Source organism: Kitasatospora sp. NPDC127067 (assembly GCF_042724755.1).
GTDB lineage: Bacteria > Actinomycetota > Actinomycetes > Streptomycetales > Streptomycetaceae > Kitasatospora > Kitasatospora lactacystinica.
Window position 1 is genome coordinate 23,933 of record NZ_JBHXEM010000022.1, and the last position, 55,030, is coordinate 78,962.

At 74.2% G+C, this 55,030-nt stretch carries 54 protein-coding genes; 21 read left to right on the forward strand and 33 right to left on the reverse strand.

The annotated features are described in order from the left end of the window. Positions 1–137 precede the first annotated feature (137 nt). The 3 genes from pflA (at position 138) to ACFWJ4_RS12440 (ending at position 2,730) form a co-directional block, all read left to right on the forward strand. A complete protein-coding gene (pflA, locus tag ACFWJ4_RS12430; RefSeq protein WP_380542487.1) occupies positions 138–890 on the forward strand; it encodes a pyruvate formate-lyase-activating protein in 753 nt (250 codons plus the stop codon). A gap of 152 nt (positions 891–1,042) precedes the next feature. After that, a complete protein-coding gene (locus ACFWJ4_RS12435; protein WP_380542490.1) occupies positions 1,043–1,507 on the forward strand; it encodes a universal stress protein in 465 nt (154 codons plus the stop codon). Then, complete coding sequence (locus ACFWJ4_RS12440; protein ID WP_380542493.1) at positions 1,504–2,730, forward strand: PP2C family protein-serine/threonine phosphatase; 1,227 nt, start codon at positions 1,504–1,506, stop codon at positions 2,728–2,730. The genes ACFWJ4_RS12435 and ACFWJ4_RS12440 overlap by 4 nt, the downstream gene beginning before the upstream one ends. 185 nt (positions 2,731–2,915) lie before the next feature. Here ACFWJ4_RS12440 and ACFWJ4_RS12445 read toward each other — a convergent pair whose 3' ends face one another. From ACFWJ4_RS12445 to ACFWJ4_RS12460, 4 genes are all read right to left on the reverse strand, one after another. Next, a complete protein-coding gene (locus ACFWJ4_RS12445; RefSeq protein WP_380542496.1) occupies positions 2,916–3,212 on the reverse strand; it encodes a DUF4193 domain-containing protein in 297 nt (98 codons plus the stop codon). A gap of 1,484 nt (positions 3,213–4,696) precedes the next feature. Continuing rightward, the gene (locus tag ACFWJ4_RS12450) at positions 4,697–5,434 is read right to left on the reverse strand and encodes a hypothetical protein (protein WP_380542499.1); all 738 of its coding nucleotides are present in this window, start codon (positions 5,432–5,434) and stop codon (positions 4,697–4,699) included. An 819-nt stretch (positions 5,435–6,253) separates the two neighbouring features. Beyond that, entirely contained in the window at positions 6,254–6,907 is a 654-nt protein-coding gene (locus ACFWJ4_RS12455; RefSeq protein ID WP_380542502.1) for a pyridoxamine 5'-phosphate oxidase family protein, read from the reverse strand. Positions 6,908–6,933: 26 nt separating this feature from the next. After that, complete coding sequence (locus ACFWJ4_RS12460; protein ID WP_380542505.1) at positions 6,934–7,977, reverse strand: zinc-dependent alcohol dehydrogenase family protein; 1,044 nt, start codon at positions 7,975–7,977, stop codon at positions 6,934–6,936. 198 nt (positions 7,978–8,175) lie between these two features. Here ACFWJ4_RS12460 and ACFWJ4_RS12465 point away from each other — a divergent pair, with 198 nt between their 5' ends. After that, entirely contained in the window at positions 8,176–9,885 is a 1,710-nt protein-coding gene (locus ACFWJ4_RS12465) for a GAF domain-containing protein (RefSeq protein WP_380542508.1), read from the forward strand. A gap of 3 nt (positions 9,886–9,888) precedes the next feature. Here the strand turns inward: ACFWJ4_RS12465 and ACFWJ4_RS12470 are convergent, their stop codons facing one another. From ACFWJ4_RS12470 to ACFWJ4_RS12490, 5 genes are all read right to left on the reverse strand, one after another. After that, positions 9,889–10,869: an Acg family FMN-binding oxidoreductase gene (locus ACFWJ4_RS12470; RefSeq protein ID WP_380542511.1), complete on the reverse strand. Its 981-nt coding sequence runs from the start codon at positions 10,867–10,869 to the stop codon at positions 9,889–9,891. Positions 10,870–10,891: 22 nt separating this feature from the next. After that, positions 10,892–11,191 carry an SHOCT domain-containing protein gene (locus tag ACFWJ4_RS12475; RefSeq protein ID WP_380542514.1) on the reverse strand — a complete coding sequence of 100 codons (300 nt, stop codon included), beginning with the start codon at positions 11,189–11,191 and terminating at the stop codon, positions 10,892–10,894. A 116-nt stretch (positions 11,192–11,307) separates the two neighbouring features. After that, entirely contained in the window at positions 11,308–11,982 is a 675-nt protein-coding gene (locus ACFWJ4_RS12480; RefSeq protein WP_380542517.1) for a response regulator, read from the reverse strand. A gap of 180 nt (positions 11,983–12,162) precedes the next feature. Next, the gene (locus tag ACFWJ4_RS12485; protein ID WP_380542520.1) at positions 12,163–12,765 is read right to left on the reverse strand and encodes a CBS domain-containing protein; all 603 of its coding nucleotides are present in this window, start codon (positions 12,763–12,765) and stop codon (positions 12,163–12,165) included. Positions 12,766–12,774: 9 nt separating this feature from the next. Further along, positions 12,775–13,470: a CBS domain-containing protein gene (locus ACFWJ4_RS12490; RefSeq protein WP_380542523.1), complete on the reverse strand. Its 696-nt coding sequence runs from the start codon at positions 13,468–13,470 to the stop codon at positions 12,775–12,777. Between the two features lie 160 nt (positions 13,471–13,630). On the opposite strand from ACFWJ4_RS12490, the gene ACFWJ4_RS12495 reads away from it, so the two are divergent. Both ACFWJ4_RS12495 and ACFWJ4_RS12500 read left to right on the forward strand, forming a co-directional pair. Then, the gene (locus ACFWJ4_RS12495) at positions 13,631–14,602 is read left to right on the forward strand and encodes an MBL fold metallo-hydrolase (protein ID WP_380542526.1); all 972 of its coding nucleotides are present in this window, start codon (positions 13,631–13,633) and stop codon (positions 14,600–14,602) included. Further along, complete coding sequence (locus ACFWJ4_RS12500; protein WP_380542529.1) at positions 14,485–15,045, forward strand: MBL fold metallo-hydrolase RNA specificity domain-containing protein; 561 nt, start codon at positions 14,485–14,487, stop codon at positions 15,043–15,045. The genes ACFWJ4_RS12495 and ACFWJ4_RS12500 overlap by 118 nt, the downstream gene beginning before the upstream one ends. Before the next feature lies 1 nt (position 15,046). Here ACFWJ4_RS12500 and ACFWJ4_RS12505 read toward each other — a convergent pair whose 3' ends face one another. Together ACFWJ4_RS12505 and ACFWJ4_RS12510 are read right to left on the reverse strand one after the other, a co-directional pair. Continuing rightward, a complete protein-coding gene (locus ACFWJ4_RS12505) occupies positions 15,047–15,733 on the reverse strand; it encodes an HPP family protein (RefSeq protein ID WP_380542532.1) in 687 nt (228 codons plus the stop codon). Positions 15,734–15,739: 6 nt separating this feature from the next. After that, positions 15,740–18,475, reverse strand: a complete 2,736-nt coding sequence (locus ACFWJ4_RS12510; protein WP_380542535.1) for a GNAT family N-acetyltransferase — start codon at positions 18,473–18,475, stop codon at positions 15,740–15,742. 175 nt (positions 18,476–18,650) lie between these two features. Between ACFWJ4_RS12510 and ACFWJ4_RS12515 the strand changes: the two genes are divergently transcribed. Then, the gene (locus tag ACFWJ4_RS12515; RefSeq protein WP_380542538.1) at positions 18,651–21,014 is read left to right on the forward strand and encodes a glycoside hydrolase family 65 protein; all 2,364 of its coding nucleotides are present in this window, start codon (positions 18,651–18,653) and stop codon (positions 21,012–21,014) included. A 12-nt stretch (positions 21,015–21,026) separates the two neighbouring features. Here the strand turns inward: ACFWJ4_RS12515 and ACFWJ4_RS12520 are convergent, their stop codons facing one another. Next, positions 21,027–21,644 (reverse strand): hypothetical protein, encoded by a 618-nt coding sequence (locus tag ACFWJ4_RS12520; protein WP_380542541.1) that lies wholly within the window; start codon positions 21,642–21,644, stop codon positions 21,027–21,029. 359 nt (positions 21,645–22,003) lie between these two features. On the opposite strand from ACFWJ4_RS12520, the gene ACFWJ4_RS12525 reads away from it, so the two are divergent. The 6 genes from ACFWJ4_RS12525 to ACFWJ4_RS12550 all read left to right on the forward strand — a co-directional run bounded on the left by ACFWJ4_RS12525 (position 22,004) and on the right by ACFWJ4_RS12550 (position 26,225). Then, positions 22,004–22,246: a DUF1918 domain-containing protein gene (locus ACFWJ4_RS12525; RefSeq protein WP_380542544.1), complete on the forward strand. Its 243-nt coding sequence runs from the start codon at positions 22,004–22,006 to the stop codon at positions 22,244–22,246. Between the two features lie 12 nt (positions 22,247–22,258). Next, positions 22,259–22,669 carry a cation transporting ATPase C-terminal domain-containing protein gene (locus ACFWJ4_RS12530; RefSeq protein ID WP_380542547.1) on the forward strand — a complete coding sequence of 137 codons (411 nt, stop codon included), beginning with the start codon at positions 22,259–22,261 and terminating at the stop codon, positions 22,667–22,669. Between the two features lie 465 nt (positions 22,670–23,134). Next, entirely contained in the window at positions 23,135–24,013 is an 879-nt protein-coding gene (locus tag ACFWJ4_RS12535; protein WP_380542550.1) for a universal stress protein, read from the forward strand. Positions 24,014–24,134: 121 nt separating this feature from the next. Beyond that, a complete protein-coding gene (locus ACFWJ4_RS12540) occupies positions 24,135–24,668 on the forward strand; it encodes a flavodoxin family protein (RefSeq protein WP_380542553.1) in 534 nt (177 codons plus the stop codon). 43 nt (positions 24,669–24,711) lie between these two features. Then, positions 24,712–25,431 (forward strand): putative PEP-binding protein, encoded by a 720-nt coding sequence (locus ACFWJ4_RS12545; RefSeq protein WP_380542555.1) that lies wholly within the window; start codon positions 24,712–24,714, stop codon positions 25,429–25,431. Continuing rightward, on the forward strand, positions 25,401–26,225 hold the full coding sequence (locus ACFWJ4_RS12550; protein ID WP_380542558.1) for a hypothetical protein: 825 nt from the start codon (positions 25,401–25,403) through the stop codon (positions 26,223–26,225). Before ACFWJ4_RS12545 ends, ACFWJ4_RS12550 begins: the two co-directional genes overlap by 31 nt. Positions 26,226–26,295: 70 nt before the next feature. Here ACFWJ4_RS12550 and hypE read toward each other — a convergent pair whose 3' ends face one another. The 15 genes from hypE to ACFWJ4_RS12625 form a co-directional block, all read right to left on the reverse strand. Beyond that, positions 26,296–27,315, reverse strand: coding sequence for a hydrogenase expression/formation protein HypE (hypE, locus tag ACFWJ4_RS12555; protein ID WP_380542659.1), 1,020 nt, complete (start codon positions 27,313–27,315; stop codon positions 26,296–26,298). A gap of 97 nt (positions 27,316–27,412) precedes the next feature. Then, positions 27,413–28,576 carry a hydrogenase formation protein HypD gene (gene hypD, locus ACFWJ4_RS12560; protein WP_380542561.1) on the reverse strand — a complete coding sequence of 388 codons (1,164 nt, stop codon included), beginning with the start codon at positions 28,574–28,576 and terminating at the stop codon, positions 27,413–27,415. Then, entirely contained in the window at positions 28,573–28,887 is a 315-nt protein-coding gene (locus tag ACFWJ4_RS12565; RefSeq protein WP_380542564.1) for a HypC/HybG/HupF family hydrogenase formation chaperone, read from the reverse strand. The genes hypD and ACFWJ4_RS12565 overlap by 4 nt, the downstream gene beginning before the upstream one ends. A gap of 6 nt (positions 28,888–28,893) precedes the next feature. Continuing rightward, complete coding sequence (hypF, locus tag ACFWJ4_RS12570; RefSeq protein WP_380542566.1) at positions 28,894–31,260, reverse strand: carbamoyltransferase HypF; 2,367 nt, start codon at positions 31,258–31,260, stop codon at positions 28,894–28,896. Continuing rightward, entirely contained in the window at positions 31,257–32,051 is a 795-nt protein-coding gene (gene hypB, locus ACFWJ4_RS12575) for a hydrogenase nickel incorporation protein HypB (RefSeq protein WP_380542569.1), read from the reverse strand. Before hypB ends, hypF begins: the two co-directional genes overlap by 4 nt. Positions 32,052–32,056: 5 nt before the next feature. After that, entirely contained in the window at positions 32,057–32,458 is a 402-nt protein-coding gene (locus ACFWJ4_RS12580; RefSeq protein WP_380542572.1) for a hydrogenase maturation nickel metallochaperone HypA, read from the reverse strand. A gap of 155 nt (positions 32,459–32,613) precedes the next feature. After that, a complete protein-coding gene (locus ACFWJ4_RS12585) occupies positions 32,614–32,718 on the reverse strand; it encodes a DUF6893 family small protein (protein ID WP_380542575.1) in 105 nt (34 codons plus the stop codon). Then, a complete protein-coding gene (locus ACFWJ4_RS12590; RefSeq protein ID WP_380542577.1) occupies positions 32,712–33,224 on the reverse strand; it encodes a hydrogenase maturation protease in 513 nt (170 codons plus the stop codon). The genes ACFWJ4_RS12585 and ACFWJ4_RS12590 overlap by 7 nt, the downstream gene beginning before the upstream one ends. After that, positions 33,221–34,594 carry a hypothetical protein gene (locus tag ACFWJ4_RS12595; protein ID WP_380542580.1) on the reverse strand — a complete coding sequence of 458 codons (1,374 nt, stop codon included), beginning with the start codon at positions 34,592–34,594 and terminating at the stop codon, positions 33,221–33,223. Before ACFWJ4_RS12595 ends, ACFWJ4_RS12590 begins: the two co-directional genes overlap by 4 nt. After that, on the reverse strand, positions 34,591–35,235 hold the full coding sequence (locus ACFWJ4_RS12600; protein WP_380542583.1) for a DUF6084 family protein: 645 nt from the start codon (positions 35,233–35,235) through the stop codon (positions 34,591–34,593). The genes ACFWJ4_RS12595 and ACFWJ4_RS12600 overlap by 4 nt, the downstream gene beginning before the upstream one ends. Then, positions 35,232–35,879 (reverse strand): DUF5947 family protein, encoded by a 648-nt coding sequence (locus ACFWJ4_RS12605; protein WP_380542586.1) that lies wholly within the window; start codon positions 35,877–35,879, stop codon positions 35,232–35,234. Before ACFWJ4_RS12605 ends, ACFWJ4_RS12600 begins: the two co-directional genes overlap by 4 nt. After that, positions 35,876–36,343, reverse strand: a complete 468-nt coding sequence (locus tag ACFWJ4_RS12610) for a thioredoxin (RefSeq protein ID WP_380542589.1) — start codon at positions 36,341–36,343, stop codon at positions 35,876–35,878. Before ACFWJ4_RS12610 ends, ACFWJ4_RS12605 begins: the two co-directional genes overlap by 4 nt. Continuing rightward, positions 36,340–38,127 carry a nickel-dependent hydrogenase large subunit gene (locus tag ACFWJ4_RS12615; RefSeq protein WP_359908256.1) on the reverse strand — a complete coding sequence of 596 codons (1,788 nt, stop codon included), beginning with the start codon at positions 38,125–38,127 and terminating at the stop codon, positions 36,340–36,342. The genes ACFWJ4_RS12610 and ACFWJ4_RS12615 overlap by 4 nt, the downstream gene beginning before the upstream one ends. A gap of 134 nt (positions 38,128–38,261) precedes the next feature. Next, positions 38,262–39,335: a hydrogenase expression protein HypE gene (locus ACFWJ4_RS12620; RefSeq protein ID WP_359908258.1), complete on the reverse strand. Its 1,074-nt coding sequence runs from the start codon at positions 39,333–39,335 to the stop codon at positions 38,262–38,264. A 132-nt stretch (positions 39,336–39,467) separates the two neighbouring features. Continuing rightward, the gene (locus ACFWJ4_RS12625) at positions 39,468–41,156 is read right to left on the reverse strand and encodes an enoyl-CoA hydratase-related protein (protein ID WP_380542592.1); all 1,689 of its coding nucleotides are present in this window, start codon (positions 41,154–41,156) and stop codon (positions 39,468–39,470) included. 146 nt (positions 41,157–41,302) lie between these two features. Here ACFWJ4_RS12625 and ACFWJ4_RS12630 point away from each other — a divergent pair, with 146 nt between their 5' ends. After that, on the forward strand, positions 41,303–41,734 hold the full coding sequence (locus ACFWJ4_RS12630) for a GNAT family N-acetyltransferase (RefSeq protein ID WP_380542595.1): 432 nt from the start codon (positions 41,303–41,305) through the stop codon (positions 41,732–41,734). 76 nt (positions 41,735–41,810) lie between these two features. Here the strand turns inward: ACFWJ4_RS12630 and ACFWJ4_RS12635 are convergent, their stop codons facing one another. The 4 genes from ACFWJ4_RS12635 to ACFWJ4_RS12650 form a co-directional block, all read right to left on the reverse strand. Then, positions 41,811–43,766 carry a PIG-L family deacetylase gene (locus ACFWJ4_RS12635; protein ID WP_380542598.1) on the reverse strand — a complete coding sequence of 652 codons (1,956 nt, stop codon included), beginning with the start codon at positions 43,764–43,766 and terminating at the stop codon, positions 41,811–41,813. Positions 43,767–43,892: 126 nt separating this feature from the next. Further along, the gene (locus ACFWJ4_RS12640; protein ID WP_380542601.1) at positions 43,893–44,468 is read right to left on the reverse strand and encodes a TetR/AcrR family transcriptional regulator; all 576 of its coding nucleotides are present in this window, start codon (positions 44,466–44,468) and stop codon (positions 43,893–43,895) included. 89 nt (positions 44,469–44,557) lie between these two features. Continuing rightward, complete coding sequence (locus ACFWJ4_RS12645; RefSeq protein WP_380542604.1) at positions 44,558–45,949, reverse strand: amidase; 1,392 nt, start codon at positions 45,947–45,949, stop codon at positions 44,558–44,560. Further along, positions 45,936–46,163 carry a hypothetical protein gene (locus ACFWJ4_RS12650; protein ID WP_380542607.1) on the reverse strand — a complete coding sequence of 76 codons (228 nt, stop codon included), beginning with the start codon at positions 46,161–46,163 and terminating at the stop codon, positions 45,936–45,938. The genes ACFWJ4_RS12645 and ACFWJ4_RS12650 overlap by 14 nt, the downstream gene beginning before the upstream one ends. A 148-nt stretch (positions 46,164–46,311) precedes the next feature. On the opposite strand from ACFWJ4_RS12650, the gene ACFWJ4_RS12655 reads away from it, so the two are divergent. Together ACFWJ4_RS12655 and ACFWJ4_RS12660 are read left to right on the forward strand one after the other, a co-directional pair. Further along, on the forward strand, positions 46,312–47,202 hold the full coding sequence (locus ACFWJ4_RS12655) for an MBL fold metallo-hydrolase (protein ID WP_380542610.1): 891 nt from the start codon (positions 46,312–46,314) through the stop codon (positions 47,200–47,202). A gap of 339 nt (positions 47,203–47,541) precedes the next feature. Continuing rightward, positions 47,542–48,267 carry an MgtC/SapB family protein gene (locus tag ACFWJ4_RS12660; RefSeq protein WP_380542613.1) on the forward strand — a complete coding sequence of 242 codons (726 nt, stop codon included), beginning with the start codon at positions 47,542–47,544 and terminating at the stop codon, positions 48,265–48,267. Here the strand turns inward: ACFWJ4_RS12660 and ACFWJ4_RS12665 are convergent. Then, positions 48,248–49,369: a PP2C family protein-serine/threonine phosphatase gene (locus tag ACFWJ4_RS12665; protein WP_380542616.1), complete on the reverse strand. Its 1,122-nt coding sequence runs from the start codon at positions 49,367–49,369 to the stop codon at positions 48,248–48,250. The genes ACFWJ4_RS12660 and ACFWJ4_RS12665 overlap by 20 nt on opposite strands. Positions 49,370–49,791: 422 nt before the next feature. Here ACFWJ4_RS12665 and ACFWJ4_RS12670 point away from each other — a divergent pair, with 422 nt between their 5' ends. Next, positions 49,792–50,283 (forward strand): signal peptide protein, encoded by a 492-nt coding sequence (locus tag ACFWJ4_RS12670; RefSeq protein WP_380542619.1) that lies wholly within the window; start codon positions 49,792–49,794, stop codon positions 50,281–50,283. Between the two features lie 68 nt (positions 50,284–50,351). Here the strand turns inward: ACFWJ4_RS12670 and ACFWJ4_RS12675 are convergent, their stop codons facing one another. Then, positions 50,352–50,624, reverse strand: a complete 273-nt coding sequence (locus ACFWJ4_RS12675) for a hypothetical protein (RefSeq protein ID WP_380542622.1) — start codon at positions 50,622–50,624, stop codon at positions 50,352–50,354. On the opposite strand from ACFWJ4_RS12675, the gene ACFWJ4_RS12680 reads away from it, so the two are divergent. From ACFWJ4_RS12680 to ACFWJ4_RS12695, 4 genes are all read left to right on the forward strand, one after another. After that, entirely contained in the window at positions 50,587–51,180 is a 594-nt protein-coding gene (locus tag ACFWJ4_RS12680) for a hypothetical protein (protein WP_380542624.1), read from the forward strand. The genes ACFWJ4_RS12675 and ACFWJ4_RS12680 overlap by 38 nt on opposite strands. Positions 51,181–51,871: 691 nt before the next feature. Further along, a complete protein-coding gene (locus ACFWJ4_RS12685) occupies positions 51,872–53,167 on the forward strand; it encodes a hypothetical protein (RefSeq protein ID WP_380542627.1) in 1,296 nt (431 codons plus the stop codon). 94 nt (positions 53,168–53,261) lie between these two features. Continuing rightward, the gene (locus tag ACFWJ4_RS12690; RefSeq protein ID WP_380542629.1) at positions 53,262–54,446 is read left to right on the forward strand and encodes a macrolide family glycosyltransferase; all 1,185 of its coding nucleotides are present in this window, start codon (positions 53,262–53,264) and stop codon (positions 54,444–54,446) included. An 86-nt stretch (positions 54,447–54,532) separates the two neighbouring features. Next, a complete protein-coding gene (locus ACFWJ4_RS12695; RefSeq protein ID WP_360509319.1) occupies positions 54,533–54,961 on the forward strand; it encodes a VOC family protein in 429 nt (142 codons plus the stop codon). Positions 54,962–55,030: the final 69 nt, after the last annotated feature.

The window sequence follows — 55,030 nt, forward strand, 5'->3', positions numbered from 1 at the left end:
CTCCCCCCGCCTCGACTATATCGTGCTGGCGGGCCCGCTGCACCCCGCCGGCGTGGCCCCCCCCCCCCGGGCCGGGGGGGCCCCCCCCCCCCCCCGGCCCCCCCCACCGCTCCGCCCCGCAGAAGGAGCACACCCCCATGGCCACGGCCGCCCCGCAACCGGTCACCGGCATGCTGCACTCCTGGGACCTGTCCACCGGAGTCGACGGCCCCGGCACCCGCTTCGTCACCTTCCTGGCCGGCTGCCCGCTGCGCTGCCTGTACTGCCACAACCCCGACACCCGCTCCATGCGCCACGGCCGCCCCTGCTCGGCCGAGGAGATCGTGCGCGAGGCCGCCAAGTACACCGAGTTCATCCGCGCCTCCGGCGGCGGCGCCACCGTCAGCGGAGGCGAACCGCTCCTCCAACCCGCCCTCACCGGCGAGCTGCTGCACCGGTTCAAGCACGAACTCGGCCTGCACACCGCATTGGACACCTCCGGCTTCCTAGGCGCCCGCGCCGACGACGCGCTGCTCGCCGACACCGATCTCGTGCTGCTCGACATCAAGTCCTGGGACCGCGCCCTCTACCGGCACCTGACCGGACAGCGGCTCGACCCCACGCTCGACTTCGCCCGCCGCCTGGCCGACCTGGGCAGGGAGGTCTGGCTGCGCTTCGTCCTCGTGCCGCACCTGACCGACCCCGCCGCGAACATCGAGGGCGTCGCCGCCTTCGCCGCCTCGCTCGGCAACGTCACCCGGGTCGACGTCCTGCCCTTCCACAGACTCGGCGCCGCCAAGTGGCGCGCCCTCGGGCTCGACTTCCCCCTCGCCGACACCCCGGTGCCCACACCGGACCGGATCGCCCGAGCCCGGGGGATCTTCGCCGCGCAGGGCCTGCACACGGTCTGAACCCGGACCTGCGGTGTGCGACGATGCGGCGGTGGAGGGCGTGCGGTCCATGGGCGGGGTCTTCTCCGGTGACAGTCTCCTCCCGGCTGGCACGGTGGCCGCGGATCGCCGATGGTGGCGGTGAAGGACGGCACAACTCTCGGAGGCGTGTGATGGGCGAGGAACCCCGCCGCTCAGCCCGGATCGTCGTGGGAGTGGACGGTTCCCCGACGTCCAGGTCCGCACTGACGTGGGCGGCCCGGCAGGCCGGGCTGACCGGCGACAGCGTGGACGCTGTGATCGCCTGGCAGTACCCGGTCGGCTACGGGGCGCCCTCGGCAGCCGTGCCGAACTTCGACTTCGCGGGCAACGCGCGCCAGGCCCTGGCCGGGGCCGTCACGGAGGCCGCAGCGGAGTCTCCCCAGGTCGAGATCCGGCAGCACGTCGTCCAGGGCCACCCCGCTGCGGCGCTCCTCGAGGCCGCGGAAAGCGCAGATCCGCTCGTCGTGGGCAATCGCGGGCACGGCGGATTCACCGAGGCCCTGCTGGGCTCGGTCAGCCAGCACTGCGTCCACCACGCGCCCTGCCCGGTCGTCGTCGTACGCGCCGCACGACCCCGACCGCAGGCGGAACCGTGACCGACGAGGCGATCGACTACCGGGCGGTGTTCCGTGCCCTGCCCGGCATGGTCGCGCTGCTCACCCCGGACCTGGTGTACGCCGACGCCAACGAGGATTTCCTCAGCCTGTCCGGGCGCACCCGCGAGCAGCTCGTCGGCCGGTACCTCTTCGACATCTTCCCCGACAACCCGAACGACCCCGCCGCCACCGGAGCCCACAACCTGGAGGTATCCCTGCGCAGGGTCCTGGCGTCCGGCGAGCGCGACACCATGGCCCTGCAGCGCTACGACGTCGAGTCGACAGCCCGACCCGGCGAGTGGGAGGAGCGGTACTGGAGTCCGGTCAACGCCCCCGTGCTCGACGGCGAGGGCCGTGCGGTGCTGCTCGTCCACCGCGTCGAGGAGATCACCCAGCTCATCCGCGCCCACGGCCTGCCCGAGGGCAACCGCGCCCGCGTCCTGGAAGCCGAGCTCTACACCCGTGCCCGCGAACTCCAGGAGGTCAACGAGCGCCTGCGCGAGTCCCACGCGCGCGAACGCGAGGTGGCACTCGCGCTCCAGGGGGCCATGCTGCCCGCACCCAGACCACTCGAACGCCACCGTGCCGCGGTCCGCTACCGACCCGCCATGGGCGCCCTCAACGTCTGCGGCGACTGGTACGACCTCGTCGAACTGCCGGACGACCGCGTCGCGGTCGCCGTCGGCGACGTGGTCGGCCACGGCCTGGTCGCCGCCGGTGTCATGGGCCAGCTCCGCAGTGCCCTCAGCGCCGCCTCCCGGGTTGCCGGCGGCCCCGCCCAGGCCCTGGAGGTGCTCGGGCTGTACGCCCGTTCCGTCGAGGGCGCCGAATCCACCACCGCCGCGACCGCCTTCATCGACTCCGGCGCCCACACCATCACCTACAGCAGCGCCGGCCATCCCCCACCCGCCCTGCTGCACGGCGACGGCACCGTCGAATTCCTCGACCGGGCCACCGACCCTCCGCTCGGCGCCCGTCCCGAGCACCGGACACGGCCCGAGGCCGTCACCCGATTCGCCGAGGGGGACACGCTCGCCCTCTACACCGACGGCCTGATCGAACGCCGCCACGAGGACATCGACACCGGCCTGGACCGCCTCGCGCACGTCCTCACCACGCACCGAGCCGCCGACCCCGACGCCATCGCCGACACCGTCCTCACCGAAATGATCCCCCCCGGCGGCGCCACCGACGACACCGCGCTCGTCGTCATCCGGCTCTGACGGCAGCACCCGGCCTGCTGACACGCCGCAGCACTCGTCGAGGCCACGGGCCGCCCGGATCTCCTGGTCGTCGGCCGGCCATCGACGCTCGGCACTGGCGGGCCGTACGTCCAGTCTCGTTCGCCGTCCTGACCGCAGTACTCGTGACAACCGACGCTGTCCGCGCATGAGCGCGGCGACTGCTGTCAGGGGGCGCAATCGCGGCAGATCATCCCGCCCTGGTCGGTGTGAACGAGCTGGCTGCGATGGTGGACCATGGAGCAGGTCGCGCAGACGAACTCGTCCGGCTGTTCCGGCAGGACCCTGATGGTCAGCTCCTCGCCGGAGAGGTCGGCGCCGGGGAGTTCCATGCTCTCGGCCTCTTCGGTCTCGTCCAGGCCTGTCACGCCGGGCCGCCGCTCGTCACGGCGGGACTTCAGTTCTTCGAGGCTCTCCTCGTTGTCGTCCTCGGTGCGCCGCGGGGCGTCGTAGTCCGTGGCCACAGTGGTTGCTCCTTGCGTGGGTCGAAGAAGTCGCCTGACAGGACGGGGGCGGTGGGGCTCACTCGGACGGGGCTCCGACGGCCCCGTCGTCCCTCGTGCCAGCGGTTGTCGATGCGGTGCCCAGGTCGGGGGTGCCGGCAGGAGGACTGCCCCCGGCGAGGCCGGTGACGGCGGTGTCACAGGCCGGGCAGGCGTGTCGGTGCCAGCGCGGCGGCAACCAGGGGTCGCCTGGTGCGGCGGGGTGCTGTGAATCGGGTTGCATGCCGCGGGTCGACAACCCGCAGAGGGCGGACTCCGCCGGGGTGGGCGTGCGGGCGGCGGCGTGGACCCGGACCACAGGTGCACGCGGTGTGGCGGGCAGTCCCTCGGCCGTGAGGAGCCGTACGTTCGACGGTCCGTCCAGCTCCAGCAGTGCGATGAGATCCATACCCCCACGGTGGACCGGCCCGGCGCTCCGTGCATCCGGTCGTCGGCACGCGAATGCGCTCGGCAGGCGTGAGCCCCGCCGACTCGACCGCACGGAAGCCTCCGGGCGCGAAGCCCGTGCCGGCCTGAGGAGCAGACGACGAACGCACCGATGCCCGCCAAGGCCTGGGCCCTGTGCCTGGGCCTCTTCGAGGAGGGCGACCTCACCTGGGTGCACGCCGTCCCCGGTCCGTCACGGGCACTGTGGATCCCGTGTTCGCCCGTGCCTCCACCCTGCCCGTTGCTTCGGGCACCGTCCAAAGTCCGGTGGCGTCCGCCGGAGACGGCTGTCCGGCGCCGCCGGGGGACCGCGGGGGCGGGGCTCACGCTCCGCGCGTAGTCGCGGACAGCCGGATTCGGGCGATCCGGTCGATGTCCCCGACGGTGACGATGCCGATCTGGCCCAGGGCCGTCCGGGCTCGGTTCCAGGGCCGTCCGGGCCCCGATCGGGAGGCGGGTGGGAAGCTCGGGCCGCAGGCGTGCGGAAACCGGCGGCGAGTCGTCGGTGTGGGCCGGCCCGCAGCACCGCCAACACCCACCCGCCGACGACGAGCGCGTACAACTGGGTGAGACGGCCCGCCGACCGGGCGAGCGCGGTACGGCTGGCGCTGCCGCTCACCGAGAACCAGCTCGCCGTCGTCCCGAACGCCACCCACCTGTTCGAGTGAACCCCGGGCCCTCGACGAGGTCGCGGACCTGGCCGCACGGTGGTTCACCGCCCGCCTCACCCCGGTGTCGGCCCCGGGGCCCTGAGCCCCGGAGCCGACCGGGCCGAGGGGCAGTGTCCGCCGGAGAGCAACACCAGCAGGAACCCGCCCACGGACAGCGCGAGGGCGGCCCCGGCCGGGGCGAAGCCGTCGACGGCCGGCCGGGCCAGAGCCGGCAGGACCAGAGCCGGCAGGACCAAGGCCAAGCCGCAGGCGAGCAGAGTGGCTGGCTCGCGCCCACCGCGTCCCGTGGCGGCGAGTTCTGGGGCTACCTGGCCCGACTTCGCCCGACACACCCGCTGTCGGCCGGCTTCATCGGGGCCCGCGGCCGATGTCGCGGGCGAGTTCGAGCGCGAGGACCTGATCCAGGCGGACACAGGTCTCGAAGCGGGTACCGTCCGGCAGATCGGACCGGTCCTCCATGGCGTGCAGGACGCGTACCGCGACCCGGGCGTCCAGATCTTCGTTCAGGCCGTCGAAGGACGCCTGGACCAGGTCCGCGTCCAGGGGTCCGGACGGTGCGCGGGCGAGGTCGGCCACGAGCGCGCGCCAACGGGAAAGCCTCGCGGCGGCGTCCGTCAGCGATGCGGCGGTGAGGCGGACCGGATCGGTGACGGCGTGTTCGAGGAAGTCCAGGCGCAACGCGAGAGGATCGTGCTCGGGTCCCGGGAAAATGGTTGACAGGTCTGCGGGCAACTCCGGGCCGCCGTTCGAAGGCTCCCCGGTCACCGGTCCGGTGACGAGGAGCAGCGGGGCCACGAACACGGGGTCGGGGTGCGGGCGGCTGATGACGACCAGGTCGGCCGCCGGCCGGGCGGCGGCGTCCACTTCTCGGTGGGCGCACACCCGGGCGGGTGGGTGGATGCCGAGCTGATCGGCGGCTTTCAGCAGGGCCCCGACCTGCTCGCCGGAGCTGTCCGGGACGGCGAGCTCGATGAGCACCTGCATGCCCTGGGCCTCGCAGGTGCGGGCCAGCACGTCGCCGGCCAGCAGGGCCCGCAGATCCCCGATGGCGAACCGGCGGTCCTGCGCGCCGACTGCGACGGTCACGCGCAGGAGTCGGGCGCGGCGGGAACCGATCTCGGTGTGTTCTCCCGTTCGGGCGTCGGCGATTCGCAACAGCGCTTCCCTTCGACTCGGGGCAGAGGGCGGTGTGTCAGGCGGATGGGCACGTCAGGCCGTCGGTATCAGGCGGGTGGAACCCGACCGGGATGCCGGTCGCGTGACGCTCGGCGCCGACCTTGTGGCGACAGTCGAACACTCGCACGCGCCGACCCGACCCGGTCACCGTGGCTCTCCACCGTGAGGACGGGTGCCGACCGGCGCGAGCACCTGAGCCTTTCATTCGAGCATGCGCAGTGGCGTGGTGGGCTGCCACCGGCGTTGGCCCGGCGGAAGCCGCGCTGCGACCCGCCGCCCCACCGTCGCATGACTCTGCAGGTCCGAAGGCGGCGGGTAGGTGTCCGGCGCTCCTGTGGCGGGGCGCGCCCGGGGGCGGAGCCTGGAGGGGGCGAAGGAAGCGGTCCCGTCGCGGGACGGAGAAGGCGGGCCGGGGGGGCGTGGAGCCCGGGACGACCGTCCCGGTGGGCGCCGCCCTGGCTGACATCGGCACTGCCGGGGCGCCCGGCCCCGGCACCGGCCACCGAGTCGGCGGTCACACCGCTGGGAATCCCGGACCGACAGGGCCGGTACGTCCATCACGTCGCGCACCCGTATGACATCCGAGGTTGCCGCTTCGGCAGGCTCGGCCTCGACCGTCCGCGCCTGTTCGGTCTGTCCCGCCGCCCGGTTCGAGAAGATGGCGGCGACGGCACCGAGGTGGGCGACCCGCTCAAGCACCCGATCCATGTACCGGCTGTTCAACGGACGTCACCCCGTGTCGATGCGGCGCCCGGTGACCGCGGCCGGACGGACGCGCACCCAGAGCGGGCGGGCGCCGCCGGCCCAGGGGGTGGCGCCGGGCAGTGCCGCGAGGTGCTGTTCCTCGTCCGAGGTGTCGACCGGATGAGCCTGGCCGAGGATCAGGACGCTCCAGCCCGCGCTCCGGTGCTCGTCGATCCGGTCCACCTCGAACGAGACGGGCGAGCCGTCGGCCGGGGCGGCGGCTCCCCCGGGGGCCGTGCGGTACGCGATAGTCCGGTCGTCCACCACGTAGTTGACCGGGAGCACGACGGGCGCCGAGGAGCCGGGCAGGCCGACCCGGCCGACGCCGCGGGTGCCGAGCAGTTCCCAGCACTGCGGCTCGGTGAGACGCAGGAGCTGACCGCGGCGGCCGGTGTCGGTCTGCCCCGGCGGGGCGTCCGGGCGGTTCCCCGACAGCAGCTCCGGCCAGGCCATCCCCAGCACGGCAGCGATCCGGACGAACCCGGGCGGATCGAACTCCGGCCCCGAGCAGAGGAGTTGTCGCAAGTAGGCAGGGGACATGGCGGCCCGGTGGGCCAGCATTCCTTCGCTCAGGCCGAGCTGATCGCGCCGTCGGAGGATCCGGCGGGCGATGTCGCCGCAGTCGGGATGGACGCTCATGATGGCGGTTCCTCCGTCCATGGCGCTCACGTCCGGAACAGCGCGACCTTGAGCGCGCCGGTGTCGGCCGCGTCGGCGAAGACGTCGTAGGCCTCCTGCATCTCCTCCAGGCCGAAGCGGTGGGTGACCAGCCCGCCGGAGTCGAGCCGACCGACGGCCAGCATGTCCAGCAGCATCGGGGTGCTGCTCGTGTCGACCAACCCGGTGGTGATGGTGACGTTGCGGATCCAGAGGTCCTCCAGGTGCAACACCGCCGGTCTGCCGTGCACGCCCACATTGGCCACCCGGCCGCCGGGGCGCACCAGGCGGGTGCACAGTTCGAAGGTCTCGGGCACGCCGACCGCCTCGATGGCGACGTCCACGCCGAGGCCGTCGCGGCTCAGCTGCCGGACGGCCTCGGGGGTGGCCTCGGCGGAGGTGAGCACGGTGTCGGCGCCGAACCGCTTGGCGGCGTCGAGGCGGCTCTGCGCGAGGTCGGTCACGATGATGCGGGCGGGGCTGTAGAGGCGCGCGGTGAGGACGGCGGCGAGGCCGATCGGTCCGGCACCGACGATCGCGACGGTGTCGCCCGGGCCGATCCGGCCGTTGCGGACACCGACCTCGTAGGAGGTGGGCAGGATGTCGGCGAGCAGCAGGGCGTCCTCGTCCCGGACACCTTCGGGGAGCTTGTACAGGGAGGTGTCCGCGAAGGGGGTGCGGACGTACTCGGCCTGGCAGCCGTCGATCAGGTGGCCGAGGATCCAGCCGCCACCGCCGGTGCACTGCCCGTAGGCCGCTGTACGGCAGTAGGCGCAACGGCCGCAGGCGAAGACGCAGGAGACCAGCACCCGGTCGCCGGCCGTGATCGTGCGCACGCCCGGGCCGGTCTCGGTGACGGTGCCGAGGGCCTCGTGGCCCAGGACGCGGCCCTCCTCGACCTCGGGGACGTCGCCCTTGAGGATGTGCAGGTCGGTGCCGCAGATGGTCACCGCGTCCACCCGGACGACGGCGTCCTCCGGGTCCCGGACGGCCGGGTCGGGGACGTCGCCCCAGGTGCGGCGGCCGGGTCCGTGGTAGGTGAGCGCCTTCATGCCGCGATCACTCCTCTCGGAGGGCGGAGCCGGGGCGGTTCCGCTCGCCCTTCCAGCGTTCCCCCCGGCCGCGCCCGTCGCCAGGGGCCGCCGGGGTGCTCCCGGTGGGCCAATGGACCCCCCTCGCACCCGCCGGGGCGCCGCGAGCACGCCTACGCTGGTCATGGGCATCGGGGGGGCGAGCCACGGAGGATTTCCTTGGGCAACGCGTCGCAGGGCCCCGCCCCCGTGCCGAAGCTGCGGCTGGACGAGCTCCTGGAGGAGCTCCAGGCCCGCCTGGACGCCGCCCGCGGTACCCGGGACCGGGTGCACAGCCTGCTGGAGGCGGTGCTGGCGGTCGGACGCGACCTGGAGCTGACCCAGGCGCTCCAGCACATCGTGGAGGCCGCCGTCACCCTGGTGGACGCCGAGTACGGGGCGCTCGGCGTGATCGGCGAGGACCAGCGGCTGTCCCAGTTCATCCCGGTGGGGGTCACGGACGAGCAGGTCAGACTGATCGGCGCCCTGCCCTCGGGGCACGGAATCCTCGGCGAGCTGATCCGCCACCCCGAGCCGCTGCGGCTCAGCCGGCTCTCGGACCACCCGGCCTCCTACGGTTTCCCGGCCGACCACCCGCCGATGCGCAGCTTCCTGGGGGTGCCGATCCGGATCCGGGACAAGGTGTTCGGCAACCTCTACCTGACCGAGAAGCGGGGCGGGGGCGACTTCGACGCCGAGGACGAGTCGGTGCTCGCCACCCTCGCCGTCGCGGCCGGGGTGGCCATCGACAACGCCCGGCTGTACGCCCGGGCCCGCCAGAGGCAGCGCTGGCTGGAGGCGAGTGCCGAGGTGACCAGAAGCCTGCTCTCGGGCAGCGGGGATCAGGAGGTGCAGGACCTGCTGCTCACCCGGGCGACCGAGCTCGTCGGAGCGGACCTCGCGGTCGTCGCCGTACCACGGCCGGGAACCGGCGAGCTGGAGGTGCGGATCGCCGTCGGCCTCGGCGAGCGGGAGCACCGCGGTCTGGTGCTGCCGATCGAAGGCTCGTTCATGGGCGCGGCCTTCCGCACCGGCGGGCTCGTAGTGAGCCCCGACGTCCGCAAGGACCCCCGGATCACGGCGGGACCGCCCCGCTGGCAGGGGCTGGGCCCGGCGGTCGCGGTGCCCGTCGGCACCGCCGAGCGCGGGATCCGGGGCGTGCTGCTGCTGGCCCGGGCCGCCGGCGCGCCGCCGTTCGAGGAGGACCAGTCCGCTCCCCTGCTCGGCTTCGCCGGCCAGGCCGCGGTGGCGATCGAACTCGCCGAGCGCCGCCGGGACTCGGAGCAGATCGCCCTGCTGCGGGAACGCGACCGGATCGCCCGCGACCTGCACGACCTGGCCATCCAGCGGCTCTTCGCCACCGGCATGACCCTCCAGGGCGCCACCCGCTTCATCGACCACCCCGAGGCGACCGAGCGCGTCCTGCGCGCGATCGACGACCTGGACGAGACCGCCAGGACGATCCGCGCCACCATCTTCGGCCTGCGCCTGCGGGAAAGAGGCCCGGCGGCGACCGGACTGCGCGCCCGCATCGCCGACGTCGTCGAGCGCGCCACCCGGTCCCTCGGCTTCGCCCCGGCCCTGCGGACGGCCGGCCTGCTCGACGTCACCGTGCCTCCCGAGATCGCGGACGCGGCCGTCGCCGTCCTGGAGGAGGCCCTGTCCAACGCCGCCCGCCACGCTCGGGCCGGCGCCGTGGACGTCACGGTGGCCGCCGGCGACGAGCTGACCGTGACAGTCACGGACAACGGGGTCGGTCTGCCCGGGACCGGCCGCCGCGGCGGGCTCGCCAACCTCACCGACCGGGCCTCCGGCCTGGGCGGCACCTTCACGGCCCGGACCCGGGCGGAGGGCGGTACCGAGCTGGTGTGGCGCGTGCCCCTGGGGTAGGTCTCAGCCCTGGTCCAGGACCTCGCCGGGGCTCAGGCGGGGTGTCGGGGCGCCCTCCGGGCCGTAGCCGAGGCGGATCAGCATCTGGACGAACCCGGGGCGCTGGTGCGGATCGCGGGCCTCCCAGCGCAGGTAGGGCCACTCCATGGCCTGGTGCAGCAGGGAGGCGCGGACGCCGTGGGCGGTGGCGACCAGCAGCACGTGCTCCAGAGCGAGGCCGGCCCGGAGCCAGTCCACCCGGGTGTCACGCTCGGTGGTGAGGACCGCGATGCGGGGCTCGTGCTCGAAGAGGGCGGGAGCCTGGTGCTCGGTCGCATGAATGGCGGAGAAGTCGCGCATCGGCAGTTGACCGGCCGCGTCCTGGGGGCCGAGCGCGTCGACCGGGATGCCGTAGGGCGGCACCTCGCCGGTGCGGATCCAGCTGCGGCTCTCGGTGCGCTGGGCCTCGTCGGTGGTGTTGCGGCGCTCGGCCTCGGCGCTGAGGTGGAGCAGCCGGGCGGTCTCCGCGTGGTCGGGCAGGTGGAGCGCGGCGTCCTCGGCACGGGCGGCGTCGGTCAGTTCGTCGAGGACGGCCGGTGGGACCGGTACGGCGGTGAACGGCGTGCGGATGGAGTGCCGGTGCCAGATCGCCTCGAAGAGCTTCTCCGTGCCCGGGGTCGGTGCGGTGGCCGGGGTGTCGAGCCGGACGGCGGCGAACAGCTCGGGCTCGGCCGGATCGGGCAGCAGGCGGACGTCGGGTGCCCAGCCGAGGTGGCGGGCGGCGACCCGGAGGTTGAGAACGGCCGCGCCGACGGAGATGTGCAGCGCCCGGCCCTCCGGGTCGGCGGCCGGGACGGCCCGGCCGCGGTCGGCCCGGACCTCCAGGGTCGAGGTGTCCGGCCGGAGCCGGAAGCGCCACGGCTGGCTGTTGTGGATCGAGGGCGCCGCCACCGCCGCGGAGACGAGCTTCTCCAGTGCGGGGGCGTCGAGGGCGAGGGTGGACATGACCGTCTCCAGGGATGCGCCGTCAGCCGGAATCGGGCGGGTCGCCGGCGGCGCCGCGCAGGGTGGCCAGTCGGGCCCGGTACTCGTCGGGGTCGATCTCACCGCGGGCGAGGCGCTCCGCGAGCAGTTGCTCCGGGGTGGGCCGGGTCGGCGGCGCTGCCGGGGGCGGTACCGGGGCCACCGGGTCGTACGAAGCCGACCTACCGAGGTGCCGGACCAGGGCGATCACGCCGAGGACCACCAGTGCCCAGAAGAGCAGCATGCTCACGGTCATCAGGCCGATGCCCCAACCGTTCATGCCCCCGTCGTTCCAGTACATCATCGCCGTCTCCTCGGGCCGTAACGGGAGGTCGATCACCTCCAGCGTGCGGCCGGGGAGCGGCCTGCCGCTTGGGCCGTTCGGCTCCTCCCGCAGGCCCGCCCGGCCCCGCCAGGGCGTCAGTGCGGGCGCCGGTGCTGCTGCTCGGGCTCGGCGTGGGCGGCGATGACGGCGGCCTGGAGGCGTCGTTCGACACCCAGTTTGGCTAGCAGCCGCGAGACGTGGTTCTTCACGGTCTTCTCGGCGAGGTAGAGCTCCTGGCCGATCTGGCGGTTCGTCCTGCCCTCCCCCACCAGGGCGAGGATCTCCCGCTCGCGCGGGGTGAGCCCGGCGAGCGCGGTGTCGGTCGCGTTCTCCTTGTGGTGGCGCAGGCTCTCCATCAGCTTGCGGGTGGTCGCCGGGTCGAGCATGGACTGGCCGGAGGCCACCGTCCGCACCGCGCCGACCAGTTCGGCACCCTTGACCTGCTTGAGGACGTAACCGGCCGCACCGGCCATGATCGCGTCGAGCAGGGCGTCGTCGTCGTCGAAGGAGGTCAGCATCAGGCAGGCCAGCCCGGGCATCCGGTCGCGCAGGTCCCGGCAGACGGTCACCCCGTCGCCGTCCGGGAGCCGTACGTCGAGCACCGCGACGTCCGGGCGCAGCGCCGGTACGCGGGCGAGGGCCTGGGCACAGGTGCCGGCCTCGCCGACGACCTCCATGTCCGGCTCGGCCTCCAGGAGGTCACGGACGCCCCGGCGGACCACCTCGTGGTCGTCGAGCAGGAACACCCGTACGGGCTGGGGCGAGTCCATGGCCTGCTCCTGGGCTGCGCGGGGCACTGACACCACCGATTCTCCGCGCCCGTCCCCGTCCCCGCAGCGCATCGGCGGCCCGGGCCCGTCGGACGTCCGGGACGGCGGCCCGGCGGGCGGCGGCCTGGCTCTCCGGGGAGCCGTCGGCAGCAGCGAACACGACCGTCCCCGCACCTCCGCTCAGGCCGGCGCGCCGAGCCGGAGTTCCACGTCGACCACGCCGGGCACGGAGCGCACCAGCCTCTCCAGGAGGGGCCTGGAGAGGGTGCCCGGCAGTTCGCCCGTCAGGGTGATCCGGCCGTTCTCGGAGCGTATGTCGCTCTCGACGGCGGCGTCCGGGCCGAGGGTGGCGACCAGCTCGAAGCGGACCCGGTCGGCGAGTTCGCGGTCGTCCTCCAGGTAGACCTTCAGCAGGTCGCCACGGCTGACAATGCCCACGAGGTAGTCCTCCTCGTCGACCACCGGGAGCCGCTTGAGGTGGCCTCGGGCCATTGCCCGGGCAGCCTCGTTGAGCGGGCTGCCGGGGTGCACGGTGACCGCCGGGACGGACATCATCCGCCCGGCCGTCAGGGCGTCGGCGCGCACGCCGTCGCGGTCCCGGGCGGTGAGCAGGTCGGCCTCGGAGACCACCCCGATCACCCGGCCGTCACCGGTCAGCACGGGGACGGCGCTGACTCGCCAGCGCTGGAGGGTGTCGACGACCTCGCGGAAGTCCGCGTCGCGGCCGACGGCCACCACCGCATGGGTCATGACGTCGGCGACGGTGCTCGGTGTGCGGGTCATGGCGGCCTCCTACGATGCCGCGCGGTAGGCGCGGGGGTGTTCCAGGGACCAGCCTGTGTCGTCCTCGGTCCAGTCCAGGGTGGCGTGGACGGCGACCACACCGTCCACGGCGCGGCAGAGTTGTCCGGCGATCGGGACCAGGCTGCGAAACCTCAGCCGCCCGCTCAGGGTGACCACGCCGTCCTGCACCGCGACCTGGACGTCTCCGGGCGCGACCCAGAGGGTCTGTCCCAGCACGTCGTGGTTGATCTCGTCCCGGATCGCCGCGTCGTGGCGCAGGAACACCTGCAGCAGGTCCCGGCGGCTGACGATGCCGACCAGGCGTCCGGCCTCGTCGACCACGGGCAGGCGCTTGACCTTGTGCTTGTCCATGGCACGGGCGGCCTCGGGGATCGACCATCCGGGGCGTGCGGTGACCGCGGGACTGGTCATCAGACCGCCGGCCGTCTCCGCCTCGGCACGGGCACGGTCCTTCTCGGCCAGCCAGCGGCCCGGGTAGCGGCCCTCCGGGTCCGGCAGGACGGCCTCCTTTCGGATCAGGTCGGCCTCGGACACCATGCCGATCGGGCGGCCCTGGTCGTCGACGACGGGGATCGCGGTGATGTCGTTGCGGTGGAACATCGCCGCAACCTCCTTGGCCGGCGTGTCGGGCCGGGCGGTGACGACCTCGTGGGTCATCACCTCGTTGACGCTGCGGTGCTGCATCGTCCTCACTCCTCCTCCGGTGGTCCCGTCTTCACTGTCCGCGCGTCCGGAGCCGCCGGACAGGGCCGGTCGGTCCATGCCGCCGGGCCGCTCCGGCCCAGGACAGCACGGCTGGTCGGCACGGAGGATGGAGGGACCTCAGCACCCCCTGGAGGCAGTCGTGACGACGGACACCGGCACACCCCGGCCCGGCCTGCTGACCTTCCTGGGCGGCGTGGGCACCGTCACCGGCAGCAAGTTCCTGGTGGAGACCGACCACGCCCGCCTGATGATCGACTGCGGCCTCTTCCAGGGCCTGGCCGAACTGCGCCGCCGCAACCGCCGCCCACTGCCGCTCGACGCCGCCGACGTACGGGCCGTCGTGCTCACCCATGCCCACCTCGACCACTGCGGCTACCTGCCCCGTCTGGTCCGCGACGGCTTCCGCGGCCCCGTGCTCACCACCCCGGACACGGCCCGGATCGCCGAGCTGATCCTCCGTGACAGCGCCCACCTCCTGCGCGAGGAGGCCGACCACGCCAACGAGCACGGCTGGTCCAAGCACCGCCCCGCCGAACCGCTCTACGACGACGAGGACGTCGAGAACGCCCTGCGGATGTTCGACCCCGTCCCGCTGGACACCGATGTCGAGATCACCACCGGAAATGTCCTCCGGTTGCACCGGGCCGGACACATCCTCGGCTCCGCCTGGGCCCACCTCACCCTGGAGGACGGCCACACCATCGCCGCCAGCGGCGACCTCGGCCGCCCCGTCCATCCGCTGCTGCGCCCGCCCGAACCGTTCACCGGCGCGGACGCGCTGCTCTTGGAGTCCACGTACGGCCACCGGCACCACGAGGAGACCGCCGCGCGCGAGTGGTTCGCCGCCGCCCTGGAGCGGACCCTGGCGCGCGGCGGCACCGTGGTCGTCCCGTCCTTCGCCGTCGACCGCACCGAGGTCGTCCTGCACCAGCTCACCGAACTGCGCCGGTCCGGCCGGCTGCGGCCAACGTGCCCGTCTACGTGGACAGTCCGATGGCACTGGCCACCCTGCAGATCTACCGGGAGGCCTTCGCCGCCGGCTCCGACCAGCTGCGGCCCGACGTCCTCTCCCGGGGCCCGACCGCCCTCGACCCGGAGCCGTTCACCCTGATCCACTCGCTCCAGGACTCCCTCGCCCTGGACCGCGCCCACGGCCCCGCCGTCATCGTCTCCGCCTCCGGAATGGCCACCGGCGGCCGCGTCGTCCACCACCTGCTCCGGCTGCTGCCCGACGCCCGCAACACCGCCGTCGTGGTCGGCTACGCCGCCGCCGGCACCCGCGCCCGCGACCTGGTGGACGGCGCCCGCGCGCTGAAGATGTACGGCACCTACGTCCCGGTCCGTGCCGAGGTGGTCAACGTTCCCGCGTTCTCGGCGCACGCCGATGCCGCCGAGATCATCGAATGGCTGCGCCCCGCCCCGCAGCCACCGAACGCGGTCTACCTCGTCCACGGCGAACCCGAGGGCTCCCAGGCCCTGCGCGACCGGATCGACCGCGAACTCGGATGGACGGCCGTGGTCCCCCGCTCGGGCGAGCGGGTGCTGATCCGCTGATTCAGGCCGTCGACGCCGGCCCGGTGTCGTCGAGGTCCCAGGTGAGGTGGTCGGCGAGGCGGGTGAGGCCGTCGAGGTGGGCGAGTTGGAGGCAGAGGGCGGCGGCGTCGCTGCGGGTGCGGGTGCGGCCGGTGACCGAGAGCAGGCCGCGTTCGCAGCGGATGTGCAGCGAGCCCGGGACGACTCCGCTGCCGGGGGTGAGGGCGAGGGCGAGGGCCTGGGTTCGGATGGCCTCGTCCTCCCGGCGCAGGGCGTCGAGCAGGTCGTGCGAGGTGAGCAGGCCCGCCACGCGGCCGTCGATGTCCACCACGGGCAGGTGGTGGACACCTTCGTCCGTCAGCAGGGCGAGGGCTTCGGAGAGGCCACTCTCCTCGGTGACGGTGACCGCCGGAGTGGTCATCAGGTCCCGGGCGAGCAGCTCCCGCTCCGGATCCTTCTCCGCGTAGGCGGTGAGAAGGTCGGAGGCGGAGACCACCCCGGTGACGGTTCCGTCCGGGGCAACCACCGGCACGATGCCGCGTCGGGAGGCGCTCAGCACGGCGGCGACGGTGGCGAGGTCGGTGCCGGGAGTCACGGCGATGCCGGGATGGCTCATGCAGTCGCGGACCCGGGCGCGCCCAACGGACGGTGACGGCGCGGAGGACGGGAAGGTGTCGGCCGCCGTGCCGTCGAGGATGCTGCGCTTCACGGGAGCTCACTTCCCTTCGGCGGCCGCCGGGCGGCGCAGCCGCCGCAGGTAGGGGTCGAAGGACGGCCGGCGTTCCAGCCGGACCCGGGCGTCCACGCAGAGCGCGCCGTCGGGGCGGAGGATGACGGGGTTGAGGTCCGCCTCGACGAGCTCGGGGAAGTCGTCGGCGAGGTGGGAGAGTCGGGCGAGGACCGACCTGACCGCCGCGAGGTCCACGGCGGGTGCCCCGGCGCTGCCCGTCAGAAGGGGCGCGCTGCGCAGTTCGGTGACCATGGTGGTCAGGTCGCGCTCGCTCAGTGGGGCGAGCCGGACCGCCCGGTCGGCCAGCACGTCGGCGGCGGTGCCGCCCGCCCCGAGCACCACGAGGGGCCCGAAGACCCGGTCCTGGACGACACCCGCGAGCAGTTCGACGCCCGGCGCGGCCATCGGCTGGACCACCGCTCCGGCCAGCTCCGCGCCGAATCTCTCCGTGAAGTCCCGGTAGGCGGAGCCCACTTCGGCCTCGGTGCCGAGGCCGGTGCGGACGGCGCCGAGCGCGCTCTTGTGCACCTGCCCGGGCCAGTAGGCCTTCAGGGCCACCTTGCCCTCGTGTCCGAGTGTGCGCAGCCCGTTCGCGGCGGCGACCGCCGTGTGCTCGTCGCGGGCCCACACCGCGGTGGTCAGCGGCAGCCCGTAGGCCTCCAGCAGGTCGGCGGTGGACAGCGGGTCGAGCCAGCCGCCGTCGGGATGGGCGGTGAGGTAGCCGTCGATCAGGCTGCGGGCGGTGCTCCGGTCGCAGTCCGGTGCTTCGGCGGGCGCGGGGGGCGCTTCGGCGAGCCAACGGGCGCGGGCCCGGGCGTGGGCGAGGGCCCGGGCGGCGGCGACGGAGTCCGAGTAGGCGGGCAGCACGCCGCCGTCGGCGCAGGTGCGGTAGCGGACGGGCACCTGCTGGTCGAGCAGCACGGCGGCGATCGGGACGCGGCGCCGGGCCGGGCCCTCCAGCAGGGCGCGCACCGGATCCTGGGCCGGGGTGGTGCCGAGCGCCGTCGGCACCAGGCACACCAGGATCGCGTCGACGGTCGGCTCGTGTTCCAACGCCCGGAGGAAGAGGGCGAGTTCGGTCGGTCCGATCGCCGCCGTGGTGTCCACGGGGTTGCGGACGGAGGCGCCGGGCGGCAGCAGTCTCCCGAGCTCCGCCGGGAGTTCCGGCAGTTCGAGTCCGGCTTCGGCGCAGGCGTCCGCGGCGAGGATGCCGATGCCTCCGGCGTTGGAGACCACGGCGACCGCGCCGCGCGGGGCGGGCAGCGGCTGTGCGCGCAGCAGCGCGCACAGCAGCGCGGCGGCCTCGACGAGTTCGTCGATGCTGCGGGTGGCCGTGATGCCGGCTTGTCGGAACAGCGCCTCCCGGGTGACGGTCGGGGTGGAGGCGGCCGCGGTGTGCGAGGCCGCGCCGCGGCGGCCGGCCGTCGAGCGGCCGGCGTCGACGGTCAGTACCGGGATGCTCCCGGTCACCCGGCGGGCGGTGCGGGCGAAGGCCCGCGGGTTGCCGAAGGACTCCAGGTGGAGCAGCGCGAGGTCGGTCCGGCCGTCCGCCTCCCACCACTGGAGCAAGTCGTTGCCGCTGACGTCGTACTTGTCGCCGAGCGAGACGAAGCTCGACACCCCGATGCCCAGCCAGGCCAGCCGCGACAGCAGCGCGATCCCCACGCCGCCGCTCTGCACGGCCACTCCGGCGGTGCCGGGCCTGGGGAAGGCGCCACCGAACTCGGCGTCCAGCCGGACAGCCGGATCGGTCTGCGCCATGCCGAGGCTGTTCGGTCCTACCAGCCGCATGCTGTACCGACGGCAGGCGCGCATCAGCCCGCGGGCCTCCTGCGGGCCGAGCCCCGAGGTGAGCACGACCAGGGCCCGCACCCCGACCGCACCGCACTCCTCGGCCACCGCGGGGACGGCGCCGGCGGGCACGGCCAGCACGGCGAGGTCCGGCACGGCAGGCAGTGCGGAGACCGACGAGTGGGCGGGTGTGCCGGCGATCTCGTCGGCGTGCGGGTTGACCACCCACAGCGGACCGGCGAAACCTCCCTGCCGGATCTTCGTCAGGACAGTCCGACCGACCGAGCCCTCCCGCCGGGACGCGCCGACCACCGCGACCGAGGCCGGGCGCAGCAGCGCGGCGAGGCTGGCCACGTCGGCGCTGCGCCCGCGTTCGTCCACCGCCGAGCGGTAGCGCTCGTCCCTCTCGTCCAGTGGCACCCTGATCCTGACCTCGCCCTGTACGTACCGGCGCTCGACGGGCAGGCCGAGGTCTGCGAAGACCTGGTGGACGGCGTGGTTTCCGTGCAGGGTGTCGGCCTCGAAGAAGCGGATGCCGGCGGCCCGTGCCGCGTGCACCAGGTGCTCCAGTAGCAGGGTGGCGACTCCCCGGTGGTGCCAGCGGTCGGCCACCGCGAGGGCCAGTTCGGCGGTCTCCGGCGGACCGTCCAGCAGTTCGCAGTCCGCCTCGCCGACCAGTTCCTCCCCGGCCCGGGCACCGAGCGCCAGCAGACCCGCCCGCGGCGGCCCGCACAGCCGGTCGGCGGCCTGCCGGGGCGCGTTGCGGCTGACGCCGAAGAACCGCATCCGGCGGCTCTCCTCGGACATCCCGGCGGCGTGCAGGTCGAGCACCGCGCGGTGGTCGTCCGGCCCGAGCGGCCGGAGCTCCACGGTGGTGCCGTCAGCCAGCAGGGCCTCGGCGGTGGCGAGCGGCGGATGGACGGTCGACATGGCTCACCTCCTGTCTCCGTCTCCCAGACTCGGCGCCCGGCCCTGCTCCGGGGAAGGGCCGACCGGCCCCGGCCGGACCGCCGAGCGGCGCGGTGCCGTCGTCCGCAGACTGGAGACAGACCGGTCGCACGGAGGTCACGTCGTGGCAGCAGACCCGCCCGCGGGGAATCCCGACATGCCGGACCCGTGGACCCTCCGCTACCAGGGCTTCGACCCGGCCGAGGAGGGCCTGCGGGAGGCGCTGTGCGCGGTCGGCAACGGCTACCTGGTCAGCCGCGGCGCCGCGCCGGAATCGGTCGCCGACGGGGTGCACTACCCGGGGACGTACCTGGCCGGCTGCTACGACCGTGCGGAGTCCACGGTCGGCGAGCACGTGGTGGCCAATGAGGACCTGATCAACTGCCCGAACTGGCTGCCGCTGACCTTCCGCCCGGCCGACGGCAGGTGGTTCACCGGCCCGCCCACCGAGCAGACCCTGGCACTGGACCTGCGCCGGGGACTGCTGACCCGCACCGCCCTGGTGGTCGATGAGCGGGGCCGGCGCACCACGCTCGTGCAACGCCGCCTCGCCAGCCAGGCCCGGCCGCACCTGCTCGTCCTGGAGAGCACCTTCACCCCGCAGAACTGGTCCGGCCCGTGGGAGGTCCGCTCCGGGCTGGACGGCCGCATCACCAACACCGGTGTCGCCCGCTACCGGGGCCTGGCCGAGCGCCACCTCGTCCCGGCCGGCCAGGGGGTGGACGAGGACGGTCTGCTCCGACTCGAAGCCGATGCGATCGACTCGCCCCTGCGAATGGCCCTCTGCGCCCGCATCCGCGCCGACCGGGAGCACACCGCGACGACCGAGCATCGCGAGGGCTGGGTGGCCCACCTCCTCGCTCTGGAGGGCTCGGCGGGCCGGCCCGTCACCGTGACGAAGACCGTCGCCGTGCACACCTCCCACGACCGGGCGATCGAGACCCCGCTGCTCGCCTCCCGCCTGCTCGCCGCCGAGGCCGGCGACTTCGACCAGCTGCTCGTCGAACACACCGTGCGCTGGGCGGAGTTGTGGCGTCGCTGCCGGATCGAGGCCGACTTCGACGGGGCCGGCCCGCTGCACCTGAACCTGTTCCACCTGCTCCAGACCTACTCCGAGCACTCCGTCGACCTGGACGTCGGCGTCCCCGCCCGCGGACTGCACGGGGAGGCGTACCGGGGGCACGTCTTCTGGGACGAGCTGTTCGTGCTGCGGCTGCTCAACCTCCGCTTCCCGGAGCTCGCCCGGGCCGTGCTCCGCTACCGCCACCGCCGCCTCGACGCCGCCCGCCGGCAGGCCAGGAAGCTCGGGCTGCGCGGCGCGGTCTACCCGTGGCAGAGCGCCAGGGACGGCCGCGAGGAGTCCCAGCAGCTGCACCTCAACCCGCTGTCCGGACGCTGGCTGCCCGACCACAGCCACCTCCAGCGGCATGTCGGCTCGGCCGTCGCCTACAACATCTGGCAGTACTACCAGTCCACCGGGGACCGGGACTTCCTCGCCACCGCCGGTGCCGAGATGCTGCTGGAGATCGCCCGGTTCTGGTCCTCCGTCGCCGTGCACGACCCGGCCCGCGGCCACTGGTCCGTCCGCGGGGTGCTCGGCCCCGACGAGTACCACGACGGCTACCCCTGGAAGACCCGGCCGGGCCTGGACGACAACGCGTACACCAACGTGCTGGCCTCCTGGGTGCTGGCCCGTGCCCAGGACGCCCTGGACGTCCTGCCCGGGTACCGCCGCGACGAGCTGCGCGAGCGCCTGGAGCTCGACGCAGGAGAGCTGGAGCGCTGGCAGGAGGTCGGACGCCACCTGCACGTCCCGTTCCACGACGGCGTCCTGAGCCAGTTCGACGGCTACGAGCGCCTCGCCGAACTCGACTGGCCGGAGTACCGGCGCCGCTACCCGGACCTGCGCCGGCTCGACCGGATCCTGGAGGCCGAGTGCGACACCGTCAACCGCTACAAGGCCTCCAAGCAGGCCGACGCACTGATGCTCTGGTACCTTTTCTCCGCCCGCGAGGTCCGCGACCTGCTACGACGTCTCGGCCACCCGGCGCACCACGAGCTGCTCCGCCGGACCACCGACTACTACCTGAGGCGCACCGTCCACGGCTCGACGCTCAGCTCGGTGGTGCACGCCTGGGTGCTCACCCGCTGCGACCGCCGCGCCTCCTGGCACCACTTCCGCGACGCCCTGGTGGCCGACCTGCGGGACAACCAGCACGGCACCACGGCCGAGGGCGTCCACCTGGGCGCCATGGCGGGCGCGGTGGACCTGCTGCAACGCTGCTACACCGGCCTGGAGGTCCGCGAGGACGCCCTCTGGCTGGACCCGCACCTGCCCTCCGCCCTCGGCCGCCTGGAACTGGACCTGCGCTACCGCGGCCACTGGGGCCTCACCCTCGCCGTCGACCGCCGCACCGTCACGGTGAGCCTGCGCCAGGACCGCCAGGAGCCGGTCCGCATCCGGCTGCGCGGCACCGAGACGACGGTCCTGCCCGGCGAGACCCAGCATTTCCGGCTGTGAGCGGCCCGGGCCTCACCGGCGCCCGGACCAGCGCGGTTCCACCTGATCCCAGCCGGACTCCCAGCCGCGCTCGGCCCGGCGGTCCAGTCGGCGGCGGCACACCACGAACCCGCCCTCCACGCCGAGCCCGAGCACGGAGACCGCGCCGAAGCCGACCAGGACGGCATTCGAGATGATCAGTCCGTTCGACTTGGGTGCGCCGATCGGCTGTCCGGCGTCGTTCAGCCCGACCGGGACAGCCGTCCCGGTGGCCGTGCCGTCCGGCACGGGGACGTAGCCGGCCCCGGGCCCCACCGGGTAGGTCCACCATGCCGGGGCGTGCTCGCCCGCGCTGATCGCTCGGGGGTCGTCCGGCCGCGCCGGCCCCGTGGTGACGGCGGTGACGACGTGCCGACGGTGGGCGACCCACTGCGCGTCGTACGTCCCCGCGCGGTACACGAGCACGGCCGCGACCGCCGCCAGGGCGAAGGAGACGAGCACCATCAGCACCGCCCCGGCCACCACGCGGCTGTATGCGCGGTCGAGCGGGCGGCAGAGCGGATTGCTGTCCCGGCCGACGGCCCGGCGGACGTGCCCGCGCAGAGACGTGTGCGAGGCCGGATGCCTGTGCGTGGTGGCTGCGACGGACATGACGCGCCTCCTCGGTGCCGGGCGGCAGCTGCTGTCACGGTTCAGTCTTCCGGGACCGTGCCCTTCCCAGGAGGGCCTGACGGCCCCGTTCAACGGGTCCCGACGACCTCCTCCTGGGCCATCCGTGCCCGCAGTGCTGAGGGCCCAGGTCGACCGGCTCGATCCGGTCGGCGGCACGGACCGCCTCGTCCGGGATCCCCGCGTCCAGCAGCTCCCGACGGATACCTGCGGGTACCGGGGCGAACGGCCGCGCGACCAGGACCGGCCGGCCCCTGCCGGAGCCCGCGTTCGGTGGTGCCATGGAAGTACGGACGGCCGGGCCGTGTCCCCGGCCCCCGCACCGAGCCAGGGAGGCCGGCATGAGAGCCGCCGTGGGAGACCGCATCATCGTCCAGGGCACCCGGCCGGGCGCGGCCCGCCGGGACGGCGAGATCGTCGGGCTGCACCACCCGGACGGCAGCCCGCCGTACGACGTCCGCTGGTCCGACGAGGACCGGGTCACCGAGTACTTCCCCGGGCCGGACGCCCGGATCCACCACTTCGACCACGAGCCGTCGCCCACTCGAACCGTCCCGCCGCAACCGCACCTGTTCGCCGACTGACGGGCCTCCGCCGTGACCGTCTCCGCCGACCCGCGGGCCCGCGGACTGACCGGTGCCGAGGCCGCACGACTGCTCGCCGACCACGGCCGCACCGAGGTCGCCCGCCAGGCCGCCGACCTGGTCCTCGCCGACGACGAATTCACCACCGTGGTCGGCGCGGTGGAGGAGGGCCACCGGGTCTACGACAACATCCGCCGCTTCCTGGTCTTCGGCCTGTCCGGCGGCGCCGCCGAGATCCTGGTGATGCCGGCCGACCCGCTGTTCGTCCTGGCCCTGCCCCTGCGCGCGGGCCAGATCCTCTGGATCAACCTGCTCACCCACGGCCTCACGGGCGTGGCCATGGGCGCGGAACCCGCCTCGGCCGACGCGATGACCCAGCCCCCGCGCCCACCGGACCAGCACATCCTCGGCTCCGGCGTCTGACAGCGGGTCCTGCTGCTCGCCGCGGTGGTGCAGCCGCCGCCCTCGGCGCGGCGCTCTGGGCCCGCGAGGAGGACCGGCCCTGGCAGACCGTCCTGTTCCTCGCCCTGCTGGCCGGCCAGCAGGGCACCGTCCTGGGCCTGCGCGAACGACTGCTGACCCGCGCGAACCCGTTCCTCCCGCCGGCCGTCCTCGCCTCCGCCGCGCTCGCGGCCGCTGCCCTCTACCTCGCCCTCCTCCGCGACCTGCTCGACACCGTGCCGCTCGGCCGGTCCGACCCTGCCGCCCCGGAGTCCCGAAGTACTCCCCAGGTCACCGGACGGGGCCGTCCCGGGTGGGACGCCCGGGCTCCGACCGCTGGGCCGGTCGGCCCTCGCGGCGCAAGGCGGGGCTGCCTAGCGTGGGAACAGGGTCCACATCATCGACCTCACGGAAGTCACCGGGACCACCGGACCGAGGAGGACCACCATGACGTCCGCAAGCTCCGACGGCCCCGGCCGTCCCGTCGTCCTCGGCGTCGACGCCCACGACACCGGCTCGATGCCCGCCGCCTGGGCGGCCGACGAGGCCGCCCGCAGGGGCCGGCCACTGCGGTTGGTGCACGCCGTCCCGTCGCTGTACCGCGAGTTCCGGCCCTTCGACGAGGGCCGCTACCACAAGGCCCTTCGCGAGCGGGCCGACCGGGCACTCGACCGGGCCGCCACCCTGGCCCGGGAGCGCCACCCCGAACTGGACGTGACCATCGTGGTGGCCGAGGACGTCCCGGCGCCCGCACTGTGCCGGGAGTCCCGCAAAGCCGCGCTCGTCGTCCTCGGCTCCCGCCGGCTGAGCCGGGTCGAGGAGGCACTGAGCGCCTACTCGGTGGCCGTCCCGGTCAGCGCCCAGGCCCACTGCCCGGTGGTCGTGGTCCGCGACCCCGAGCACACCACCCAGGACCCGCCGTACGTCGTGCTCGGCGTGGACGGCAGCCCGTCCTCGGAGCCCGCCGTCGACTTCGCCTTCGCGTACGCGGACGAGCGCCGGGCCGCGCTGCGCGTCCTGTGGGTCTGGCAGCGCCCGCCGGTGGGCAACCTGGACGAACCCGCCGCCGAGCGGCTGCTGCGCCGGATGCTCTTCGAGTCCACCGCGGGTCACCACGAACACCACCCGGACGTGACCGTGACCCACGAACTCGTGCACGGCCACCCGGTCGAGGAGCTCGCCCTGGCCTCCGAACACGCCCTCGCGGTGGTCGTCGGCCGCCGCGGCAACGGCGGCTTCACCGGCATGCGCCTCGGCTCCGTACCCCACGGCCTGCTCCGCCGAGCCCACTGTCCTGTCGTGACGGTGCCATCCGCCCTGCCCTGAACCGGGAACCGACGCCCGCTCCCGTGCGGACATGCCCGCCCGGCGGTCCGATCCGGGCCGAACGGCCCAGGTCCTGACCGCCCGCGCGGCGCGAGCCTGGACGTGACGAAAGGTGGAGACCATGCACACCGTGATCGTGTACGAGAGCATGTACGGCAACACCCGGGAGGTCGCCGAGGCCATCGCCGAAGGTGTCCGCCGGACCGACCCCGGGGCGGCCGTCGACTGCCTCCCGGTGTCCGAGGCGAACGCGGACACCGCCCGGTCCGCGGACCTGCTGGTGGTCGGCGGACCGACGCACATGCACGGCATGTCCTCCGGGATCAGCCGCCGGATGGCCGCCGCGGCCGAGGGGCACAAGGAGGGTCGCGTGGAGGCCGCCGCCGAAGCGCGGGAGACCGCCGAGGGCCCGGGCCTACGAGCCTGGTTCCACGACCTTCCGACCACCGGGTCCGGCACCTGTGCCGCCGCGTTCGACACCCGGGTCGACATGCCCAGGGCCGGCGGCGCGGCCAACGGCATCGCCCACCGGCTCTCCCACCACCACTACGACGTGGTCGCCGAACCCGAGGGCTTCATCGTGGAGGGCAACGACGGACCGCTGCGCGCCGGCGAACTCGACCGCGCCCGCGCATGGGGTGCGGGGCTGGTCTGATCCCGACCGAGCCGTCAGGCGACGGGGCGGGCGCCACGGCTCGATGCTCGCCCCTAAGTACCCGACCGCCGTCACCGCCGGGAACGTCGAGACCTCCGCGCTGACCGGCGAGTCCGTGCCGGTGTTCCGGTCGGCGGAGTCCACGGACGGCTCAGGACCGCTGCTGAGCGCCCATGACCTGCTGTTCTCCGGCGCCTCGTGCACCGGCGGGACCGCGGTGGCGGTCGTGACGGCGACGGGCATGCGCACCGAACTCGGGCGGATCGCCGCGCTCAGCCGGCGGACCCGGCGGGAGGAGAGCCCGCTGGAGCAGCAGGTCAAACGTGTCGCCCGGCTGATCGGCGGCACACCCTTCGAGCCCACCGAGGCCAACCCGATGACCGGCTGGCGCGGTGCGAGCCGCTACTACGACCCCGGCTACCGCGAGGGCTTCGCCCTGGAGTGCCGGGCGCTACGCCGGGCCCGGGACGAACTCGGCCTGACCAACGTCGTGGTGATGATCCCGTTCTGCCGTACCCCGCAGGAGGCCGACCGAGTGCTGGCCGTCATGGCCGACAACGGCGTCCGGGAGGAGCTCACGACGCGAGCGGTGGAGGAGCGGCTGGACGCCTACGTGACGGCCCTGATGGGCGCGCGGGGCCCGGCCCGGGCGGGCCCCGCGCTCATCGTGCACCGCCCAGCCGGGGCGGGCCCGGTAGATTCACTCCCCCACCACCGACCGAGGGAGCCCCCGTGCCCGACCGGCCCAGCCTGCTGTACGTGACCGACCTGGCCTACCCGGCCCGCGGGCGGCGGTACGGCGACGAGGACGTCTTCCTCACCTCCCGGCTGCGGGAGTGGTTCGACCTGGCCCTGTGCCATCCGCTGGACGCCCGGGCCCTGATGGGGCGCTTCGACGCGGTCGTGGTGCGCAACAGCGGTCCGGTGCTGCACTACCGGGAGGAGTACGCCCGGTTCCGCGACCGTGCCCTGGCCGACGGCGTGCGGGTCTACAACCCGCTGACCGGGCGGGGAGACATGGCCGGGAAGGGGTACCTGCTGGACCTGACCGAGGCGGGCCGCCCCGTCATCCCCACGGTCGACCGGCCGCAGGACCTCGACCGGCTGCCCGCCGCCGACCGCTACGCGGTCAAGCCCAGGGAGGGCGCGGACAGCATAGGCCTGCGCTTCCTCACCCGCGACGAGCTGGACGGGCTCGACGCGTGGGGCGAGGTGCTGGTCCAGCCGCGGATCGACTTCCGCTACGAGGTCTCGTTCTACTTCGTGGACGACGCCTTCCAGTACGCCCTCCACGCGCCGGATCCGGCCCGGCGCTGGGTGCTGGAGCCGTACGAGCCGAACGCGGCCGACCTCGCGTTCGCGCGGAGCTTCGTCGACTGGAACACGCTCGCCCACGGGATCCAGCGGGTGGACGCCTGCCGCGCGCCGGACGGGAGCCTGCTCCTGGTCGAGCTGGAGGACCTCAACCCGTACCTGTCCCTCGACCTGGTCGCCGAGGAGGTCCGGGAGGGCTTCGTCGAGGCCCTGGCGGGTTCACTGCACCGCTTCCTGGGCTGACCGGCCGGGGCGGAACGACGGACCGCCGCCCCGGGAGGCGTCTCCCGGGGCGGCAGCAGCGGGCGCGCCGTCAGCAGATCCGCGGCAGCTGCTCGCCCATCGGCAGGTCGACCACCCGGGTGCCGCCGAAGCCGGTGCGGGCCACGACCATCCCCGGGTGCTCCTCGACGCACTCGCCGATCACCACCGCCTCCGCGCCGAGCGGGTGGGCGCGCATGGCGGCGAGCACGGCGTCCGCCGGGCCGCGCGGGACGAAGGCGACGAGCCGGCCCTCGTTGGCGATGTACATCGGGTCCAGGCCCAGCACCGCGCAGGCGTTGGCCACCGGCTCCGGGACGGGGACGGCGGCCTCGCTGAGCACGACGCCCACCCCGGCGGCGGTCGCGATCTCGTTGAGCGCCGCCGCCAGGCCGCCCCGGGTGGGGTCGCGCAGCACGTGCAGGTCGGCGGTGGCCGCGAGCATGGCCTCGACCAGGCCGCCGAGCGCCGCGCTGTCGCTGCGCACGTCGACGCCGAACTCCAGTCCCTCCCGGACGCTCATGATCGCCACGCCGTGCAGCCCGATCGGCCCGCTGACGATCACCACGTCGCCGGGCCGGGCGCGCTGCGGGCGGATGTCGACCCCGGCCGGGACGATCCCGATGCCCGCGGTGTTCAGGTAGACGCCGTCCCCGTGCCCGGCCTCGACCACCTTGGTGTCCCCGGTGGCGATCTCGACCCCGGCGGTGCGGGCGGCGGCGCCGATCGCCCTGGCGACCCGGTCCACCACGGCCATCTCCACCCCCTCCTCCAGGATGAAGCCGCAGGACAGGTAGGCGGCCCGGGCCCCGCTCATGGCGAGGTCGTTGACCGTGCCGTTGACGGCGAGGTCGCCGATGCAGCCGCCGGGGAAGAACAGCGGCCGCACCACGTAGGAGTCGGTGGAGAAGGCGAGCCGGGCCCCGCCGAGCTCCAGCACGGCGGAGTCGCCGAGCCCGGCGAGCACCGGGCCGCCGAAGGCCGGCGCGAAGAGGTTCTGCACCAGTTCCGCGGACAGCGCCCCGCCGCCGCCGTGGCCCATCACCACCCGGGGGTGGTCGCGCAGCGGCAGCGGGCAGCTCCAGCCGGAGAAGTCGGGCCGCCCGGCATCCGGTTCGACGGACGGTTCGGCGGACGGTCCGGCGAGCGCTTCGGTGAGCAGTTCGGTGTCAGCCAACGCGGCTCGCCTCCTGGGTCTCCTGGGTCTCCTGAAGGTCCTGGACCCGGACGGACGTCGTACCCGGCACGCCGAGCCGCCGGTACAGGTAGTACGCCGCGCACGCCCCCTCACTGGACACCATCGTGGCGCCGAGCGGCGTGCGCGGTGTGCAGACGGTGCCGAAGGCCTCGCACTGGTGGGGCTTCAGCAGGCCCTGCAGCACCTCGCCGCTGCGGCACTCGGCGGGTTCGCGGGTGGTGATCCCCGAGACGTCGAAGCGGTGCTCGGCGTCGTGGTCCCGGTAGCGGGGCGAGAGCCGCCAGCCGCTGCGCGGGATCACCCCGATGCCCCGCCAGGCGCGGTCGGCCACCTCGAAGACGTCCTCCAGCATGGCGCGGGCCGCCGGGTTGCCCTCGGGGCGGACGGCCCGCGGGTAGGCGTTGTCGACGGTGTGCTCCCCGCGCTCCAGCTGCCGTACGGTGCGCCGGATGCCTTCCAGGATGTCCAGGGGTTCGAAGCCGGTGACGACGATCGGCACCCGGTGGCGCTCCGCGAGCGCCGGGTACTCGGCGGTGCCCATCACGCTGCAGACGTGCCCGGCGGCGAGGAAGCCCTGGACCCGGCAGTCCGGCGAGTCCATGATCGCCTCGATCGCGGGGGGCACCCGGACGTGGGAGACCAGCATGCTGAAGTTGCGCAGCCCCTGCTTCCTGGCCAGGTGGACGGCCATGGCGTTCGGCGGGGCGGTGGTCTCGAAGCCGATGCCGAAGAAGACCACCTCCTTGTCCGGGTTCTCCCGGGCGATCCGCAGGGCGTCGAGCGGCGAGTACACGACCCGGACGTCGCCGCCCTCACCGCGCACCCGGAACAGGTCCCGGTCGGTGCCGGGCACCCGCAGCATGTCCCCGAAGGAGCAGAAGACCACCCCCGGCCGGGCGGCGATCGCCAGTGCCCGGTCGATCATCTCCAACGGGGTGACGCACACCGGGCAGCCCGGCCCGTGGATCAATTCGACCTCGTCCGGCAGGAGTTGGTCGATGGCGTGCCGGATGATGCTGTGCGTCTGGCCGCCGCAGACCTCCATCAGCGCCCACGGCCGGGTGACCGTCGCCCTGATGTCGGCGAGCAGCCCGGCCGCCAGCTCGGGGTTGCGGAACTCCTCCAGGTACTTCACCGTCCGGCCTCCTCGGTCCCGTCCGCCGCTCCGGCCGCACCCGCCGCCGCCCCGGCGGCCTCCCACGGGTCGCCGAACTCCTCCTGCAACAGCCCGAGTTCCTCGAAGAGGGCGAGGGTACGCCGGGCCGACTCCTCGTCCAGGCGCTGCAGCGCGAAGCCCACGTGGACGATCGCGTACTCCCCCACCGCCAGGTCGGGCAGGTACTCCAGGCAGACGTCCTTGATCACGCCGCCGAAGTCCATCACCGCCATCCTGGTCCCGTCCCGCTCCCCGATCTCCGTCACCCTGCCGGGCACCGCCAGGCACATCCGCGCTCACTCCTCCCGGGTGGCCGCCGACCGGGCGGCCACCATCAGCTGGCCCAGCGCCAGCCCTCCGTCGTTGGGCGGCACCCGGCGGTGCCGCAGTACGGTGAAGCCGTCCTCCCCGAGCCCGCTCGCGCAGGCGGAGGAGAGCAGCGCATTGGCGAAGACCCCGCCGCTGAGCGCCACGGTGGTGGTGCCGTGCCGTTCCCGGACGGCGGCGCAGATCCGCCGGACCAGCTCGGCCACCGCGCCGTGGAAGCGGGCGGCGACCAGCCCCGCGGGCGCACCCGCGGTGACGTCGGCCACCACCGCGGCCAGCACCGGCCCGGGGTCGGCGATCCAGCCGTCCGCCCGCGCCGACAGGCCGAACGCGTAGCCGCCCGCCCGCTGCGCCGCCCCGAACTCGCAGGCCGCCGCCTCCAGTTCGATCGCCGCCTGGGCCTCGTACCCGGCCCGCTGGCAGATCCCGGCGAGCGAGGAGACCGCGTCGAACAGCCGGCCCATGCTGGAGGTCGGCGCGCAGTTCAGCTCCCGCTCCAACTGGCGCTCCAGCAGCCGTAGTTCCTCGCCCCCGCAGGCCCGGACCGGCGGCAGCTGCGGCAGCCGGGGCAGCCCGGCCGCGCGCAGGTGGGCGAGCGCCGTCCGGTAGGGGCGCTCGACGGCCGCGTCCCCGCCGGGCAGCGGCACGTACCGGAGGTGGGCGAGGCGGCGGAACCCGTCGTAGTCCGCCAGCAGCACCTCACCGCCCCAGATCGCGCCGTCCTCGCCGTAGCCGGTGCCGTCGAAGGCCACCCCGAGCACCGGCCGGCCGCCGTCCAGGCCGTGTTCGGCCATCACCGCGGCGATGTGGGCGTGGTGGTGCTGGACCCGGTGCACCGGCCGGCCGGCGGCGGTCCGCTCGGCGTGCCGCAGCGAGCGGTAGCCGGGGTGGCGGTCGGCGGCCAGCAGTTCGGGCCGTACGCCGCTGACCGTGCCGAGCTGCTCGACCGCCCGCTCGAAGGCCCGCAGGGTGGCCAGGTCGTCCATGTCGCCGATGTGGCCGGACAGCCAGGCGTAGCCGTCCCGGGCCAGCGCGAAGGTGTTCTTGAGGTCGCCGCCGACGGCCAGGACGGGGCGGACGGGCACCGGCAGCGGGATCGGGAGCGGCGCGTACCCGCGCGAACGGCGCAGCGGCAGCTGTTCGCCGTCCACCACCCGCACCACGGAGTCCTCGCAGGGGACGTGGATCGGCCGGTCGTGGGTGAGCCAGCCGTCGACCAGCGGGGCGAGCCGCTCCAGCGCCTCCCGGTCCTCGGTGACGATCGGCTCGCCGGAGAGGTTGGCGCTGGTCATCACCAGCAGGTCCGGCCCGGGGGCGGCGAGCAGCAGGTGGTGCAGCGGCGTGTACGGGAGCATCACCCCGAGGTCGGGGCTGCCCGGAGCCACCGCCTCGGGCACCGGCAGGCCCGTGCGGCGGAGCAGGACGATCGGCCTCACCGGCCCGGTGAGCAGTTCCCGCTCGACCGGGTCGACGGGCAGCAGGCGTTCGACGGTGGCGAGGTCGCGGGCCATCACGGCGAAGGGCTTGTCGCCGCGCCGCTTGCGCCGGCGCAGCAGGGCGACGGCCGCGGTGTCGCGCGCGTCGCAGGCGAGGTGGTAGCCGCCGATGCCCTTGACGGCGAGGATCGCGCCCTCGGCGAGCAGCCGTCGGGCCTCCGTGAGGGCCTGTTCCCCGGCGAGTCCGGGGCGTCCGGGGCGTCCGGGGCGTCCGGGGCGTCCGGGGCGTCCGGGGCGTCCGGGCACGGTCAGCGCGAGTGCGGGCCCGCAGGCGTGGCAGGCGACGGGCTGGGCGTGGAAGCGGCGGTCGGCGGGGTCGGTGTACTCCCGGGCGCAGTCCGGGCACATCGGGAAGCCGGCCATGGTGGTGTTGGCCCGGTCGTACGGGAGGCCGGTGACGATGGTGTGCCGGGGGCCGCAGTTGGTGCAGCTGATGAAGGGGTGCCGGTGGCGGCGGTCGGCCGGGTCGGTGAGTTCGGCCAGGCAGTCGGCGCAGACGGCGGTGTCGGGCGGGATCAGGGTGGTGCGGGGGCCGTCGGGGCTGGACGGGACGATGCGGAAGCCGGTGGCGCCGGTGATGGCGAGCGGCGCGTGTTCCACCGAGTGCACCTGGGCGAGCGGCGGCGCGTCGCCGGCCACGCGCCGGCAGAAGGCGTCCAGGGCGTCCGGGCTGCCCTCGACCTCGGCCAGGACGCCCTCGCCGGTGTTGGTGACGGTGCCGGCCAGGCCGAGTTCACCGGCCAGCGTGTGGACGAACGGGCGGAAGCCGACCCCCTGCACCAGGCCGCGGACGGCGACCCGCCGCCGCTCGCGGTCGAGCCCGGGGTGACCGGCCGTCACGCGCGCTCCCCCACGGCGGAGCGGCCGTGGTGGTGCCCGTGGTCGTGCCCGTGGCCGTGATCCTGCCCGTCCCCGTCGTCGTGCGCGTGCCCGTGGTCGTGCGGCGCCGCCGACATCACCGGCCGGTGCGGCTCGGCCCCCTCCAGCACGGCCAGCGCCCGGTCCAGCAGCGCCCCGACGCCCTCGCCCGTCCGGGCGGAGGTGTTCAGCACCGTCACCCCGGGGTTGACCCGCTGGACGTTGGCCAGGAACGCCGCCTCGTCGAACTCGGCCGCCGCGGCGAGGTCCGTCTTGGTCACCAGCACCAGGTTGGCCAGCCCGAAGGCCGTCGGGTACTTGAGCGGCTTGTCCTCGCCCTCGGTCACCGAGGCCAGCACCACCCTCAGCGTCTCGCCGAGGTCGTAGGAGGCCGGGCAGACCAGGTTGCCGACGTTCTCCACGAACAGCAGCCGGCACTCGGCCGGCAGCCAGCCGTCCAGGTGCCCGGCGAGCATCCGCGCTTCCAGGTGGCAGAGCCCGTCGGTGAGCACCTGCTTCACCGGGGCGCCCGAGCGGGCCAGCCGGCGGGCGTCGTTCTCGGTGGCGAGGTCGGCGGTCAGCGCGGCGACCTCCACCCCGCGCCGCCGGGCCAGCCCCAGCTCGGCCTCCAGCAGCGCGGTCTTTCCGCTGCCGGGGCTGGACAGCAGGTTCACCGCGACCGTCCCCCGCGCCTCCAGCGCCTCCCGCAGCCGGCGGGCGCTGTCGTCGTTGCGGGCGAGGACCGCCTGACGGAGGTCGACCGTGCGGCACATCGGCATCAGCCTTTCTGTTCGGCCCGGACGTCCCGGACCTCGGCCCTGACGTCCCGGGCCTCGGCCCACTGGACGTCGAGGATCTGCAGTTCACGGCCGGACAGCAGCTCGACGCCGCCACCGCCGGAGCAGCTCGGGCAGCCGAGGTCCGGCGGCATGCCGACCGCCCACTCAACCGCGCAGGGGGTGCAGCGGGCTCGGGCCGCGACGGATTCGGTGTCCAGCACGGCGCCCGCCACCAGCGTTCCGGTGCAGGCGAGTTCGAAGCAGAAGTCGAGGGCCTCGGGCACCACGCCGGCCAGCTCCCCGACCCTCAGACGCACCCGCGCCACCCCGGGGGCCCCGTGTTCGCGCGCGGCCGTGTCCACCTGCTCGACGACGGCTTCGGCGATCGACATCTCGTGCATGGGTCCCTTCCCGGAGCGGGCGGCAACGCGCCCCATTACAGGGCGCGGTGGCGGCGTCGGCCCGCAGCCGCGCCGCCACCGCACGCGGGGCTGCGCCGTTCGCAGCAATCCGCTCCCCATCTCGGATCACATCCGGTCGCATCGGCTCACACGGCTCACATCCGGGAGATGTGCAGGTACCGCTTGATGTCCGGCAGGCTCTGCCAGACCAGTGCGCCGATGCCCGCCAGCAGGACGACGCAGAACAGTTTCCTCAGCATGGTGTTGCCTCCTTCTCCGGCTGCGCGGCCTCGTCCACGACCCGCAGGACCACTCGGACCGCCTCCTCCACGGCGGCGGCGACGGGCTCGCTCAGCCCGATGCCCTCCTCCAGCGACGCCGGCTCGCAGCCGACCACCAGCACCCGTTCCGGCGGCTCGCCGCCGGTGCCGGCGGCGAGCGTGGCCAGCAGCGCCAGTACGGCGTCCGGCCCCATCCGGTGCCCGTCCAGGACCGGCACCTCCAGGGGCTCTCCGGTGTCCGCCTCGATCAGGTAGACGGTGCCGGGCGCCCCGCCCCGGCAGGTGGCGTCCACCAGGACGGCGGTGCGGTGGCCGTCGAGCAGCCGGTAGGCGAGGTCCACGCCGCGCACGCCGACGTCGGCCAGCTCAACGCCGGCCGGCAGCGGGTGGGCGGACAGCCGCCGGACGGTCTCGACCCCGAAGCCGTCGTCGCCGAGGAAGATGTTGCCCACCCCGGCGACCAGCACCGTCGAGCCCGTCGTCACGATCCCTCCAGCGGTGTGACCTCGTCGGGCTGGAAGTAGCGGAACCGCCCCTGGGCCCGCCACAGGTCGGCGCCCGGATCGTCCTCCACGGTGACGGCCAGGTGCACCGAGCCGTCGAGGTCGTGCAGCACGGCCTCCACGACGCCGGTCCGCCCGTCCAGGAAGAGGTCCTGGGCGTCGGTGCGCCGCCGGCCGGGCCGCAGCAGGACCCGGCTGCCGGCGCCGACCTCGTGGCCGTCCACCAGCACCCGGTCCCGCTCGGGGTCGACCGCCGGGTCGTCGCCCGGGTCCCACCAGGGCTGTTCGCCGCCGTCGACGGCGCCGCCGCCGGTGACCTCGCGCAGCCCGCGGATGGCCCCGTGCAGCCGCTCCAGCACCTCGGGGGGCATGGACTCGGCCAGGTCGATCACCGCGCCGGCCCGCTCGTCGGTGCCGCGGGCCTCCCGCTTCTCCTCCTCGGTCAGGGCGGCCGTCCGCAGCGCCAGGATCTCGTCGATCTCGGTGGCGTCGTACAGCGTGCCGAGGCTCTCCGGGGCGATCCGCGGGTGGTCCTCCAGGATGATCGGCGAGGACAGCACCACCGAGCGGTCGCCGTCCGGCCCGGCCAGCACCGGCCAGGTGCGCTCGTTGCGGCACCGCTCGACGGCCGGGCGGGCCCACTCGGGCGGGTCGGTGACGGACAGGAAGCGTCCGTGCTCCAGCCCGAGCAGCAGGTGGGCGGAGACCAGCGAGTGCGGCAGGGCCTGGTCGCGGGTGGCCCCCCGCGGCGGCCTCCAGGGGGAGGTGTTCTCCACCTCCACGGTCAGCCGCTGCGCCCGGTACGGGCCGGGCAGTTCTTCGGCCCGCAGCCAGACCAGGCCGTCGACCTGTTCGCGCCGTCGCACCACCCGGCCGACGACGGCGCCGTCCTCGTGCACCAGACCGGTTTCGCCGACGCCCGGCAGCCGGAACGGCCGCTGCACCCCTTCGCCGTCCACCTCCTCGACCGGGACCAGGAGTTCGACCCTTTCCTCGACGCCCTCGTCCCACTCGACGAGGTCCCGGTCGGCCAGCTCCAGGCGCTCCACCGACTCGAAGCCGGCGGCGGTGGCCCGTTCGACGGTGCGCCGCTGGACCCGCAGGAAGCGCAGCTCGACCGCCAGCAGGTCCCCGCCGCGCGCCTCCATCAGGCACTCGGTGCGCTGGTGGGAGTGCTCGCCGCCGACCGCGGTGTACTCGGGCGGCACCAGGACGCCGAACTGCCAGCGCAGCCGGTTCTTGGCCGCCGAGGCGCGGTACGGGTAGAGCACGTAGCCCTCCAGCAGCACCGCGTCGGCGACCTGCCGGGCGGCCGCGAAGCCGCGCTCGATCCGCTCCGGGAAGCCGCTCACCGGACCGTCTCCCCGATCGCGGCCGCCGCGAGCAGCTCGCGCACCGTCGCCTCCCAGGAGGGCAGGGCCCGCCGGGAACGGTAGGCCAGCAGCTCGTCCATGACGTCCTCCGGCAGCCGCAGCCAGCCGCTGCCGGGGAAGTGCCGGTCGATCGCCTCCTGCCAGACCCGCACCGGCATCCGTACCCGGGCCTCCCGGTCCCAGGGCACCGGGCTGACCTGGAAGCCCCCGGGGCCGGAGAAGGCGGTGCCGGAGAAGAGCAGCAGCAGCGGCACCTCGCCGCCCTCCAGCGCCCGGAAGTAGCGGGCCGAGGCGACCTCCTGGTCGTAGGTGCAGGGCACCGAGAGGTCGATCTCCGTGCCGCCGGTGAAGCCGGGCACCAGCAGCGGCACGGTGGCGAACTGGACCGGGTTGAGCGTGGTGGCCCAGCGCTGCCGCTCGCCGAACAGGTCGGTCAGCCGCTCGCCCTCGGCGTCGCCGTACGGTCGGCGGCCCGGTTCGATCCGCAGCTGGCACTGGAGGGCGAGGGCGTGCACCCGGGTGTCGGCCGGGGCCGTGATGCGCAGCCGGAACACCAGGGTCGGCCCGGCCGCGTACGGGTCGGACCGCACGCCGGTGCAGGCGAAGGCGAGGGCCGTCACGCCGTCACCTCCGCGGGCAGCGGGCGGGCCCGGTCGGCCAGCCGCGCGAAGAACGCGTCGAGTTCGGCCCGTGCCTCGGCGCCGCCGTCGAAGCCGTGCCAGCACCGCCGCAACCGGCCGACCAGCTCGTAGCAGACGTCGATCGGCACCAGGAAGCACGTCACGCGTTCCTCGGTGCGGCGCAGCAGCAGCGCCTCCACGTCCGGTTCCAGGGCGTCGGCCAGCCGGCTGCCGCCGAGGGCGCGCTGCCAGGTCGCCTCGTCCAGCTCGCTCTCGGTGGCGCCGGCCGGGCCGGGGTAGAAGGCGAGCAGCTGGTCCATCACCGTGTTGCGGAACAGGAAGGCGGTGCCGACCGGGATGCCCAGCACCGACCAGGCCTGCTGGTCCAACTCGCGGGCCGGGTCGGCGAGGTAGCGGTCCGGCACGGTGCGGTAGCGGCCACCGGCCGCGCCCGGCTGCTGGAACAGCAGGCTGCAGGCGGTGCAGGCGCAGGCCAGGGCGCGCTCCTCGACGTCCACCAGGTGGCGGTGGCCGGCGGGCAGGTCCCGGCCGCAGAACGCGCACTGCTCGGGGCGCGGCGGTGCCGGTTCGCGCAGCCGGTGCAGCAGGGCGGTCCCGTCGCGGGAGATCCGGCGGGTGTTCATCGGGCCTCCGCGGGCTGCGGCGGCCGGGTGCCGATCTGGAGCAGTTGCGGGGCGCGCTCCAGTTCCACGGCGGTCACCTCGGGCGCGTGGCAGGCGAGGACGGCCTCCACCTCCTGTTCGCCGCAGCCGCAGCCGGTGGCCGTGCGGCGCAGCCGCAGGACGCCGGTGGCCGGGTCGAAGCCGGCCACCTCGACCCGCTCGGACAGGGCGGCCAGTGCCCGGTCGATCCGGGCGGGGAGGTCCTCGGGGTGCAGGTCGTGCAGGAGCAGCACCCCGGCGACGGCCGGGTCGTCCAGCATCCGGTCCAGTGCGGGCGGGGGCAGCGCCGGGACCATCCTGGCCAGGCCCTGGCCGTAGAACTCCATGAGTTCCCGGACCAGTTGCTCGCCCGCCTGCTCGGCGCCGCTGCCGGCCAGGGCGTCCAGGGCCTCGTGGATCCGCTGCCCGGTCCGCTCGGCCGTCATGCGGTGAGCCCGCTCAGGCCGGTGGGCACGTGCATGGTCTGCACGGTGCGCCCGCCGCCGACGTACATGTGCACGCCGCAGGGCAGACAGGGGTCGAAGCTGCGCACCGCGCGCATGATGTCGATGCCCTTGAAGGTGTCCGGGGGGTTCTCCTCGAAGATCGGGGTGTTCTGCACCGCGTCCTCGTACGGGCCGGGCGTGCCGTAGCTGTCCCGGACGCTGGCGTTCCACGGGGTGGGCGGGTACGGGTGGTAGTTGGCGATCTTGCCGTCGCGGATCACCATGTGGTGCGAGAGCACGCCGCGCACGGCCTCGGTGAAGCCGCAGCCGATCGACTCGTCCGGCACCTCGAAGCGCTCCCAGGTCTGGCTGCGCCCGGCGCGGACCTCGTCGAGCGCCTTCTCGGCGAAGTGCAGGGCGGCGGCGGCCGCGTACGCCTGGAAGTAGGTGCGGGCGCGGTTGCGCTCGATGGCGTTGCTCCACTGCGGGATCTTCCACTCGAAGGTGACCTCGGGCTTGGTCATCGAGCGGGGCAGGTTGATCTGCACGCTGTGGCCGGTGGCCTTGATGTAGCCGATGTCGACCAGCCCGGACAGGGCGGTGGACCACAGGCGGGCGATCGGGCCGCCGCCGGTGTCGAGGGCGAGGTGGTCCTTGCCGTCGAACCAGCGCGGGGACATCACCCAGCTGTACTTGTCGTCGAAGTTCCGCTTCTGCGGGGCGGGGATGGTGTGCTGGTTCCACGGGTGGCGGGGGTCGACGGGGTTGCCCAGCGGGTCGTGGGTGACGAACAGGTCCTTGCCCTGCCAGTCCTCGTAGTAGGAGCTGCCGAGCAGGATGCGGATGCCCAGGTTGATCTGCGTCAGGTCGTTGGTGACGAGCTTGCCGTCCACCACGACGCCGGGGGTGACGAACATCCGCCGGCCCCAGTCCGTCATGTTGCGGTAGGTGAAGTCGCAGTGGTCCGGGTCGTTGAGGCTGCCCCAGCAGCCGAGCAGGACCCGGCGCCGGCCGACCTCCTCGTAGCCGGGCAGGGCCTGGTAGAAGAAGTCGAAGAGGTCGTCGTGCAGCGGCACGACCTTCTTCATGAACTCGACGTAGCGCATCAGCCGGGTCAGGTAGTCGGTGAACAGCTGCACCGTGGCGACGGTGCCGACGCCGCCCGGGTAGAGCGTGGAGGGGTGCACGTGGCGGCCCTCCATCAGGCAGAACATCTCCCGGGTGTAGCGGCTGACCTGGAGCGCCTCCCGGTAGAACTCGCCCTCGATGGGGTTGAGCGAGCGCATGATGTCGGCGATCGTCCGGTAGCCGTGGTCGCCGGCGTGCGGGGCCTCGGTGCGCTCGGCCTGCTCCAGGACGCCGGGGTTGGTCTCGCGGACCATCTTCTCGCAGTAGTCGACCCCGACCAGGTTCTCCTGGAAGATGTTGTGGTCGAACATGTACTCGGCGGCCTCACCGAGGTTGATGATCCACTCGCCCAGGTGCGGGGGCTTCACCCCGTACGCCATGTTCTGCGTGTAGACGGAACAGGTGGCGTGGTTGTCGCCGCAGATCCCGCAGATCCGGCTGGTGATGAAGTGGGCGTCGCGCGGGTCCTTGCCGCGCATGAAGACGCTGTAGCCGCGGAAGACCGAGGAGGTGCTGTAGCACTCCGCGACCCGCTTCTGCTTGAAGTCGATCTTCGTGTGGATGCCCAGGCTGCCCACGATGCGGGTGATCGGGTCCCAGGACATCTCGGTCAGGCCGCTGCCGTCGCCGGCCGCCCTGGTGGTCGGTGTTGCCATCGTTGCTGTCGTGTCCTTGTCTCTGGGAGCGGGCCCCGGCGAGCGGGCGGGGGGTCGTCGAGCGGGCGGGGGGTCGTCGAGCGGGCGTGGGCCGTCGGCGGCCGCACACCGGGCGGTGTGCGGCCCTGCGGCGGTCACCAGGGCGGGCGGTAGCCCGTGGTCAGGTGGCGGCCGGAGTGACGCCACTTCGGTTCCTTGTCCAGGGTGTTCAGCGTGATCGCGCGCAGCCGGCGGATCAGCGCGCCGTACGCGCTGCTGGCGTTGGTGGAGACCCGTGAGCCGGGCGGCGGGTCCATGAAGGGCATGAACTTGTCCGGGAAGCCCGGCATGGTGCAGGCGATGCAGATGCCGCCCACGTTCGGGCAGCCGCCGATGCCGTTGGTCCAGCCGCGCTTGGCGACGTTGCACTTCACGACCGGGCCCCAGCAGCCGAGCCGCACCAGGCACTCGGGCGTGCCGTAGTCGGTGGCGAACTGCCCCTGCTCGTAGTAGCCGCCGCGGTCGCAGCCCTCGTGCACGGTGGCTCCGAACAGCCAGGCGGGCCGCAGCTTGTCGTCCAGCGGGATCATCGGCGCGGAGCCGGCCAGCTGGTACAGCAGGTAGGTGAGCGTCTCGGCGAAGTTGTCGGGCTGGATCGGGCAGCCCGGCACGCAGACGATGGGCAGTCCGGCCTTGGACTTCCAGTCCCAGCCGAGGTAGTCCGGCACGCCCATGGCGCCGGTCGGGTTGCCGGCCATCGCGTGGATGCCGCCGTACGTGGCGCAGGTGCCGATCGCCACCACGGCGGTCGCCTTCGGGGCGAGCCGGTCCAGCCACTCGCTGGTGGTGATGGGCTGACCGGTGGCGGGGTCGTCGCCGAAGCCGCACCAGTAGCCCTCCTTCTTGATCTTCTCGTTGGGGATGGACCCCTCGACGACCAGCACGAACGGCTCGATCTCGCCGCGGTCGGCCTTGAAGAACCACTCGACGAAGTTGTCCGCGCCCTGGACCGGGCCGCACTCGAAGTCGATCAGCGGCCAGTGCACCGCGACCTTGGGCAGGCCGGGCAGTGCGCCGGTGACGATCTCCTCGATGCTGGGCTGCATCGCGGCGGTCAGCGAGACGGAGTCGCCGTCGCAGCTGAGGCCCGCGTTGATCCAGAGAATGTGCACCACGTCGGTGTCGGTGGTTGCAGCTGTTGCAGTCGTTGCAGCTGTTGCAGCACCCATGAGGATGCCTCCTCGGGGATGGGAGCCTGAGGGAATGGCTCGAAGCCAGTCATAGCAACGGTCCGGGCCGGGCGCCGGTCCGCGCGGCGCGCGCCGGGGCCCGGGGAGGCAAGCCGGGCGGGGCCGTTCGGGTCACGGTCGCGCGGCGGGCCCCGTCGGCACCGGGCGCTTGTGGACGAACGCGGAACGCAGCGCGTGATACGGCGATTCGGGTGTGAAGAACTGCCGGTGCATGACCGCGAGCTCCTCCTCCCGGTAGGCGTCGAGCGGTTTCGTCCGCTCGTCGGCCTCGCGCGCGGCCTTCTTCGCCGCGATCCGCTGGTGGGCGGTGGGCGAGGCGGCGAGCAGCCCGGCCAGGTGGGCCGTGGACGGCCCGAACTCCTCCGGCCCGCAGGCGAGCACCCGGTCGACCAGGCCGATCCGCTCGGCGGTGGCCGCGGAGACGGGCAGCGCCTGGCGGGTCAGCCGCTCGGCCGCCGCCGCGCCGAGGCGGCGCGGGAGGCTGTACGTCCAGTACTCCGACCCGTACAGCCCCATCAGCCGGTAGTGCGGGTTGAGGACGGAGCCGCCGCGGCACCACACCTCGTCCGCCGCCAGCGCCAGCATCACCCCGCCGGCCGCCGCGTTGCCCCCGACGGCGGCGACCACCAGCCGGTCGGTGGTGGTGAGCACCGCGTCGACCAGTTCGTCCATCGCGGTGATGTTGTCCCAGGACTCGACGGCCGGGTCCGCCGCGGCCTCGATCACGTTGAGGTGGATGCCGTTGGAGAAGAAGTCCCGGCCGCCGCCGAGCACCAGCACCGAGGTCGGGCGGGCGACGGCGAAGCGGTAGGCCGCCAGCAGGCGCCGGCAGTGGCCGGTGGACATCGCGCCGCCCGGGAAGGAGAAGCGCAGGAAGCCCACCGGGCCGTCCTCCTGGTAGCGGAGGTCCGACCAGACGGGGCCGTCCTGCTCGCCCGGCATCAGGGGCGCCGCCAGCTCGGGCAGGGCGGGGAGCAGGCCGCCGAGCGCCGTCACGGCGGGGAGCTTGACGCCCGCGGGGCCGCCGGGGGTGCGGCGGCGCAGTTCGGGGATCCACACGGCGCCGTCCGTGGTGGCCCGGCACAGGGCCCCGGCCCGGGTGGCGAGCAGGTCGCCCGGGCAGCCGCGCAGCACCGGTTCGCGGTGCCCGCCGTGCAGGTACCAGGTGCCGCCGCACAGTTCGTCGAGCACCCCGGGCCGGGAGTCCGCGGCGCGGAGCCTGCGCAGCACCGTCTCGGTGCTGTCGGCCGCCCAGTCGATCCGGCGCTCCTCCTGGCGCAGGACGGGCCGGGTGCGCACGGTGCCGCTCCAGCCGGGGCCGGACTGCGGCTGCGGCGCGTACGTGCCCGAGGCGACGCGCTCCACGGCGAGCAGCGCGGCCGCCACCGCCGCGTCGGCGACCTCGTTGCGGTAGAGGTCGCTCTTGCCGTACTCCGGCAGCCGGCAGGGCGCCGAGGCCCAGACCGGCCCGGCGTCCATCTCCGCCTCGGCCTGGAGCACGGTGACGGCCCATTCGGTGCGGCCGTCCTGGATCGCCCGGTCGAGGGAGGAGGGGCCGCGGTCGCCGGGCGGGCCGGGGTGGACGATCAGGCATGTGAGCTGCGACCAGAGCTCCCGCGGGATCGCGGTGCGCAGCATCGGGGCGAGCACCAGGTCGGGCTTGAGCCGGCGCACCGCGTCGAGCAACTCCTCGTCTTCACCGGCCAGTTGGAGGTCCACGATGTGGCGCCGGTCGCGCAGTTCGGCGTGCAGCCGCTGGCTGAGGCTGTTGAACGCGCTGGCGAGGAGAAGAATCCGCATGTCCGCCTCCGACGGGGGGTGCTCCGGGAACCCGGTGATCATCGCTTCCGCCCTCGCGGGCCCCCGCCGCGTCCGGCATGTCGCGCCGCGCGTTCACCCGAGCGGCCGGAGCCGGGCGACGGTGCCGAGCGGGTAGCATGTAAGCTATGAATTCAGCGAGTGACCCTTACGAGCTTCGTCCCGGCGTGCCCACCGTCGAGGTCTTCCGCCGCCTGCGCACCGACGCCGGCCTCTCCGACAAGGCCCCCGAGGCGGTCGCGCTCGCCCTCCCCAACACCTGGTACGGCGTGGTCCTCCACCACGAGGGCGAGCCCGTCGGGATGGGGCGGATCATCGGCGACGGCGGCACCGCGTTCCAGATCACCGACATCTGCGTCCACCCCGCGCACCAGGGCCACGGCCTCGGCAAGCGCATCATGGCAGCCCTCACCGAAGAACTGGAGCGCCGGGCCCCCGCCACCGCGTACGTCTCGCTGATCGCGGACGGGCCCGCGCGCTTCCTCTACGAGAAGTTCGGCTTCGCGGACACCGCCACCCACGACTCGATCGGCATGTACCGGCTGATGGGCGACCGCTGACGGCCCCTCGGCCGGTTCGACGGCCCGAGCCCGGCGGCCGACGGGGCGGTCCCCCGGTCGGCCGCCGGGCGGGGGGTCACAGCGGCAGGACCTGCCAGTCGCCGAAGGCGGTGGCCGTCGCGCCGGTGCGGAAGCGGACGCGGCCGTCCGTACCGATGGCGAACACGTGGAGCACCCCGCCGCCGTCGACGATCGCGGTCGGGAAGTCGAGGACGGTGCCGCCGAGGTCCTGCCAGGTGTCGTAGCCGGAGTTCGGGGCGGTCTGCGCAGTGGTGCTCACCCCGCCGCCGCCGTTGCGCTCGAACAGCACGACCCGTCCGCCGAGGGTGGCCGCGGCCGGCTCGCCCACTCCCCCGTGCCCGCCGAGGGGGGCCGGTGTCCGGCTCCACGAACCGCCGCCGGGCCGGGTCTGGTAGCTGACCAGCATCGCGCCGGTGCCCGCCTCCCGGTAGGCGAGTTCGATGCGGCCGTCCTGGTCGAGCGCGGCCTTGGGCGGGCTCGCCGGCCGGGCGTCCGGGATCGGGGCCGGGCCGTTGAAGATTCCGTTCGGGGCGCTCTGCCACCAGCCGAGGATGCCGGTGCGGGTGGCGGCGAACACCTCGATCGCCCCGGCGCCGTTGCGGATCGCGGTGACCGGGTCCTGGAGGTCGGTGCCGCCCAGGTCCGCCCAGTCGCGCGTCCACACGCCGCCCGGGGTGGTCTGCCAGATGCTGCTGAGGCCGCCGCCGCCGTTCTTGACGAAGATCTCCAGCCGCCCGTCCTGGGAGTTGGCGACCACGGGCACGCCGACCTGGGCCTCGTTGCCGAGCCCGGCGTTGGGGTTGCCGTGGTCGGCCCAGGAGTTCCACCACCAGCCGTTGGGCGTGCCCTGCGGCAGGGAGACGATGTGGTGGTCGGTGAGGCGGCGGGCGAAGACCTCCAGCCGGCCGTCGGCGTTGGTGCCGACCGCGGTGCCCGGCGCCAGCCGCCCGCCCGGGTCGGCCATCCGCACCGGACCGCCCCAGCTGCCGTCCGCCTGGCGCCAGTACGTGACGAGGGCGCCGGCCCGGACGAGGAAGACCTGCGGCCGGCCGTCCTGGTTCAGTCCGGCCCAGGAGGTGCCCCGCGACCAGCGGTAGTACATCCGGGAGAACCAGTCGGTGGAGTAGTTCGGCGAGTGGTCGTGGCTCGCGTACTCGGAGACGAACACGCCCTTGGCGCCGGTCGTCGCCGGGTCGAGGTTCACCGGGGAGTCGCTGATGTTGTAGTCCCGGTAGTTCACCTGGATCAGCGAGCCGCCGTACAGCCGGGCCGCCTCGCCGGCGAACTTCGCGGCGGTGACGTGGTCCGCGTGGTCGCCCGAGTAGCGGCTGTCCGGCAGTTCGTCCTGGGCCCGGAGCACCGTCGGCCGGTACGTCACCATCACCTGCCGCAGCACCTCGACGACGTCCGCGGCCGTGTAGGTCGACGGCCCGGACAGCTTGCTGCCGACCGGGACGACCGTGGTGTCGGTGCCACCGGCCAGGACGCCGGCGAGCCCGCCGTCGTGCAGGTTGAGGAAGATCAGGTGCACCGGCCGGCCCTTGAGGACGTACCGTTCGACCTGCTTGCCCGCGACCGTCCACGCCTCGGCCGTCCAGTGCCCGACCTCGTCGGTCGTCGGGTCGGTGTCGCCGACCCCGGTCATCCGGGAGTAGGCGTTGACGGCGCCCATCTGCCGGTTCCAGGTGCGCAGCGGATCGCCGTCGGCGTCCCAGCAGGCCGTGGCGCACGGGTCGCCGGTGATGTTTCCCGCGGTGACGAACACCGTGACGGACGGCGTGCCGTTGGCGAGCGCGTTGGACAGGTCCGGGTTCATGAACAGGATGTCGTCGTCCTCGTGCGCGACGACCTGCAGGAACAGCGGCCCGTCGCCGGCGGCCGCCGGCATGCCCGCGGCCGTGCCCGTGCCCTCGGCCGCGACCGCGCGGGTCGCGCTCCCCCTGGCCAGGACGGGTGCGGCGAGGGCGGTGAGCGCGACGGAGGTGAGTAGTTGCCGTCGTCCGATTGCCATGCGGTTCCCCCCACTTCGAGATCGGCATGTGATCACGCCACGAGGAGGCTAACCCATGATCGGACGGCCGGTTCCATCAACCGCATTCCGCGCATTTGCCGCAGGGGAAAGGTGATTGACGGACCGTCAGGCCGACTCGCAGGACGGGTCGCCGAGCAGGTCGGCGACCAGGCGGCGGGCGTAGTCGGGGCCGAGGCCGGCGGGGCGGAAGAGGATCCGGTACATCAGGGGGGCGACGAGGCGGTCCATGGCGGCCTCGACCCCGGGGGCGTCCTCGCCGCGCGCACGGGCGCGGGCGAGGACCAGGGCGAGCTGCTCGGCGGCGAAGGCCGAGCACTGGCCGGCGTTGCCGCCGTCCGGGTCACCGAGGAGGGCGTCGCGGACGTAGGCGCGGCCGGAGGCGGAGGCCATCTCGTCGAGGAACTGCTCGGCCCAGGCGGTGAGGTCGGCGCACAGGCCGCCGCGGTCCGCCGGCTCGGTGTCGGGGCGCAGCCGCTCCACCGCGACGTCGGACAGCAGCTCGGCCAGGTCGCCCCAGCGGCGGTACACCGTGGACGGGGTGACACCGGCCCGCTGGGCGACCATCGGCACGGTGAGCGCCTCGCGGCCCACCTCCGCGAGCAGCTCGCGCACCGCGGTGTGCACCGCCTCCTGGACCCGGGCGCTGCGCCCGCCCGGGCGGACCATCTGCCGAGGACTCATACCGCCATCCTAGAGCGGCGCCTTCGCGTCGAGGCGGGCCCGGGCGGGCCGGGACCCCGGGCGCGGGCCCGGCACGCCCGCGGCCGGGCTCAGACCACCGGCGCCAGCGCCCGCGCGGGCTGCGTCCGCTCGAAGGCGTGGCCGACCCGCAGCAGCGTCCGTTCGCCGAGCGGCCGCCCGAGCAGCTGCAGGCCGATCGGCAGGCCCGCCGCGTCGTGGCCGGCCGGGACGGACAGCGCGGGCACGCCGGTGACGTTGGCCGGGGCGGAGAGCCGGACGTAGGCGTCCGAGACGCTCTCGGTGGTGCCGTCCGGCCAGCCGACCGCCTCCTGGCCGACCCGCACCGCCGTGGTCGGCACGGTCGGGGCGGCGATCACGTCGACCTCCGCCAGGACCCGCGCCCACGCGTCCCGGATCAGCGTCCGGGCGCGCTGGGCGCGCAGGTAGTCGCCCGCGCCGATCAGTGAGCCGGCCTCCAGCAGGACCCGGACGTCGGCCCGGTACAGCTCGGGGACGGTGCGCAGCGTGCGCGCGTGGTAGGCGGCGGCCTCGGGCGCGGTCAGGCCCCACAGGGTGGGCACCAGGTAGCGGGCCATCGGGATCTCCACCTCGACGGGCCGGGCGCCGAGCGCCTCCAGCTGCTCGACGGCACGGTGGACGGCGGCGGCGACCTCCTCGTCGACGTGGTCGACGTAGTAGGCGTTCGGCACGCCGACCCGCACGCCGGTCAGGTCCGGCTCCCGCTCGGGCCGGTAGTCGACGGCGGGGGCGGCCAGCGAGGCGGGGTCGCGCGGGTCGTGCCCGGCGAGGGCGGCCAGGACCAGGGCCGCGTCCTCGACGGTGCGGGTGATCGGGCCCACGTGGTCGAGCGACCAGGACAGCGAGGTGACGCCGTGGCGGGGCACCAGCCCATAGGTGGGCTTGAGGCCGACCACCCCGTTCAGCGCGGCGGGCACCCGGATCGAGCCGCCGGTGTCGGTGCCGAGGGCGAAGGTCGCCGCCCCGGCGGCCACCGCGGCGGCGGATCCGCCGCTGGATCCTCCGGCGACCCGGTCGCGGTCCCAGGCGTTGCATGTCTGCGGGGTGGTCAGGCCGTAGGCGAACTCGTGGGTGTGGGTCTTGCCTGCCAGGACCGCGCCGGCGGCCCGCAGCCGGGCGGCGACCGCGCTGTCGGCGGTCGCGCGGTGGCCGTCCCGGACCCGGGAGCCGGCACCGGTGGGCATGCCGGCGACGTCGATCAGGTCCTTGAGTCCGACCGGGATGCCGTGCAGCGGCCCCCGGTACCGGCCCTGGGCGATCTCCCGCTCGGCCCGGCGCGCCGCGTCGCGGGCCTGTTCGGCGGCGACGGTGGCGTAGGCGCCGAGGTGCGGCTCCACCCGGTCGATGCGGCCGAGGACGGAGTCGACCAGTTCCACGGGGGACAGCCGCCGCTCCCGGATCCGTGTCGCGGCGGCGGCGAGGCTCAGTTCATACGGCTGCATCGGGCCGCTCCCCCGCGTCGAGGTGCTCCGCTTCCGCGCGGTAGGCGGCGCCGGGCGGGGTGTCCCCGAAGTCCAGTTCCCGCAGGACGGCGACGACGGACTGGATGTGTTCGGCGGTGGCCGCCACCGCGGCGTGGCGCTCGGGCGGCAGGTCGAGTCCGGCCCGGGCGGCCCGGTGGGCGGCCTCGGACGGGGTGAGTTCGGGGGAGGACATGGGCGCGCTCCTGATCGTGGGCGGCGGGGCGGGTTCGCGCAGGCGAGGCACCCCACACCAAAAGCTAAGGGTTTGCGTTAACGCGACTGTAGGTTCTAGGGTCCCGCTAACGCAAACAAATGGCTTTTACAGCGAAGGAGCCCGCCCCGTGCCCAGTACCCCTACCCCCTCCTGGACGGTCGGCGACGTCACCGTCCACCGCATCGACGAAATCCCGCTGCCGCCCACGACCGGACGGTGGCTGCTGCCCGGCGCCACCCCCGGGACGGTGGCCGGCCAGGACTGGCTGCACCCCGACTTCGCCGACGCCGACGGCGCGCTGCGCCTGGACAGCCACAGCTTCGCCTTCGACCTGGACGGGCTGCGGGTACTCGTCGACACCGGCATCGGCAACGGCAAGCAGCGCGCCAACCCGGCCTGGCACGACCTGCGCACCGACTACCCGCGGCGCCTCGCCGCCGCCGGATTCCCGCCGGACTCCGTCGACCTGGTGGTCCTCACCCACCTGCACGCCGACCACGTCGGCTGGAACACCCGGAAGGTGGACGGCGCCTGGGTGCCCACCTTCCCCCGCGCGCGCTACCTCACCACCCGCGCCGAACGGGAGTTCTGGGCCGGGTACGCCATGGACGAGGCGCGCGCCCTGATGTTCCGGGACTCGGTGCTGCCGGTCGAGCGGGCCGGCCGGCTGGACCTCGTCGACGTCCCCGCCGAGGGCCTGGCGATCGCCCCGGGCCTGCGCCTGCTCCCCACCCCCGGCCACACCCCGGGGCACGTCGCCGTCGAACTGACCAGCCGGGGCCGCACGGCGGTGATCACCGGGGACTGCCTCCACCACCCGGTCCAGCTCGCCCACCCCGCCATCGGCGCCTGCGTCGACATCGACCCGCAGCGCTCCGAGGCCACCCGCCGCGCGCTGCTCGACTCCCTCGCCGGCACCGACACCCTGCTGCTCGGCACGCACTTCGCCCCGCCCACCGCCGGCCACGTCGTCGCCCACGGGGACGCCTACCGGCTGCGGCCCGTCCCCCCGGCCTGAGCCGGCGGAGCGCGACGGCCGAGGTGCGGCCCGACTCCACCGGCGAGCGGCCCAGGGGGCCTGCACCCGGTCCCGCCCGCAGCGGGTCGGGGGCCGGCGCGACCCCTCGGCGCCGACGGAGCGCGCCGGGTCCCCACCGGGCGGAACCGCCGGGCCGGCGCGCCGTCGGTTCGCTTCCGCTCCACCTCCCGCCCCTCAAGTCGGCCCGTGCGAGCGCCGGTCCGATCGTCTGATGAGCCGTACGCTCAAAGGCACCCGCTTCGTCGAACGGGGTCGGTGCCCGCCCTCCCGGGTGCGGGCGGGACGATGCGACGGCAGGAGGAGCTGAGGACGCTGGGAATGGTCAACGATCCTTTCGGACAAGGGTGGTCGCACCTCGCCGACCTCGCCGTCGCCCTGGTCCTGGCCAGCGCGATCGGCCTGGAACGGGAGATCAGACAGAAGGCCGCCGGACTGCGCACGTACACGGTCGTCGGCCTCGGAGCGGCACTCTTCACCCTGGTGAGCAAGTACGGCTTCAGCGACGTGGTCCAGGCCGGAGTGGTCTCACTGGACCCTTCCCGGATGGCCGCCCAGATCGTCTCCGGACTGGGCTTCATCGGCGCCGGCGTGATCTTCGTCCAGCGCGGCTCGATCCGGGGGCTGACCACGGCCGCCACCGTCTGGCTGACCGCCGCGATCGGCACGGCGGCCGCCGCCGGCCTGCCGCTGCTCGCCACCGCGGCCACTGCGGCCTACTTCTTCGTCGGCTATGTGCTGCGACCCCTCACCCACCGTCTGCCGCGACTCGGCGCCCGCCCGGTCAGCTGCCACGTCACCTACACCCGGGGCCACGGCCTGCTCCGCCTGCTGCTCGCCCGGATCACGGCCGAGGGGTACTCCGTCGCCGAGCTGGCGACCGTCGACCGGGCCGCGCCACCGGGCGAGGACGGCGGCGGCGGAGACGAGCGGGTCACGGAGGTGTCCATCAGCCTGCACGGCCGGGGGAACCCGTCCGTCCTCACCGCCGAACTGGCCCGGATCCCCGGCGTCCTGGCCTGCGCTATCAGCCACGCCGAGGACTGAGGCCGGCTCCGTCCGCCGGCTCCACCGGGGGCGTCCGGACGGCCAGCAGGGCGGTGTCGTCCGTCAGCCGGCCGCCGGTGTGCCGGAGGACCGCGGCGGCCACCTCGTCGACCAGGCGCCCGGGGTCGACCACTCCCGGGGCGTCGGCCAGCCGGTCCAGGTGGGCGCGCAGCGAGAAGAAGGCGCCCGTGCGGTCACGGGCCTCGGTCACCCCGTCCGAGACGATCAGGACCGTCTCGCCCGGGCCCAGGCGCAGCCGCCGCACCCGCGGCAGCCCGCCGGCCAGCTGGGCCAGCCCGATCGGGGCCCCGTCGCCCGGCGGCAGCTGCCGCACGCCCGCGAGGCCGAGGACGTGGGGGCTGTCGTGGCCGAAGTTCACCACCTCCACCTCCCCCGGCGCGTCGGAGGGGAACCAGAGGACCACCGCCGTGGCGAACCGCTCCTCCCGCTCCCCCAGTCGCTCCGCCAGCGCGTTCTGCCGGTACAGCCGCTCCTCCATCCAGCCCGCCACGGTGGCCAGGTCGCGCTCGTGGAAGGCGGCCTCCCGGAAGCAGCCCACCAGGGCCGCCGCCGCGGAGACGGCCGGCAGGCCCTTGCCCTGGACGTCGCCGAGGATGACCCGCGCCCCGAACGGGGTGGCCAGCACGTCGTAGAAGTCGCCGCCCACCCGGGCCTCGACGTCCGCGGCCAGGTAGCGCGCCGCCGAGTCCACGCCGCCCCACCCCGGGGGCACCGGGCGCAGCACCACCTGCCGGGTGGTCTCCGCCGCGCCCTGCAGATGGCGGACGTAGGCGGCGGCCCGGGCGCGGAAGACGCTGATCGGCACCGAGAAGACGGCCCCCGCGATCACCAGCAGGAAGTCCTCGATCCCCTGGGACTTGCCCCAGATGCTGTCCAGGGCGGGGTAGGCGGCGATCGCGAGGAGGGCGAACAGCCCGGTGGCCGCCGGCCCGCAGAGCCCGGCCGCCACCACGGGGACCATCACCAGCCAGCTCACGGACGCGAACGTCGCGGGCGTGGCCGCGTCCACGCCCACCACGAACGCGAAGACCGCCAGGGGCACCAGCCAGGAGCGGTGGCCGTACCGGATCAGGATCGGCATCCGCTGCCCCGGCTCCTCCACCGAACGTGCCCGCAAGCCGCCCTCCCCTTCTCGGGACCTCCCCCCGACCTTCGGGCACTCCGCGCGGCGCGCGGGCGCCGGGCGGGAGGTTGCGCCCAAGGTAAGGGGCCCGGTCCCGGCGCGGGCGGTGCCCCGGCCCCGCGGCTGCGGCGGTCGCACGTTCGGCCCAGTCCCGGCACCGCTCCCGGCCCTCCGGTCGGGCCCGGCACCGGCTCACGGCCGGCGGCTCACGGTGGGCGGGTCGCCCCGGGCGGGTAGCGGCGGGCGGGTCACCGGTCGCGGCTGCCGGGTGCGGCTTCGGCGTGCGGCTTTCCGGGTGAAGGGGCAGGGTGGTGCCGTACGGACCTGCCCGGACCAGTCGGCGCACCCGCGTGCCCTGGCCACCGGCCGAAGGAGGCGCCATGCGCACCCGGAAGATCCCCCGTCGGAGCCTGGCGCTGGCCGCGGCCCTCGCCGCCGTGCCGACCGCCCTGCTCACCGCCCCGTCCCAGGCGGCGACCGGCACCCCGACCGCGACCGGCGCCCCGCCGACCGGCTTCGTCGAGCTGCCCACCTCCTCGCTGCCGCACGACCACGCACAGCGGGTGATCACCGTCTCCTACCGCAACGACTCCTCGGCCGACCGCACGGTGGCCCCGCAGGTCCTCATCGAGTCCCCCGCCAACGGGCCCTTCCTCGATCCGGCGAGCATCCGGCTCGAAGTGCTCTCCTCCGACGGCCGCTGGCGCACCCTGCCGCTCGCCAGCCAGACCGGCACCCTGTACACCCGGCTCGCCTCGGCCAAGCTCGTCCTGCACGGCCACCACACCCTGACCGAGCGCTACCGGGTCACCGTCGTCGGGACGGCCCCGGCCCAGGGCACGGTCGAGCCCCGGGTGGCGCTCTACGGCTGACGCACGGGCAACGGGCCGCCGGGCACTGGGCACCGGTGGCCCGGGACCGCGGCCACCCGGTCACCGGGTCAGGGCAGCTGCACCGGAGTGGAGGTGCCGGCCAGGGCAGGCCGGTCAAGCGGCGCAGCCCGACGGCGGCCCGCGCGGCGGCGGTGGTTGGCGGCGAGCAGGTCGTGATGGCGGTGGACGAAGGCCCAGCAGCCGGTGGTGAACGGGCAGGCCCGGTCGCCGAGGCGTTCGGTGGGCCGGTAGCGGCACGGGGCGCAGTGGTCGCCCATCCGGTTGAGGTAGCTGCCGCCGGCCGTGGTGCACGTCGACCAGGAGGACGGCTTCGCGATCACCCTGCTCGCGGAGACCTTCGAGGACTTCGTCACCGGCCTGGTCGACGAGTCCGTCCATGACACCGCGGAACAGGACCTGCTCGCCGACCTGGCCACGGTGCGCGACGGCAGCTTCTCCCCGGTCCTGCAGCACGCCTTCCGCGCGGTCGCGGACGTCCTGCCCGACGCGGACCGGCGACTGCGCGCGCTCGCGGAGGCCGTCGTACACGACAAGGGCTTCTTCGCCCTGCACGCCGACCCGCGCTCCCTGCTGATGTACGACTACCTGTTCTGGCTCTTCACCAGCGCCAACCGGGTCGACCCCTTCGAACGGTACGTCAGAACCCCGCCGCAGCACGAGCGTTCCTATGCGCTCCCGGACTACGAGCTGATGATCGCCTTCGACCTCGTGTCCGAACCGTACGGCTTCCGCACCGGCGGCTACGCCCCCGGATTCCTCGAAGACTGGTGGAGCTCCCGCACCGCCTCGGGCCACCTCGTCGAGACCACCGCCGGCCACCGGCTGACCCCCGCCGCCGTCACCACCCTGCTCGCCGAACTCGCCACCTTGGCCTGATGACCGGGAAGCCTCCGGGACGACCTGGCGGCCTTCGCGTGATCCTGGACTCCGCCGGGCGGGCGAGGACGTGACGCGAGGGCCGCACCGCGGGATCGCGCCCTTCTCGTTCCCGGCGGCGTCGTACTCGGCCACGACCCACAGTGCGGACTCGGGAGCCGAACCTGCGGCGCTCCGGCCTCGGGGCCGGGCCGGACCCGGGCCGCTCGGTCACTGGTCATGGGGGTGGAAACTGCCCCTCGTGTCCTTGCGGGCCGACCCGGCCGGCGGGACGGTCCCGCCCTGGGCCGGCCGCGGGGGCCGGTGGATCCGGGGCCGGGGCCCGGTCGCCCGACGATCACCGACTCCGCCGCTGCCACGAACGACACCGGGGTGACGGGTCCAAACATGCGGAACAGCGGTGCCCCGATTCTGGCTCGTTTCCCGCACTCGGCGCCCCATGGCCCCAGGTAGTGCTTGTGGCGGGAGGGATGCGCACCTAGATTCACGACGTGTCGATCCAGTAGCTGAGAGTGGCGGCGGCGTCCCGCCGTGCACTCGGTGCCCGGCGGTCCGATCGTGGTGGACAACGCCCTCTTCCCCGGTCGGGTGGAGATCCCGCCGCCGGCGACGACCGACGGCGTCACCCCGGCCTGGAAGAAGCCCCGATCCGTTCCCCGTCCTCTCGACTCCCTCGTGGAAAGGCTCACGCATGACCGCCCTCACCGGACAGCACGAGAACGGCCGGCACGTGAACAGCCCGTCGGACCACGACTCGGACCCGCACGAGACCGACCTGCGCCGGATCCGCGCCCTGATCCTGGCGGCGGACGGGCCCGAGGAGCGGCTTGCGGCGGTGATCAGGTCGGCGGGCGCCGAGCAGACGGCCGCCGACCTGGTGGACGAACTGGTCAGCCGGGCCGACCTGAGCGAGCAACTCGCCGCCGCGGCGGTGGTGGTGGTGCAGTTCGAGCTCGCCTTCGACGGCCAGGTGCTCCGGCACCACCTGCTGGCCGGCCCCAAGGCCGAGCACCGCACCGGGCCGGCCGACGAGCCCAGCGCCACCGTCGAGCTGGACCTGCTCGACCTGGCCCGCGCCGTCTTCGGCGCCCGGCACACCGCAGGCCACCGCACGCCCGGGATCACCTGGCACGGCATCGAGGACCCGGCTCGGCTGATGACCGTGCTGGCGGCCTTCCCGGTCGTCCAGCAGCTGCTCCGCGGCTTGGTGGAACAGCCGCTCGACCTGGCCGAGTTGTCGCTGCGCCACGGTTCGGACAAGTGGGGGCTGCACTACTACACCGAGCACTACGCCCGGCACTTCGCCCCGCTGCGGGACCGGCCGCTCACCGTCCTGGAGCTGGGGATCGGCGGCTACGCCGACCCGGCGGCGGGCGGTGGCTCGCTGCGGATGTGGAAGCGCTTCTTCCGGCGGGGCCTCGTCTACGGGGTCGACGTCTACGACAAGACGGCGCTGCGCGAGCAGCGGATCCACACCGTCCGGGGCGACCAGGCGGACCCGGCCTTCCTCACCGCGCTGGCCGAGCGGATCGGGCCGATCGACATCGTCATCGACGACGGCAGCCACTACTGCCCGGACGTCATCGCCGCCTTCGGCGCGCTCTTCCCGCACGTGGTCCCGGGCGGGCTCTATGTGATCGAGGACCTGCAGACCTCCTACTGGCCGGGCTACGGCGGCAGTTCGGAGCGGCTCGGCGACCCGACCACCAGCATGGGCTTCCTCAAGCAGCTGCTCGACGGCCTCAACCACGAGGAGCACGAGCCGCCGACCGCGCACCGCCCGAGCGGGACCGACCGGACGCTGGCCGGCGCGCACTTCTACCACAACCTGGCGATCCTCGACAAAGGCCGCAACGAGGAGGGCACCGCCCCCGCCTGGATCCCGCGCCGGCAGCTGAGCGCCGAGGAGATCGCGGGCGGCCAGTGGGCCGCCGAGCCGCAGTCCGAGCCGCAGCCCGAGGCCGGCCCGGACCAGGACCCCAGCTGAGCCGCGCGGCCTGCCGCGCCCCTTCTCCCTTCCCGAATCGCGCTTCTTGCTTCCCTCTTCCCTCGTTCCTCTTCCCGATACCGACGGAGTAGCAGTGAGCCACATCCTGATGGTCAACATCCCGGCCCACGGCCATGTCTTCCCCACTCTGGCGGTCGTCGGTGAACTGGTACGCCGCGGGCACCGGGTCACCTACGCGGCCGTCGACGACTTCGCCCAGGCCCTGGCCGAGGTCGGCGCCGAACACCTGCGCTACGACTCCACCCAGCCGCTGGACAGCGTGGGCGGCCCCGAGAACGGGCGCACCCCGCTGATCTTCCTGGACGAGAACATCGCCATCCTGCGCGCGGTCCAGGAGTGGTTCGCCGACGCCAGGCCCGACGCGGTGGTCTACGACGCCGTGGCCTTCCAGGCCGGCCGGATACTGGCCCACACCTGGGGGCTCCCGGCCGTCCAGTCGACGCCGTTCTTCGCCTCCAACGACACCTACTCCTTCGTGCAGCAGATGATGGAGGCGGACGGCGCGGTCCCGCTCACCGAGGAGGTGGTGGTCGAATTAGGCGTCCGGATGGCCGAGTTGCTGGCCTCGCACGGCATCGACGAGCCGGCGCACGAGTTCCTGATGCGCACCGAGGGCCTCAACCTCGTCCACGTGCCGCGGTTCTTCCAGCCGCACGGCGAGAGCTTCGACGAGCGCTTCGCCTTCGTCGGGCCGTGCCTCACGGACCGCTCCTTCCTGGGGGAGTGGCAGCCCCCGGCGAGCGGCCTGCCGGTGGCGCTGGTCTCGATGGGGACCGTGCACAACAAGCATCCGGAGTTCTTCCGGCTGTGCGTGGACGCCTTCGCCGAGCTGCCCTGGCACGCCGTCATCTCGGTCGGCGGGGGGATGGACCCGGCCGACCTCGGTCCGCTGCCGGACAACGTCGAGGTCCACCGCTGGGTCTCGCACCTGGCGGTGCTCCGGCACGCCCGGCTGGTGATCACCCACGGCGGCATGGGCGGCGTGCTGGAGTCCCTGGACGCCGGCTGCCCGATACTCGGAGTGCCGTCCTGGCCGGACGTCGCGGCCAACACCGCGCGGGTGGCCGAGCTGGGCCTCGGCCGGGTACTGCTGCCGGCGGAGGCCGACGTGAGCCTGCTGCGGGCCGCGATCACCGAGGTGGCCGCCGACGCGGCCGTGCAGGAGCGGGGCACCGAGGCGCAGCGGCTCACCCGGGAAGCGGGCGGTGCCACCCGCGCCGCCGACGAGATCGAGGCCTACCTGAAGCGCACGACCTGATCCCACCACAGGGCCCGGCGTCCCCGACGAGAAGCGGAACGATCAACGGCCGCCAGGGGTCGCGGTGTCGCCACTATGGTGGGCCGATGTCATCGATCAAGCAATTCCAGGTCACCTTCGACTGTGCGGAACCCGAGCGCCTCGCCCGTTTCTGGTGCGAGGTGTTGGGGTACGTCGTGCCGCCGCCACCGGAGGGGTTCGCCACGTGGGAGGACTACAGGAGCGCGCAGCCGGCCGAGCGGCGGGACGCGTGGTTCGCCTGCGTCGATCCGTCGGGCGTGGGGCCGCGGTTGTACTTCCAGCGCGTTCCCGAGGGCAAGGCCGCCAAGAACCGGCTGCATCTCGACGTGCGGGTCGGTACCGGGCTGGTGGGTGAGGAGCGGCTGGCCGCGCTTGAGGCCGAATGCGCACGGCTGGTCCCGCTCGGCGCGGTACACGTGCGAACGCTGTACGACGGCAACGACGCGTGCATCCCGATGCAGGACATCGAGGGCAACGAGTTCTGCATCGACTGAGGAGAGGCCAAGGCGTGCCGCAGCCGCTCCATCGGGGCCTCCGGGCGCCGGGCGCTTGCGCTTCTCCCG

What these genes read in the sequence shown, in the direction of transcription:
- ACFWJ4_RS12625 (WP_380542592.1), bottom strand. Translation starts at nt 41,156, where the DNA reads ATGCGGATTCTTCTCCTCGCCAGCGCGTTCAACAGCCTCAGCCAGCGG.
- ACFWJ4_RS12660 (WP_380542613.1), top strand. Translation starts at nt 47,542, where the DNA reads ATGGTCAACGATCCTTTCGGACAAGGGTGGTCGCACCTCGCCGACCTC.
- ACFWJ4_RS12520 (WP_380542541.1), bottom strand. Translation starts at nt 21,644, where the DNA reads ATGTCCGTCGCAGCCACCACGCACAGGCATCCGGCCTCGCACACGTCT.
- ACFWJ4_RS12635 (WP_380542598.1), bottom strand. Translation starts at nt 43,766, where the DNA reads ATGGCAATCGGACGACGGCAACTACTCACCTCCGTCGCGCTCACCGCC.
- ACFWJ4_RS12640 (WP_380542601.1), bottom strand. Translation starts at nt 44,468, where the DNA reads ATGAGTCCTCGGCAGATGGTCCGCCCGGGCGGGCGCAGCGCCCGGGTC.
- pflA (WP_380542487.1), top strand. Translation starts at nt 138, where the DNA reads ATGGCCACGGCCGCCCCGCAACCGGTCACCGGCATGCTGCACTCCTGG.
- ACFWJ4_RS12610 (WP_380542589.1), bottom strand. Translation starts at nt 36,343, where the DNA reads ATGACGGCCGAGCGGACCGGGCAGCGGATCCACGAGGCCCTGGACGCC.
- ACFWJ4_RS12585 (WP_380542575.1), bottom strand. Translation starts at nt 32,718, where the DNA reads ATGCTGAGGAAACTGTTCTGCGTCGTCCTGCTGGCGGGCATCGGCGCA.
- ACFWJ4_RS12580 (WP_380542572.1), bottom strand. Translation starts at nt 32,458, where the DNA reads ATGCACGAGATGTCGATCGCCGAAGCCGTCGTCGAGCAGGTGGACACG.
- ACFWJ4_RS12480 (WP_380542517.1), bottom strand. Translation starts at nt 11,982, where the DNA reads ATGGACTCGCCCCAGCCCGTACGGGTGTTCCTGCTCGACGACCACGAG.
- ACFWJ4_RS12500 (WP_380542529.1), top strand. Translation starts at nt 14,485, where the DNA reads ATGGCACTGGCCACCCTGCAGATCTACCGGGAGGCCTTCGCCGCCGGC.
- ACFWJ4_RS12565 (WP_380542564.1), bottom strand. Translation starts at nt 28,887, where the DNA reads ATGTGCCTGGCGGTGCCCGGCAGGGTGACGGAGATCGGGGAGCGGGAC.
- ACFWJ4_RS12515 (WP_380542538.1), top strand. Translation starts at nt 18,651, where the DNA reads ATGCCGGACCCGTGGACCCTCCGCTACCAGGGCTTCGACCCGGCCGAG.
- ACFWJ4_RS12670 (WP_380542619.1), top strand. Translation starts at nt 49,792, where the DNA reads ATGCGCACCCGGAAGATCCCCCGTCGGAGCCTGGCGCTGGCCGCGGCC.
- ACFWJ4_RS12485 (WP_380542520.1), bottom strand. Translation starts at nt 12,765, where the DNA reads ATGACCCGCACACCGAGCACCGTCGCCGACGTCATGACCCATGCGGTG.
- ACFWJ4_RS12665 (WP_380542616.1), bottom strand. Translation starts at nt 49,369, where the DNA reads ATGCCGATCCTGATCCGGTACGGCCACCGCTCCTGGCTGGTGCCCCTG.
- ACFWJ4_RS12460 (WP_380542505.1), bottom strand. Translation starts at nt 7,977, where the DNA reads ATGAAGGCGCTCACCTACCACGGACCCGGCCGCCGCACCTGGGGCGAC.
- ACFWJ4_RS12685 (WP_380542627.1), top strand. Translation starts at nt 51,872, where the DNA reads ATGACCGCCCTCACCGGACAGCACGAGAACGGCCGGCACGTGAACAGC.
- ACFWJ4_RS12605 (WP_380542586.1), bottom strand. Translation starts at nt 35,879, where the DNA reads ATGAACACCCGCCGGATCTCCCGCGACGGGACCGCCCTGCTGCACCGG.
- ACFWJ4_RS12540 (WP_380542553.1), top strand. Translation starts at nt 24,135, where the DNA reads ATGCACACCGTGATCGTGTACGAGAGCATGTACGGCAACACCCGGGAG.
- ACFWJ4_RS12510 (WP_380542535.1), bottom strand. Translation starts at nt 18,475, where the DNA reads ATGTCGACCGTCCATCCGCCGCTCGCCACCGCCGAGGCCCTGCTGGCT.
- ACFWJ4_RS12545 (WP_380542555.1), top strand. Translation starts at nt 24,712, where the DNA reads ATGCTCGCCCCTAAGTACCCGACCGCCGTCACCGCCGGGAACGTCGAG.
- ACFWJ4_RS12470 (WP_380542511.1), bottom strand. Translation starts at nt 10,869, where the DNA reads ATGTCCACCCTCGCCCTCGACGCCCCCGCACTGGAGAAGCTCGTCTCC.
- hypB (WP_380542569.1), bottom strand. Translation starts at nt 32,051, where the DNA reads ATGTGCCGCACGGTCGACCTCCGTCAGGCGGTCCTCGCCCGCAACGAC.
- ACFWJ4_RS12645 (WP_380542604.1), bottom strand. Translation starts at nt 45,949, where the DNA reads ATGCAGCCGTATGAACTGAGCCTCGCCGCCGCCGCGACACGGATCCGG.
- ACFWJ4_RS12615 (WP_359908256.1), bottom strand. Translation starts at nt 38,127, where the DNA reads ATGGCAACACCGACCACCAGGGCGGCCGGCGACGGCAGCGGCCTGACC.
- ACFWJ4_RS12695 (WP_360509319.1), top strand. Translation starts at nt 54,533, where the DNA reads ATGTCATCGATCAAGCAATTCCAGGTCACCTTCGACTGTGCGGAACCC.
- ACFWJ4_RS12490 (WP_380542523.1), bottom strand. Translation starts at nt 13,470, where the DNA reads ATGCAGCACCGCAGCGTCAACGAGGTGATGACCCACGAGGTCGTCACC.
- ACFWJ4_RS12620 (WP_359908258.1), bottom strand. Translation starts at nt 39,335, where the DNA reads ATGGGTGCTGCAACAGCTGCAACGACTGCAACAGCTGCAACCACCGAC.
- ACFWJ4_RS12435 (WP_380542490.1), top strand. Translation starts at nt 1,043, where the DNA reads ATGGGCGAGGAACCCCGCCGCTCAGCCCGGATCGTCGTGGGAGTGGAC.
- ACFWJ4_RS12630 (WP_380542595.1), top strand. Translation starts at nt 41,303, where the DNA reads ATGAATTCAGCGAGTGACCCTTACGAGCTTCGTCCCGGCGTGCCCACC.
- ACFWJ4_RS12475 (WP_380542514.1), bottom strand. Translation starts at nt 11,191, where the DNA reads ATGATGTACTGGAACGACGGGGGCATGAACGGTTGGGGCATCGGCCTG.
- ACFWJ4_RS12525 (WP_380542544.1), top strand. Translation starts at nt 22,004, where the DNA reads ATGAGAGCCGCCGTGGGAGACCGCATCATCGTCCAGGGCACCCGGCCG.
- ACFWJ4_RS12650 (WP_380542607.1), bottom strand. Translation starts at nt 46,163, where the DNA reads ATGTCCTCCCCCGAACTCACCCCGTCCGAGGCCGCCCACCGGGCCGCC.
- ACFWJ4_RS12535 (WP_380542550.1), top strand. Translation starts at nt 23,135, where the DNA reads ATGACGTCCGCAAGCTCCGACGGCCCCGGCCGTCCCGTCGTCCTCGGC.
- ACFWJ4_RS12455 (WP_380542502.1), bottom strand. Translation starts at nt 6,907, where the DNA reads ATGAGCGTCCATCCCGACTGCGGCGACATCGCCCGCCGGATCCTCCGA.